Genomic DNA, 40,736 nt, shown 5'->3' with positions numbered 1-40,736 from the left:
AAAAGCTTTGTATATCGCTGTAAATCATGATTAAGATTACAATTCTGAAAGCAATTCACAACGGGTAACATTCGTAGGCAAGTACGATCGATACCGTAAATCATAATTATACATACAATGTTAATTAAAATTAATTATAAAGTAAATAAGAATTTGTAATTATTTCTTATCTTAGTATAAATTAAGTCAAATAAAATGTGACCTATTCGGTTACCTCTAATTTACGAATAGACTTAAAATACTGAAATCACTAAGACTGCTGAAGTGTATTCTAGTTCTCTCATCCCGACTTTTAATTTCTATTTTTTCACCTCAACTTTATTCGCTTCAAGAAAATGCAATCACTGGATTTCTTTCAATCTTCTTATTTAAAATAAATAACGTATACTTATATAAAAATTATATATTTACGTCTTATCTTACCTAACTATATTTTTATTAATTATATAATCTTTCCGTAAAAAATGATCATCTTTGGTACTAGAGCAGCACATATTAAAATCTGTTCTTTCTAAGCAAGCGGTATGTCCAAATTGTAATGAAAAAGGTTCTATTATAATTAGTGTTTTTAGAAAGCACGCTCATATTTTTTGGATTCCTATGTTTCCTATTGGTAAAAGAGGTATTTCTCAATGTCAAAATTGTAAAAATGTATTATCGACTAAAGAAATGCCTAATTCTATATGAAATGAGTATATAAAGCTTAAAGATGAAAACAAAGGCCCCTTATGGCAGTTTTCTGGTCTGGCATTATTTGCAATCTTAATTAGCTGGGCATTTTACCAAAGTGGTGAAAATGAAAAATTAGAGCAACAATACTTATCATCTCCCAAAAGTGGAGATGTATATGAATATAAAATTGAAGGCGGGTTCTATTCTACTCTAAAAGTAATCGAAGTAAATAATGATAGTTTGCTCGTAGTTCCTAATGACTATGAAATTGATAAAATGAGTAAACTCTATAAAATTCATAAAGACGAAAATTATTCTGAAGAATTTTCTTTTAAAATAGATAAAAAAGAAATCGAAACAATGTATAATTCAGGAGAGATCTTTGATATTAACAGGTAATTTGAGAAGTCCTAATAACAAAAAAACTACTCCATAAAGAGTAGCTTTTTTGTTATAATTAAAATCTATTTCAACCTTATGCAGAAACTTCTTCTTCACTTTCTACAGTTGCTAAGTAACGTTCTGCATCTAAAGCAGCCATACAACCTGTTCCGGCGGCAGTAACGGCTTGTCTGTATTCTTTACCAAATACCTTTAGGTAAATCGGTAATATTGACGTCTTGTTTTTTCTTCTAACTTTAAAGCTATAAAAACAGTTGATCATGATTATTAAAATAGTTAGAGAAGATCATTCAACACACAACAAATCTTCCCACTGCGTCGTATACCTCGGACTCCGTTCATTTTTGATCAATTCCCATTGTTTCACTTTTCTAGCATCCATTAAAGCCGGCGCTAAAGTGGTTTTCCCGAATTTCTGATTAATACGATCGAAAGCTTCCATAAGGCCGACCTTTTCATCGGTGGCCGCAAATAAATTGGTTTGTACATATTCTTTCGGTACAATTCCGCTTAAACAAACGCCCACTTTTTTATAACGATAACCCGGTTTAAAGATTTTATGCAATGCTTTTTTTCCTTCCGCATTTAAAATAAACGTATTGTTGGTCGGTACTTCTAAAGTTACTGTAATGCTTTTGTAGTATTGCTTATCACGTTCGCTATGGTAATTGGTCTGTAAGAAGATTTGTAGATAGTTAGCACAACAATTTTGGTTACGCAAAACTTCACTTACCTCATTAATATAATACGAACAAGCTTCTTCAATCAGCGCTAGCTTTTCCAGCTTTTTACCAAAAGATTTGGCGGTTCCGATCGCTTTTTTAGGTTTGGGAGCTCGTTCTAAAGGCAAACAACTTTCGCCTTGCAACTCTCGCCACGTACGTTCACCTACTACCGTCATATGTTTTCGTACCCAACTTAAAGGCAATTGCGTAAAATCGAAAGCAGAATTTCTTCCCGTTTCTTGGATGCGCTGCGCGTGCTTTCTGCCAATACCCCAAACATCTTTAATTTTTGCCCAATGCAAAGTGTCAACACGTTTTTCTTCAGAATCAATTACAAATACGTGATCGTTTCCGGCCTCTTTTTTAGCACGTCGATTGGCTAATTTTGCCAAAACTTTTGTCGGTGCAATTCCAACACCAACCGGCAAACCGGTATAACGTTGAATACGTTCTTTAATCGCAATACCGTAAGCTCGCAAATCTTGATGTTGCATTCCCGTAAGATCGATAAACGACTCATCAATGCTGTAAATTTCTACTAGAGGTGAAAATTCTTCCAGAATCCGCATCACCCGATCAGACATTTCTCCGTACAAAGTATAATTAGAAGAAAAAAAGGTCACCCCATTTTTAATCAACTGATCTTTAATTTTAAATACCGGCTCAAACATCGGGATATGGCTTAAAGCTTTCGCTTCACTATTGGCGGCGATCACACAACCATCGTTATTGCTCAGCACCACCACAGGTTTCCCTTTCAGATCTGGGCGAAAAACCTGCTCGCAAGAAGCATAAAAACTATTACAATCGATCAACGCAATCATAACGAATGTATCACATAAGTAATTACGCCCCAAAGTTCAAAAGCGTCAGAATTCATTTTTTCTTTTTCTTGAGGAGTTGGGAATTTCATCACTTCAAAAGCACCATCCTTCACCACCAAAGCAATCTTCCCTCGTACAAATTCTAACGAACGGTCGATAATCAACACATCGTTTTTTAAAATTCCTAAATCTTCCCAAGCGCTTCCGCCAATACGCACAAAAAATGTCGCTTCTTTGTTCTTTACCAATACTTCAGACAAATCGATCGTTCGCTCTAAATAATGCGTCGCCGGACTCGGAAAACCGGTTTGCATCGATACTTCTGCCCGATGTTTAGGTTTCGCTCGTTTAATCTTTCCAAATTCTGTCACTTCCATAATTCAAAATTAGGAAATATTCCTTTCGATAGGAAAATTTCCAATGTTAAAGTTTAAATTTTATTTTCTATCTTTGTCATAATGAAAGTTTTCCATCAAATAGCAGCTATTCTTATGGCATTTTTAGTGCTGTTCTCTACTTCGGCCTTTGCCGTAAGTATGCACTATTGCGGGAAAACCTTGGTCGACTATTCATTTGCACAACAAGCAAAATCTTGCGGAATGGCGATGGAAGCCACCCAAACTCCAAAAGAAACGCCCGCTACGTGTAGCATTCAGAAAAAAGGTTGCTGCACCAACAAAAAGATCACAAAGCAACAAGACGACGTTAAAAACAATTCGAAATTGCAATTAGACCAACAGGTTTTTGTAGCCAGTTTGGTGTATACTTATATTCAACTTTTTGAGGTAAAGAAAACGCAGCACATTCCTCACCGAAACTATTCTCCTCCGCTGCTCGTCTACGACCTACTCGTGTTAGACGAAACTTTTTTAATTTAAAATTTTAATCTGGGCGCAACCCTATCGGGTCGGGCTATCCGTTATATCTTTTTCAACTTCCTGCGCAGGCAGGAATCTAAAAAAGGATGCCACTCCTATCCCTTGCGCAAACCAAATCCTTCTTTCAAAATACCGTTAAGCTATAAGATTCTCCACTTTTAAAGTGAGATGACAACGACAAAGGAGGATTTTTCAATTTCAGTTTCAATTTTATCATTTAAATCACTAAAAATTATGCTGAACAAAGGCATTAAATTTTTAATCGAAAATAAGATCGTTGCTGGGCTCCTACTTGTACTTCTTGTAGGTTGGGGACTCACCAATTCTCCGTTTAATTGGGATCTAGGTATTTTACCCAACAATCCCGTAGCGGTCGATGCTATCCCGAATATTGGCGAAAATCAACAAATCGTTTTTACCAAATGGGAAGGTCGCTCACCGCAAGATATCGAAGATCAAATCACCTATCCGCTTACGACTTCATTATTAGGTATTCCCGGAGTAAAAACCATTCGAAGTTCTTCGATGTTTGGGTTCTCTAGTATTTATATCATTTTTGAAGAAGACATCGAGTTCTATTGGAGCCGTAGCCGAATTCTCGAAAAACTCAACTCACTACCGGCAAATTTACTTCCGCAGGGCGTCAATCCTAGTTTAGGACCCGATGCTACGGGACTCGGACAAATATTTTGGTACACGCTCGAAGGTCGCGACCAAAACGGAAACGTGACCGGCGGTTGGGATTTGCAAGAGCTGCGAAGCATTCAAGATTATTACGTAAAATATGCGCTTTCAGGAGCAAGTGGTGTTTCAGAAGTTGCTTCTATTGGTGGCTACGTTCAAGAATATCAGATCGATGTAAATCCTGAAAAAATGCGCCAATATAATATCGGTTTGCAACAAATCGTAAAAGCAGTAAAAGAAAGTAACCGCGATATTGGCGCCCAAACCCTAGAAATAAACCAAGCTGAATATTTAGTACGTGGTTTAGGTTATGTAAAGTCGATTGAAGACCTAAAAAATACGGTGGTAAGTGCTAAAGATTACACTTCGCTCCGCATTAAAGATATTGCCAACGTACACTTAGGTCCCGAAACCCGCCGCGGAATTCTCGATAAAGAAGGTGCAGAAGTGGTTGGTGGCGTTGTGGTTGCCCGACACAGAGCTAACCCAATGGAAGTAATTACTAATGTAAAAGCGCAAATTGAAAAAATTAAAGGTGGTTTACCTTCTAAAGAGTTAAAAGATGGTAGAACCTCGCAACTTACGGTGGTTCCGTTTTACGATCGCACACAATTAATACAGGAAACTTTAGGAACGCTCAACGAAGCTTTATTAATGGAAATTCTCATTACTGTTTTGGTCATTATCATTATGGTTTATAATCTTAGAGCTTCCTTATTAATTTCTGGTTTGCTTCCTGTTGCGGTGTTAATGGTTTTTATTGCGATGAAGTTTTTCAACGTGACGGCGAATATCGTTGCCCTTTCAGGAATTGCAATCGCTATTGGAACCATGGTCGATATGGGTGTGATTCTCTCTGAAAATATTATTCGACATCTTGAAAAAGCCAAAGAAAAATTTAACATCAACGCTATTGTTTACCAAGCGACTTCAGAAGTTTCCGGAGCTATTTTAACTGCCGTTTTAACAACGATCATCAGTTTTATTCCCGTGTTCACGATGACGGGAGCTGAAGGAAAACTCTTTCGTCCGTTGGCATTTACCAAAACGATGGCTTTGGTGGCTTCACTAATCGTGGCGCTTTTTCTTATTCCGCCATTTGCAGCGATATTATTCAAGAAAAGAAATCGTAGAAAAAAAGCTGGTTTCATCATCAACATAGCGATGATTATTCTAGGGATTGCAGCAATGATTTTCGGTTATCTGTTAGGAATTATTTTAATTACTTTTGGAATCGTTCAATTACTTCAGCAGAAAAATATCCTTTCCGCAGCCAAAGCGAATTTGATCAATATTGTTATTTCAGCTTTAGTGATCGTTTATTTTCTGGCAACCTATTGGCGACCATTGGGAATCACGCAAAATATTGCACTCAACTTCATTTTTGTAGCGTTAATTGTCTTCTTAATTTTAGGTGGTTTTACCCTTTTCAGAAACTATTACACGAGAATCTTACGGTGGACGCTTCAACACAAATTGCTCTTTTTAAGTATTCCGACAGCGATCGTAATTTTTGGCTTTTCATTATGAAAAATACCGGTAAAGAATTTATGCCGTCACTTAATGAAGGTTCGTTTTTATTGATGCCAACTTCGCTCCCACACGCCGGCGTTGAAGAAAATAAACGTATTTTACAACAACTGGATATGGCAGTGGCCAGCATTCCTGAAATTGAAACAGTCGTGGGAAAAGCAGGAAGAACCGAATCGGCTCTCGATCCCGCGCCACTTTCGATGTACGAAAATATCATTCAGTATAAACCGGAATACGCTTTAAATACAGAAGGCGAAAAACAGCGATTCAAAGTAAATGAAGATGGCTATTTTATGCTGAAAGATGGAAGTTTAGTTGAAAATACCAACGATGTCAGTTCAAATAAAGATGAGAATTCTTCTAAATCTTCTGAAGACATCTCGACTTCGCTCGATGTAGCAACTTCTCAACTTATTCCTGATGAAGACGGAGAATATTATCAAAATTGGAGACCAGAAATTAATTCTTCCGACGATATTTGGAACGAGATCGTGCGTGTCACCAAACTACCGGGAATCACCTCAGCACCAAAACTACAGCCTATCGAAACGCGATTGGTGATGCTACAAACAGGAATGCGCGCGCCGATGGGAATTAAAGTGCAAGGTCAAGACCTAGAAGAAATCGAAGCGTTTGGACTCAAGCTTGAAAACAGTTTAAAGCAAGTAAGCGGAGTTAAAGATGAAGCGGTTTTTGCCGATAGAATTGTGGGGAAACCTTATTTGTTGATCGATATTAAACGTGACCAATTGGTTCGCTACGGAATTAACATTAACGACGTGCAACAAGTTTTAGAGGTTGCAGTCGGCGGAATGCAACTTTCGCAAACCGTAGAAGGTCGTGAGCGTTACGGGATTCGAGTTCGCTATCCTAGAGAATTGCGTGACAGTCCGGAAGATTTAAAAAACATTTACATTCCGGTGGCCAATGGTAAACCCATTCCGTTGAGTGAGGTGGCAGAAATTAAGTATGAAAAAGGTCCGCAAGCCATTAAAAGTGAAGATACCTTTTTAGTAGGTTATGTGCTTTTTGATAAGCAAGATGGTTTTGCTGAAGTCGATGTGGTTGAAAATGCACAACAAATGATTCAGCAACAAATAAGAAAAGGAAGTTTAAAAGTACCTAGCGGAATTAATTTTGAATTCACCGGAAATTATGAAAATCAACTAAGAGCCGAGAAAACTTTATCGATCGTGGTTCCGCTTTCGTTGTTCATCATTTTTATGATTTTGTACTTTCAGTTTAAATCGGCCACCACTTCGTTGATGGTCTTTAGCGGAATTGCAGTAGCTTTCGCCGGGGGATTTGTGATGATATGGTTGTACGGTCAAGATTGGTTTTTAAACTTTAATTTTTTTGGTGAAAATCTGCGAGATCTATTCAACATTAAAACCGTGAATTTAAGTGTTGCTGTTTGGGTTGGTTTTATTGCGCTCTTTGGAATTGCGACCGACGATGGTGTGGTAATGGCCACTTACCTCACGCAAACCTTCAGAAAAAATAAACCTGAGAATAAAGAGCAAGTACGTAAATCGGTGATCGAAGCGGGCGAAAAAAGAATTCGACCTTGTTTAATGACCACGGCAACGACACTTTTAGCTTTATTACCTATTTTAACTTCTTCGGGCAGAGGAAGCGATATTATGATCCCGATGGCGATCCCAAGCTTCGGTGGAATGCTCGTCGCATTAATTACTTTATTTGTAGTGCCGGTATTGTTTAGCTGGCGAGAAGAGAGAAAAGTTAGAAGTTAGAAGTTAGAAGTTAGAAGTTAGAAGTTAGAAGTTAGAAGTTAGAAGTTAGAAGTTAGAAGTTAGAAGTTAGAAAATTATAGAAACGATAATGAAAAATAGAATTCAACATAAAATTTTCACTTTAAATAACGTTATACTGAACGCGTTTCACAACTTCAAAACTATGAAAATTCAACATTTTCAAAGAGTGATTTGCATATTTGTCCTACTCTTTTTTGGGTGGAATGCCAATGCGCAGTTGTTAGAAAATTATATTCAGCAAGCGACAGAAAATAGTCCGCAGGTAGAAGCTATAGAATTGCAATACGAAGTAGCCAAAGAAAAAGTAAATGCCGCCAATACGCTACCCAATACAGAAATTGGCGCCGGTTATTTTGTAAGCGAACCCGAAACGCGAACCGGAGCGCAAAAAGCAAAAATTTCTGTTCGGCAAATGATGCCTTGGTTTGGTACCATCACGGCACGAGAAAATTACAGTTCTTCACTCGCAGATGCGGCTTATGTAGATATCGTGATCGCTAAACGCCAACTCGCGATGCAAGTGACGCAAACCTATTATCAACTTTATGCGCTAAAAACCAAGCAGGAAATTCTTCAGCAAAATTTAGAACTTCTCAACACTTATGAAGATTTAGCTTTAAATGCGGTAGAAGTTGATAAAGCCTCATCGGTCGATGTGTTGAAATTGCAAATTCGACAGAATGAAATTAGTGAACAGCGTGAATTGTTAATGGGTGACGAATTAGCGATGGAAAGTAAATTCAACAACCTACTCCATCAAGAAGAGCAACCGATTATGGTAGAAGATTCGATCACGATTCCGGCAGAAGAACCTATGCTCACACTCGAAGACCTAGAATTGCATCCGGAGTTAGAGAAATACGATCAATTATTTCTTTCGATCAAAAAATCTACTGTACTTAATCAAGCAGAAGCTTTACCAAGCGTAGGGATCGGACTAGATTATATAGCAGTAGAAGAACGCCCGAATATGAACTTCAGTGATAATGGTAAAGATATTTTTATGCCGATGCTTTCGGTTTCCATTCCCATTTTCAACAATAAATATAAATCGGTCGAGCGTCAATTAGACATTCAGCAAAACGAACTCAAAGCACAAAAAGAAAATCGAAAAAACGAGTTAGATTCTCGCTTAAAAGAAGCACTTCAGCAACGAATTTCAGCCAGAATAAGTTATCAAACTCAACAAAAAAATATCGAACAGGCAAAAGATGCCGAAGAGATTTTATTAAAACAATACGAAACCGATCAATTAGATTTTCAGGACGTATTAGACATTCAAGAATTACAACTTAAGTTTCAACTTAAACAAGTTGAAGCCATTAAAAACTATTATTTACAAACTGCAATTATTAATTATTTAAGTAACTAAATTATGAAACGTACAATTTTATGTGTAAGCCTTTTGGCATTAAGCTTAACGGCTTGTAAAAACGATGCAAAATCTAACGAAGAAGCAACTGCCGAAGAAAGAACCGAACAGACAAAAGAAGCAAATACCGAAGATTTGCCACTGGCATTTAATTCTGATGAGCAATACCAAATCGCTCGTTTATACCTAGATCTAAAAGACAAATTGGTACAAGAAGACAGCTACGGAGCCAAAAAAATTGCTGAAATTATGATGAAAAAATTCAGTGATGAAGAAAAGAAAAATAAGGCTGAAGAAATTGCTAATAACGAAGACAATATCGAAAACCAGCGTAATGCTTTCTTTCAACTTTCTCAAATGTTAGAACCTACTTTTGCTGAAACGATTACCAGCGGCAAATTATACCAACAGCATTGCCCAATGGCTTTTGACGGTAAAGGCGCTTTTTGGTTTTCTACAGAAGAAGAAATTATGAATCCGTATTTCGGAGATAAAATGTTGCATTGCGGAAAAGTTGAAGGAATCATAAAGTAATTTTAAAACTTTTTGTTGACCATTTTGCCTGCGTAACTTGAATTTAAACCAAAAATGTAATGATGAATAAATTTTTAGAACAATGGGGTGAAGCTGCCAATACCACACTCGGTTTCTTTTGGATGGCCGTTTGGGCATTTGCATTAGGTTACCTCATTAGCAGTATGATTCAGGTTTTTGTGACTGAAAAAAAGATGCAAAACGCAATGGGCAAAGATCAACGAAAAGCAGTTTTACTAGGTACCTTTTTTGGGTTCATTAGTAGCTCGTGTAGTTTTGCTGCATTAGCCTCTACCAAATCGCTCTTTAAAAAAGGTGCTAGTTTTGTGGCTTCGATCGCTTTTTTACTGGCATCGACCAATTTGGTGATCGAGCTTGGGATCATCATTTCCATCTTTTTAGGTTGGCAATTTGTAGTGGGCGAATATGTAGGCGGAATTTTACTTATTCTTATTTCGTGGTTACTAATTCGACTCATTAATCCGAAAAAGCTGATTCAAAAAGCCCGAAAAAATCTTTCTGAAAAAGATGAGGATGACGACGATTCTTCAAAATCTTGGAAGAAGAAAATTAAATCTGAAGAAAGCTGGGCCAAAGTTGCCAAACAATACGGAATGGAATGGAAAATGGTCTGGAAAGATGTGACCGTTGGTTTTACCATCGCCGGTATTGTTGCAGCTTTTGTGCCCGATTCTTTCTTCGAAACACTATTTATCAATACCGGTGACGGAAATACTGACTTTGGCTTTTTTACCATTTTAGAACACATTATCGTGGGTCCGGTTACCGCTTTTCTCACGTTTATTGGTTCGATGGGTAATATTCCGTTAGCTGCATTGCTTTTTGGCAAAGGCGTAAGTTTTGCCGGAGTAATGGCGTTTATTTTTAGCGATTTGGTGGTTTTTCCCGTGTTAAGAATTAACGCCAAATATTACGGTTGGAAAATGTCGCTTTTCATCTTGTTCTTACTATTTACCGCTTTGGTGGGCACTTCGCTAGCCTTGCATTACGGTTTTGAGTTATTCAATATTATTCCCGATGCTTCGCAAGTAAATATTCAGGAGCAAGAATTTTTTAAAATCGATTATACATTTTTCCTCAATTTAGCATTTATCGCCACTTCGGGTTACCTTATTTATCTAGGCTTTTTCAAAAAGAAAGATTTAATGTATATGAAAGAAATGGCGCCTAAAAGCAAACTCTTAGAAAGCGTTTTAAAATACGCAGCTTTGGTTTGCTACGTTTGGTTGGCCGGCGGAATGGTGGTTAAATATTTAATCAACTAATTATAAATGCATTAACAAACGTTTAACGGGTTGTTAAGGGATAGTAGCTCTTATTTTGTTTAATTTCGAATTGAACTAATAAAAAAACTATACCTATGAAAAATGAAAGATTAATCAACGCGCTAACCAACTGTGTAAACCATTGTAATTATTGTGCCGATGCTTGCTTAAGTGAAGATAACGTACAAAAAATGGCCAAATGTATTCAAACCGATAGCGTTTGTGCTGAAGTATGTGAAGCATTAAAAAATGTTTTATTAACGTCTTATGGCGACGTTGACGCTCTTGTAAAATACTGTTTAAAAGTTTGTAAGGCCTGTGCCGAAGAATGTGGAAAGCATGAAGCAGACCACTGTAAAAAATGCGCAGAAGCCTGTAATAACTGTGCTAAAGAATGTGAAAGTTATTTAGCATAATATCACAGTTGAAATAACGCTTTACAAACCCGGAATTAATTTTCCGGGTTTATTTTTTAATATGAAAAAAGAATTCTACATCAAAAATATGGTTTGCGACCGTTGCAAAATGGTGGTACAACAAATTGCTGAAGGTGTTCAGGCAACAACAGAAGAGCTTCAATTAGGAAAAGTTGTACTGAATATTCCTCAAAATTTTGATGAGAAAAAATTCAGTAAAGCCTTACAAAAAAATGGTTTTGAGTTAATGCAACATCCCGAAATTCAACTTACCGAGGCGATTAAAGTTGAATTAATTCATCTTATAGAAAACAACAATTCTGAAGAAAATAGTTCGAGCTATTTAGCCAATCGACTTCATAAAGATTACAGTTTATTGAGCAAGACTTTCAAAAAAATTGAAGGACAAACCATTGAAAAATTCTTTATCAAACTCAAAATCGAAAAAGTAAAAGAATTCATACAGATGAATAAACTTTCGTTTTCAGAAATCGCTTATCAACTCAATTACAATTCTATTAATCATCTTTCTAATCAGTTTAAAAATCTAACGGGAATGACGATGAGCGAATACAAAAACAGTCAGGATTGGAACCGAATTCCACTCGATAAAATTGTGTAAATTCTATCGGTAATTCTGTAAATCGAAACGCAAAAAACGCTTTAATTTTGGTAGATAAAGTATAAAAAAATGAAACACACTTATCATATAAACGGGATGTCTTGCTCGGGTTGCCAAAACCACGTGCAACAAACCTTAGCCAAAGTTAGCGGAGTTAAAAATGTTGAAGTCGATCTGGCAAATTCGAAAGCTGAAATTGAAATGGAACAGCACATTTCGCTTGAGACATTTCAAGAAGCTCTCGAAAATGACGGCGGAAACTATTCTATTCATCATCCTCAAGAACATTCCAATACCATGAAACATACGTATCATATTCACGGAATGTCTTGCTCGGGTTGCCAAAACCACGTGCAACAAACCTTAGCCAAAGTTAGCGGAGTTAAAAATGTTGAAGTCGATCTGGCAAATTCGAAAGCTGAAGTTGAAATGGAAAAACACATTCCGCTTGAAACATTTCAAGAAGCTTTAAAAAATGACGGCGGAAGTTATTCTATTCATGCTTCTGAAGAAGAAGTTCAACCACAAGAAAAACAAAAAAAAACGCCTAAAAATGGTACGGGGGTTTATTACTGCCCGATGCATTGCGAAGGCGAAAAAACATACGATCAGCCCGGTGATTGCCCGGTTTGCGGAATGGATTTGGTAGAAGAAGTTTCTACAAAACCAACAGGAACACAATATACTTGCCCAATGCATCCTGAAGTAGTTGAAGATGCGCCCGGTGATTGCCCAAAATGCGGAATGGATCTCGTGCCCAAAGAACCCGATCTTTCTGCAGAAGAAAAAAATTACCGCCAACTACGTAAAAAATTCTGGTTGGCTTTTGCGTTCACCTTGCCGGTATTTATCATTTCGATGTCAGAAATGCTCAACGATAATCCGCTTTATGACATTTTAGCGTTGAAGTATTGGAATTGGATTCAGTTAGGTTTATCGATTCCGGTAGTGTTTTATGCCGCTTGGATGTTTTTTGAACGCGCCTATAAATCTATCAAAACCTGGAACCTCAATATGTTCACGCTTATTGGGATTGGCGCCGGAGTCGCGTGGATTTTTAGTGTCGTCGCTTTGTTGTTCCCTAATCTTTTTCCGCCACAATTTAAAACCGAAAGCGGAACGGTACACGTTTATTTTGAAGCCGCAACGGTGATTCTCACTTTAGTACTATTAGGTCAAGTGATGGAAGCGCGAGCACATAGCAAAACCAATTCTGCCGTAAAAGAGTTGATTAAATTAAGCCCGAATGAAGCCACAAAAGTGGTCGATGGCAAAGAAGAAAAAATTGCGGTCGATCAAATTGAAGTCGGTGATATTTTGCGCGTAAAACCCGGAGAGAAAATTCCGGTAGATGGTATAATTACCGAAGGTTCAAGTTCTATTGACGAATCGATGATCACCGGGGAACCCATTCCTGTAGAAAAAAATAAAGACGACAAAGTAAGTTCTGGAACCATTAATGGGCAACAAAGCTTTTTGATGAAAGCAGAAAAAGTTGGTGACGAAACCTTGCTTTCGCAAATTATCGAAATGGTGAATAAAGCTAGCCGAAGCCAAGCGCCAATTCAGAAATTAGCCGATAAAATTTCTGCTTATTTTGTGCCGATCGTAGTAGGCGTTTCGATCATTACTTTTATCATTTGGGCATTAGTAGGCCCAAGTCCTGCTTATGTGTATGCTTTTGTAAATGCAGTCGCCGTATTAATTATCGCTTGTCCTTGTGCGTTAGGTTTAGCCACGCCAATGTCGGTAATGGTCGGCGTAGGAAAAGGCGCGCAAAATGGAGTGCTTATTAAAAATGCGGAAGCGCTCGAAAAACTCAATAAAATCGATACGCTTATCGTAGATAAAACCGGAACGCTCACTGAAGGTAAACCCCAAGTTGAAAAAATAGGGTTTTCTAAAACTATTTCCGAAGAAAAAGTGCTTCAACTTATCGCTTCATTAAATCAATATAGTGAACATCCGTTAGCAAAAGCCACACTTAACTTTGCGAAAGAGAAAGATATTCAGCTTCAACCCACGCAAGATTTTAAATCAATCACCGGCAAAGGGGTTCAGGGAAAATTAGAAAATGAAACTTATTTCTTAGGAAATAAACGTCTGATGGAAGAAAATTCAATTGATATTGATAAAAATCTTCAGCAAGAAATCCTTCAACAGCAAGAAAAAGGAAAAACCGTTTCTTACCTCGCTAATCAAAACGAAGCTTTAGGTTATGTGGTAATCGGCGATCCCATTAAAAAAAGCGCAAAAAAAGCAATTGCTAAACTTCACGAAAAAGGAATTGAAGTAATGATGCTTACCGGTGATAACGAACAAACCGCTGAAGCAGTTGCCAAAGAAATAGGACTCGATCATTTTAAAGCGAATATGCTTCCCGATGGCAAGCAACAGGAAGTAGAACGTTTACAAAATGAAGGAAAACAAGTTGCCATGGCCGGCGACGGAATTAACGATGCTCCTGCCCTCGCCCAAAGTAATATAGGAATCGCTATGGGAACGGGAACCGATGTTGCGATCGAAAGTGCAGAAGTTACCTTAGTAAAAGGCGATTTACACGGCATTGTAAAAGCGCTCAACCTAAGCGACAAAGTGATGAAAAATATTAAACAAAACCTATTTTTCGCGCTTATTTATAACAGTGTTGGCGTACCGATCGCGGCGGGAATTTTATTTCCGTTTTTCGGGATTTTACTCTCTCCAATGATCGCCGCTTTAGCGATGAGTTTTAGTTCAGTTTCTGTAATTACAAACGCGCTGCGCTTACGAGCGACCAAAATTGATTAACATTTTAACCATATAAAATGAAAAAATACCTGATTTACTTGCTTTTATTGATAGGCGGAATTTTTCTAGGCTATCTGTTTTTTTATTCTTCTTCTGAAGAAAAACAGCAGCACACCCAAACCGAAGAAAACCAAATTTGGACGTGTTCGATGCATCCGCAAGTTGAACGTCAAGAACCCGGCGATTGCCCTATTTGCGGAATGGAACTTATCCCAAAAGAAACTGCCGGAAGTAATTTAGCTGAAAATGAATTTACGATGACGCTCAACGCGATGGCACTTGCTAATATTGAAACGACAATCGTGGGCGAATCTCAAAACGATAACGGCAGTTTACAACTTTCTGGAGAAATTACCGCAAATGAAGATGAAACCGCTACGCAACCGGCGCATTTTAATGGAAGAATTGAAAAACTCTACGTAAAATCTTTAGGAGAAAAAGTACAGATGGGGCAAGCGATCGCGAGTATTTATTCGCCAGATCTAGTCGCTGCTCAACAAGAATTGATCAGCGCTTATCAAAAAAGAAAATCGCAACCAAGATTGTATCAAGCGGTACGCAATAAATTTAAGAATTGGCGAATTAGCGAGCAACAATTACAACAAATTGAAGAAACTGGAAAGCCACAAACCAATATCACTATTTATGCCCATGTTTCAGGAATCGTAACTTCTATTGAAGTAAACGAAGGTGCTCATATTATGGATGGCAAACCTATTTTTAAAGTGGCTAATCTCTCTACAGTTTGGGCAGAATTTGATGCGTATGAAAATGAAATTAAAAGTTTAAAGGAAGGTCAAAAAATTAATATCAACACCGAGGCTTATCCTGATAAAAGTTTTGAAGCTGAAATTAATTTTATCGATCCGGTTCTAAATTCTTCCACAAGAACAGTAACGGTTCGCGCGGAGTTAACTAACAAAAACAATCTTCTAAAACCGGGAATGTTTGTGACGGCAAAGGTGAAAAGTGAAAGTAAAAACTCGAAAAGCATTAGTATTCCAAAATCTTCAGTTATGTGGACGGGAGAACGTTCTTTAGTGTATTTAAAAACCAATGATAATCCGCCTACTTTTGAAATGCGCGAGGTGAAACTTGGTGCAGAAAACGGAAATAAATATTCCATTTTAAGCGGTTTACAAAAAGGTGACGAAATCGTGACAAACGGAACTTTTACCGTTGATGCCGCAGCACAATTGCAAGGAAAAAAGTCGATGATGACTTCAGAAAATAATTTGCTTGAGCTTTCAACAGAAATACAAGAACAGTTTAGAGAAGTTATAAAAAATTACCTTCAGCTAAAAAATGATTTGGTGAATGATAATGCGGAAGCTTCAAAAAATTCAGCTCAAAAAGCTTTAACGCAATTGCAAGCTATAACTACTTCCGAAGAAGAAACTTCAGCAAAAATTAATTCTTTAAAAGATGGTTTTTCAAATATTAGCAAGGCTGATCAAATTGAAGTGCAACGTGAGTATTTCATTTCACTTTCAGAAGAAATTATTAGCATTTCTAAACAAATTGAAACTTCACAAAAATTGTTTGTTCAAAAATGCCCAATGGCCAATAACAATCAGGGAGCCAAATGGTTAAGCTTGGAAGAAGAAATTAAAAATCCCTATTACGGTGCTTCAATGTTAGGTTGTGGCAGTGTTATTGATGTAATTAATTAGAATCTCATTAACAGCTTAAACAATATTTTTTTATTAATTTAGTTTAACCTTATAGAAATACCAATAAAAATAATTTGCATGATATAAAGTTACTTTTAAAATTAATGTAACTATAATGAATACTTTACTGGAAAAAACCAAAGAACACTGCCAACAATTACTTTCACAAAGTAGGTGTAGTGAATTGGCTTTTCATAATGGGGAGCACACCAAAGAAGTATTTGCCAGCGCAAAGAAGATTGGTACATACGTTAACTTATCTCAAGAGGAACTTGAAATTGTTCTGCTAGCAGCGTTATTTCACGATACTGGTAATAGTGATTGTTTTAAAGGACATGAGGATATTAGTGCCCGAAAGGCTTCTGATTATCTTACTCAATTAAATTTTGATAAAGAAAAAATTGAACAGGTAGTAAAATGTATTCTAGCTACTAAAATGCCGCAATCGCCTTCCAATCTCTTAGAACAAGTGATTTGCGATGCAGATTTGGCGCATTTAGGTAAAGAAAACTTCATTTCTAAAAACAGGTTACTTCGGGAAGAATGGAGTGAACACTTAAAAATGTGTTTTAGCAATAGAGAATGGGTCAAATTAAATATTGAATTTTTAGAATGTCACCGTTATTTTACTTCCTACGGAAAAAAAGTGCTTCAGCCTCAAAAAGAAATTAACCTTAAAGAATTAAAACAACAATTTTCAGAGCTTTATTAGAAAGTATGTTCTTTATGATTAAAAGGATAACAACTTCATGATGCATATTTTAATCATTGAAGATGAACAAAGTATTATAGATTTTCTTCAACAAGGTTTAGAGGAAGAATCTTATGAAGTTAGTTCATTTACTAAAGGAAAAGAAGGACTTCAACATGCTTTACAACAATCTTTTGATTTAATTATTTTAGATTGGATGTTACCGGAATTACCGGGAATTGAAGTTTGTAAAGAAATTAGAAAACAAGACACCACTACTCCAATTATCTTCTTAACGGCAAAAGATACGATTGAAGAAACCATTGAAGGTTTACAGTCGGGAGCTAACGATTATATTAAAAAACCTTTCCATTTTGCTGAATTATTAGAACGGATTAAAGTTCAGTTACGTTCAAAAACCGATGAAAGTTTTACTTATCAACTAGGAACAATTCAGCTTAACCCTTCTACTCATCAAGTTTTTAAAAATGAAGAAGAAATAAAACTTACCCAAAAAGAATTCGCACTTCTAGAATATCTTTTAAAGCATAAAGAGCAAGTTTGTACCCGTAAAAGAATACTGGAAAACGTTTGGGATATTAATTTTGACTATGATTCTGGAGTAATCGATGTTTTTATAAATGCTTTGAGAAAAAAGCTAAATTTATCGACTGAAGAAAACTATATTCAAACCATACGAGGTGTTGGTTATATGGCCAAAGAAGAATGAAACTTAATTTTAAAACCAGAATTGCACTCAACTATTTTTTTGCTACAGGAATTGTAGTAGCGGTGGTATTCGCAGTAGTTTTCATCTCTTTAAAGGCTACAATCTATGAAAGTTTGGATAGCGACCTTAATTACGAATCTGAAATCCATTTAGAGGAACTCGATTTAGAGAATATGGTCTTTTCTAACCGCGAGGAATGGGAAGAACGCGAACATGAAGAAGTGGAAGTAAATCCGGTATTTGTTCAGATTATCAATTCTGAAGGAAAAATTACCGATAAATCGCCTAACCTCAATGCAGACCGACTTCAATTCTTTCCTGAAAAAGAAGACCACTTGCATTTTAATACCGTATTCAATAATCGCTTAATCCGCCAAGTACAAGAACCTGTAAAAGTGAATGGTAAGCTTAGCGGTTATATTATTACGGCAATGTCTTTTGAAGCTTCTCAAAAAATTATCGACCAACTATGGGTTATACTTCTAATTTCCTATCCAATTATAGTGATTGTCCTCTTTTTTATCTCTAGGTTTTTAGCGGGAAGGAGCATTGCCCCTATTAAAGACATTACCCAGATTACGGAGAGAATCAATCAAAATAACCTACAAGAACGAGTAAACTTACCCGAAAATAAAGATGAATTGTACAAACTTTCGACATCGATTAATTCTCTTTTAAAAAGAATTGAAGAAGCCTTGGAGCGGGAACGTCAATTTACCTCAGATGCTTCTCACGAGTTGCGAACGCCTTTAGCTGCTTTACGCGGAAATTTAGAAGTACTTATTAGAAAAGTGCGAAATCCGGAAGAGTACGAATTAAAAATCAACAATGCTCTAAAAGAAATAGATCGCCTTTCTAAAATGGTAGAGCAACTTTTGTTTCTTGCTCGTTTCGATAAACAAAAAACAACCGCAGAAAAAGCAGATTTAATTATTTTATTAGATGAAGCCTTACAAAGAAACAAGCATCAAATCTCTGCCCGAAATTTAAAAATAGAATTTACCAATCAGTTAGAAAAATCTGCAGAAGTACCTAAATACTACACTTCTATTATAATTGAAAATCTACTTTCAAATGCTATTAAATATTCTTTTAAAGATGAAACGATTAAAATTTCTGTAGAAGAAAAACCTTCTGCGATACAACTTAAAATCACCAATTATGGTGAAGCGATTGCTTTAGAAGATCAAGCCAAGATTTTTAAACCTTTTTACCGAACGCAAAACACAAAAAACCTAAAAATTAACGGGACAGGTTTAGGACTTTCGATCGTAAAAAAAGCCGCAGAAGCAATTAATGCAACAATTGAAATTAAGAGTAAGCCGACACAGGGAACCGGTGTTCTCGTACTAATTAAAAAAGAAGCTTAAAAAATCTTAAGCGAATCTTAAGGAAAGAAAAAACACTTCATTACGTATTCTTCGTACTTTTAAAATAAAAAAGAAATGAAGAATAAGATCATCATTATCAGCTTTCTACTCTTAAGTTTTTGCTCTTTCGCACAAGACTGGAAATTAGATTTTAAAGAAGCTCAAAAAAATTCAGCCGAAAAAGATCTTCCAATTATTCTTGTTTTTCAAGGATCAGATTGGTGCGCGCCTTGTATAAAATTAGATCGTAATGTTTGGAGTACAACTAAGTTTAAAAATTATGCTGAAAATCATTTCGTAATGCTTCAGGCAGACTTCCCTAAGCGCAGTAAAAATGCTTTACCAAAAGATCAACAAGCAAAAAACGATCAGCTGGCAGAAAAATATAATCCTAACGGTTACTTCCCTTTTGTAGTGATTTTAGACAAAACAGGAAAAGTGTTAGGGCAAACCGGATATAAAAATATGAGTCCGAAAGAATATATAGATCACCTCAACTCTTTCTTAAAATAATGCTGAAAAAACTGTTTCTCTTCATCTTTCTAAGTATTGGTGTACAAGCCTTTTCGCAACAAATATACAAGCGAACGCTCAAATTAATGGGCAGCCGTTTTGATATTACTGTAGTTGCACAAGATTCTGTTGAAGCTCATAAACATATAGATTTAGCCGTTAAAGAAATTTCAAGAATAGAAAAACTCATTTCTTCTTGGGATCCCGACTCTCAAACTTCGGCCATTAATAAAAATGCTGGTTTGCAAGCCGTAAAAGTAAATTCAGAATTAATTAAGCTTATTAAACGTGCCAAAAAAATTTCTCAATTAACCGATGGAGCTTTCGATATAAGTTACGCCTCGATGGATAAAATCTGGAAATTTGACGGAAGTATGAAGCAGATGCCTTCTGATGAAGCAATTAAAAATTCGGTAAGTAAAGTTGGCTTTCAAAATATTGTGATCGATGAAGAAAAATCGACTGTTTTTCTAAAACTAGAAGGAATGAAAATTGGTTTTGGCGGCATTGGTAAAGGTTATGCAGCAGATAAAGCCAAAAATTTGTTGATTAGTAAAGGAGTTGTTGCCGGTATTATCAATGCTTCTGGAGATATGAATACTTGGGGAAAGCAACCCAATGGTGAATCTTGGAAAGTAGCCATTACCAACCCGATGAATAAAAATAAAGCCTTTGCTCTTTTACCGCTTAACAATGAAGCCGTCGTGACTTCTGGTAATTACGAAAAGTATGTCAATTTCAACGGAAAAAGATATACGCACATTATCGACCCAAGAACCGGTTACCCTTCAAGCGGAATTATAAGTGCAACTGTTTTTGCTCCAAAAGCAGAATTGGCAGACGCTTTAGCGACCTCCATTTTTGTGATGGGAAAAGAAGTAGGCTTAAATAGAATTAATCAATTACCTAAAGTAGAATGTATTCTTATCGACGATCAGGGAAATATTTTCACCTCGTCTAATATAGAAATAAACACAAAGTCATGAAAAAATTTATAGTCATCACGCTACTTATTGCCGGAGCGAGTTCTTGTACGGTAGTAAAAGAATACGAAAAGGTTTACCTCAACGACCCGCAAATGATGTTGGGAAAAACCAAAAAATCAGATCGATTCGAAACTAATTTCCAAGCTTATCGTGAAGCTGCAGCGGGAGCTAATGGCGGAAAAACCGGCGGTGGTTGCGGTTGTAATTAAAAGTTATGAAGCAAATAACATTTATCATAGTATCACTTTTTGGTTTTGCAGGTTTTGCACAACAAGCAACAGATTCTGTAGCAACCTACAAAAAAAGAGTTTTAGAAACTACTGAAGTAGATTTTCTGGCGAGTTACTACACGCAAGACGGTAATAATGCGGCAGTTTCTGGCGGAATTGGTACAGAAAAATTAACCGATGTGACACCAACCATTGTCGTTTCTATTCCTTTAAACGATGATGATGTATTGACGATAGATGGCGGAGTTTCTGCTTATACTTCTGCTTCTTCCAGTAATATTAATCCGTTTGACGGCAATCAACCTGCAGATCCTTTTGTAGAAAGTACCGGAGCTTCTTCTAGCGATATGTGGACAAACTTAACGGGAACTTTTACTCATAATTCTGATGATCGCAATAAAATTTGGAGCACAAAACTTTCAGTTTCTTCAGAATATGATTATTTCTCTTTAGGTTTTGGCGGAAGCTACACGCAACTTTTCAATGAGAAAAATACAGAAATCTCTGTCAATGTCAATGTGTATTTAGATACGTGGAATTCTATTTATCCTTATGAATTACGCCCATTTTCAGAAAACGGAAGCGGTTTAAACAGTAATTTATTCAATGCTCATACAATTACCGGCAACACTAATTATGCGCCTATTTTCAATGAATTTTCAGATGAAAGTAGAAACTCTTATTCCTTAGGTTTAAGCTTTTCACAAATTCTCTCTAAACGTGCGCAAGGAAGTTTATTAGTAGATGTTGTGCAGCAACAAGGTTTACTTTCTACTCCATTTCAGCGAGTTTATTTCGCCGATGTTGAAGATTCGTTTATTGAGAATTTTCAGCTTGCAGACGCTAATGAGCTTTTACCCGATACTCGTTTTAAACTAGCGCTTGGCGGCAGGTTAAACTATTACCTCAACGAAACTTTTGTATTCAGAACTTATTATCGTTTTTACAACGACGATTGGGGTATTACCTCACATACCGCAAAAATTGAAATACCCACAAAAATTAGTAGTAAATTTACAATAATTCCGTCTTACAGATTTTATTCTCAATCGGCAGCAGATTATTTTGCTCCTTACGAGCAACATTTATCTACAGATCAATTTTATACCTCAGATTACGACTTATCTAAATTCACAGCCAATCAATATGGTTTAGGTGTGACATATACAGATATTTTTACCGGCTTTCATCTTTGGAAGTTAGCCTTAAAAAGTATCGACCTTAATTACCACTATTACGAGCGTAATACTGGTTTAAATGCAAATATTATATCAGGCGGTTTCAATTTCATAGTATATTAGAGAATTCATTAAATTGTAAAACAACAGAAAATGGCTTCAAGAAAAAAGACCTTCAATATCATTCTAATTATATTAATTGCAGTGTTTATTATTGCTCAGTTTTTTGGTCCGGAAGAAAACACTTATCAACAAGTCCCTGATACTGATATTGCAAAAGTCGAAAATGTTCCTGCTGAAGTCATGAGTATTCTAAAAACTTCTTGTTACGATTGTCATTTTAACAATACATCATATCCTTGGTATGATAAAATCACTCTTGTTAACTATTATTTAGCCGAACACGTAGAAGATGGAAAAAAACATCTTAATTTTTCTGAATGGGGAAAACTTTCACATCAAAAAAAACAGCACGCTCTTAAAGAAATTTTAGAAGAAGTTGAAGCTAAAGAAATGCCTCTAAAATCATATTTGTTATTACACCAAGATGCAAATCTTTCGCTTGCTGAGGTTAAAACTTTAAAAAATTGGATCAATAAAGCATTAGAAAATGACTAATACTTCTTCATCCTTACCGAGTCCACCTACAAGATTTTTTATATATTTGAAATCCATGAAAATCATTACCGCCATATTAGCGATCTACATTTTTGGGCTTAATTTTATGCCCTGCAACGATAATGTGGCAGATTTAGAAGAGCAAAGTGGTATTCATCTAACATCTTCAGAAGACGGGCATCAAGATCACGAACATTCATCAGATCTATGTTCGCCTTTTTGTCAATGCCATTGCTGTCATATTCACGTGATCGACGTACAGCTTTCTGAATTTAAAATGATCACCCCAGAAATTTCTACAGCAACTTTTCTCCTTTTTGAAAATACCGGTAAAGAAATTCAAAACCGTATTTTACAACTTCCACGCCACGCATAATTTTTCAGTAATTCACTGAAAAACCTCCTCAAAAGAAGCATATTATTCAATTCGATTTTGTCGCACTGAGCCTGTCGAAGTGCTAAATGTATTTACTTTTCGTCATTCCTGATTTGATTCGGAATTTCATAGAACATCTGATAACAAAAGGCATATAGTTAAATTACTTCAGTCTGAAGAAACTCCTGTATTCAAATTGAATAAATAATTGCTTCCCTCCTATTTAATGTAAAAAATTAAAACATCACATTTTCATGATTAACAAAATCATTGATTTTTCGATACGCAATAAAATGATCATTGGCTTGCTAATGATCGCGTGGATCGGTTTTGGTATTTGGAGTATGCGCCAAGTTCCTGTCGATGCCAACCCCGATATTACCAATAATCAAGTACAAGTAATTACCCAAGCGCCCAATTTAGGCACCGAAGATATTGAGCAATTTGTCACCTATCCTGTTGAGGTCGCGATGAGTAATCTTCCGCAGGTAAAAGAAATTCGATCGGTTTCGCGTTTCGGCCTATCGGTCGTCACCATTGTTTTTGAAGACAAAGCCGGCACGTATCTTCCACGACAATTGGTAGCCGAAAAACTAATCGAAGTTCAAGAAGAAATTCCCGAAGGTTTTGGTAAACCTACGATGGGACCAATTTCTACTGGTCTTGGCGAAATTTATCAATATACTTTAGAAGTTGAAGACGAGTATAAAAATGAATATTCGAGTACCGATTTACGTAGTTTTCAAGATTGGATCATTCGTCGGCAAATGTCCTTAGTTCCCGGCGTGGTTGAAGTAAATGCCTTTGGCGGAAAGATTAAACAATACGAAGTCGCCGTACAACCTGAAGAATTGAAAGCGATCGGTATGAGCATTGCTGAAGTATTTTCTGCGCTACAGCAAAATAATCAAAACACGGGCGGCGCTTACATTGAAAAAAATCATCAGGCTAATTTTATTCGTGGTGAAGGTTTGGCAAGGAACCTCGACGATATTCGGCAAATGGTGATTAAAAATGAAAACGGAATTCCCATAAAAATTAAAGATGTTGCTGAAGTAAAAATCGGTAATGCCGTTCGCTACGGAGCTTTAACCAAAGATGGAAAAGGCGAAGCCGTTGGCGGAATGATCTTAATGCTGAAAGGCGCAAATTCTAACGAGGTAATTACTCGCGTAAAAGAGCGTATGCAGCAAATCGAAAAATCTTTGCCCGAAGGTGTTCATATTCAACCTTTTTTAGACCGAAGTGATCTTATTGCTGAAACCACCGGAACAATTAAAAATAACCTCATCGAAGGCGGACTTATCGTTATTTTCATACTCGTACTTTTATTAGGGAATTGGCGCGGCGGATTGATCGTTGCTTCTACGATTCCGCTAGCGTTATTGTTTGCTTTTATTTTGATGAATGTCTTTGATGTTTGGGCAAACTTAATGAGTTTGGGCGCGATTGACTTCGGAATTATCGTTGACGGCGCGGTGATTATTGTAGAAAGTACGGTTTTCTTCCTTTATGCTTATGTAAAGAAAAAACAAGTAGAAATCACTTCTGAAAACCGAAATGAAATTACTGCGAAAGCTTCTAAAAAAATGATGAATTCAGCCTTTTTTGGACAACTCATTATTATGATCGTTTTTATTCCGATTCTAGCATTAGAAGGCGTTGAAGGCAAAATGTTTAGACCGATGGCGCTCACCTTTATTTTTGCGATGATCGGCGCGATGATTCTTTGTTTAACTTACGTTCCTATGATTTCGGCTTTATTTATTAGAGTTCCGAAAAAATCTAAACCTTCTTGGGGAGATAAATTTGTGTTTTGGGTAGAACGTAATTATGAAAAAGCTTTGCTAAAAAGTCTTTCCAAAGGAAAATGGATCATCGGAAGCTCTATCCTCGTTTTGGCTTTAGCCATTTTTACTTTTACCAAAATGGGCGGTGAATTTATTCCGCAGCTCGATGAAGGTGATATTGCTTTTCACGTGATTTTAAAACCGGGGAGTTCCCTTTCAGAAATGATGGAAACTACTACCAAAGTTCAAAAAATTATCAAAGCAAATTATCCCGAAGCAAAATCGGTAATTAGTCGTATTGGCGTCGCAGATGTTCCTACCGACCCAATGCCAATGGATATTTCTGATACATTCATTATCCTGAAGCCAAAATCAGAATGGACTTCCGCTTCAACTAAAGAAGAACTCATCGCTAATATTAAAGAAGATATTAGCGTAATTCCCGGCGTTTCCTACGAATTTACACAACCTATCGAAATGCGTTTTAACGAATTACTTTCGGGTGTTCGGGAAGACGTTGCCATTAAACTTTTCGGGGAAGATTTACAAGTTTTGGCAGACAAAGCCAAAGAAATGGGAAAAATTATAGCGAGTGTAGATGGCGTTGCCGATATGAAAGTGGAAGCCACCACCGGTTTACCACAAATCACCGTTAATTACAATCGTAACAAACTAGCGCAATACGGCTTACAAATTAATAAACTGAATACGCTTATTCAAACAGCATTTGCCGGAGGTAAAGCCGGAGTTATTTTTGAAGGTGAAAAACGCTACGATCTGGTCGTTCGCCTGGCAGAAAGTGAACGAAAAAACATCCAGAATGTAGAAAATCTGTATGTAGATTTACCTAACGGAAATCAAATCCCGCTGCGGGAAATCGCCAATATTAGTTACCAACCGGGACCTATGCAAATTAGTCGCGACAATACCAACCGGCGTACTTATGTTGGGATAAATATTCGAAATCGCGATGTACAATCGGTGGTAGAAGATATTCAGCAAAAACTAGACGAAGAATTTAAATTACCTGCCGGCTATTACATTCGCTATGGCGGTGCTTTTGAAAATTTTGAACGTGCCAGCAATCGACTACAAACCGTTGTACCCATTGCTTTGGTGCTAATTTTCATTTTGATTTATTTCGCTTTAAAATCTTTTGCAGAAACCTTAATGATTTATCTCGCCATCCCAATGGCAACCATCGGCGGTATTTTTGCGCTTTGGTTACGCGATATGCCGTTTAGTATTTCTGCCGGCGTTGGGTTCATTGTACTTTTCGGAGTGGCAGTTTTAAACGGATTGGTAATGATCAATGGTTTAAATGAATTGAAAGAAGAAGGTGAAAAAAATCTTACCAACCGAATTCTAAAAGGGACTAAACGTCGCGTTCGTCCTATTATGCTAACTGCATTTACCGATGTATTAGGGTTTTTACCGATGGCCATTTCTGCATCCTCGGGAGCTGAAGTGCAACGACCTTTAGCAACGGTAGTGATTGGTGGTTTAATTACTTCAACCTTGCTTACGCTTTTTATACTTCCTATACTCTATCAATGGATCGAGAAGAAAAAAGAACGTACATCAAAATCCTTGACAACTACTGCAATTGCGGGAATTGTAATTTTCTTTTTCATTCCATTAAACGGAAATGCGCAAGACCAACGAATCACAGAAATTGGAATAAATGAAGCCGTTCAACTGGCAGAGGAAAATTATCCGTTATTAAAAAACAAGCAATTAGAAATTAATCAACAGCAAGCGAAAAAGGCCAATGTTTTAGATTTAGGAACCACAAAAGTTTACACAAGCGGAGAAGAAATTAACGATAATCAAGGCGTTTATACGTGGGTAAATATTGGGCAACAAAATATAGATTTGTTAGGTATTTCAGCCAAGAAAAAATTAATGAATGCTGAAGTAAAATTAGCCGAAGAAGCCTTATCGCTTTCTCAACTTGAAATCGAACGAGAAGTAAAAAAAGCCTGGACATCGGCCTATAGCGCTAAACAAAAACTTCAGTTATACCAACGCTTAGATTCTATTTACAGCAAGTTTAAAACAGCGGTAGAATTAAATTATGAAGTGGAAGCGATTTCGAAACTTGAATTTTCTTCAGCAAAAAATCAAGCCTTACAAATTGCCATAAAAAAAGAACAAGCTTACGACGATTATTTAATTGAACTACAAAAACTGAATTTATGGCTGAATAGTAAAAATACTCTTGGCGTTAAAGATGAACTCATTTTGGCAGATGACGAATTGATCATCGAGCAATCTTTAGAAAATCATCCTGCGTTACAAGTTGCTGAGCAAAAACTAGAAACTTCTACAGCTAATTATCGCGCCGCCAAAGCCGATCTATTACCCAAGTTTAATGTACAATACGGGATTCAAGAAGTGCAAAACCAAAGCGGTTTTTATACGTATCAAGCCGGAGTTTCGATTCCGTTGTTTTCGGGAAGCGAGAAAACACGCGTCAAAACAGCTCAAATTCAGCAGCAAATCGCTCAGAATGAAGCCGATTTTATTCAGCAACAATTAAAAATCAATTATCAGCAAAGCTTGCAAGGTTTTATGAAATGGAAAAAATCGAAAGATTTCTATTTACAAGAAGCTTTGCCGTTAGCTCAAGAACAGCAAAACGGCGCTTTATTGGCATACAAAGAAGGCGCGATCGATTATACAGCTTTTACCCAAATGCTTCGAAATTCGATCGAAACAGAACTTGCCGCTATTGAAGCGATCAACAATTACCTCAACGCTAAATTCGAATTAACTTATTTTGAAAATGAATAATATAATTTCAAACTCAACCTATTATCGTCATCCCTCCTACAAGGTCTTTTTTCACCTTGTAGGTCTATTTTCCAATCACTTTAAGACCTACAAGGTTTTCAAAACCTTGCAGGAAATAACTTTTAATACAACAATCATGAAAACCTTAGGTTATACATTTTTATGTTTACTCTTGATTTCCTGCGGAAATAATTCAGCAGAAACTAACAATAAAAATTCTTCCGAAGAAACAGAAGAACATCACGAAAAAGAAGGCATTCATCTTTCATTAGAACAAGCTGAAGCACTAGATTTAAAAGTAGATACCCTCACGCATAGAAATATGGATGGTTTTGTAGAAGCAAATGGTAGATTAGAAGTTCCGCCACAAAATGAAGCTACGGTAACGACCATCGTTGGCGCAAATGTGGTTAAAATTGAAGTGATCGAAGGTGATGAAGTAAAACAAGGTGAAGTGGTTGCTTATCTATCTCATCCTAATATTATTCAGTTGCAAACCGATTATTTAGAGGCTTTTCACAACCAAAAATATTTAGAAAAAGAATATGAGCGTCAGAAAAAATTGTATGAAGGCGGCGTAGGTTCTGGGATGAATTTTCAAAAAGCAGAAGCCGATTACCTAGCAAAAAAAGGCTTGGTGAGCGGACTCAAATCTAAGCTGAAACTCTTAAATATTAATCTTAGTAATCTGGAGAAAGGGAACATTCAAGAACGTGTTGCTTTGCGCAGCCCAATCGAAGGCGCGGTGCAAAAAGTGGAAGTAAAAACCGGACAATATGTGCAACCACAAACCGACTTGTTTGAGATTATCAACACGCATCACGTACACGCAGATTTGATGGTTTACGAAAAAGACGTTCATAAAATCGCCGTAGATCAAAAAATTAAGTTTACCGTGCAATCGCTACCCGAAACGGAACTTTCGGCAAGTATTTATTCGATTAGTAAAACTTTTGAAGAAAGTCCGAAAGCGGTTCACGTACACGCCGAAATTGAAAATAAAAAAGGAAATTTGATTCCGGGAATGTATATTCAAGGAAGAATTTTAACGGAGAATTCTACGACGCTTGCCATCCCCGAAAGTGCTGTGGTAAAAAACGGAGATCGTTTTTACATCTATAAAGCAGAAAAAAATGAAAAAGAATGGAGTTTTTCTCCACTAGAAGTAAAAACCGGAAAAACCAATAGCGGCTGGACGGCCATTCAGTTACTCGAAAAACAACCTCAAGAAACCCAATTTGCATTCAATAACGCTTATTACTTACAAGCCGAAGCCGAAAAAGGCGAAGGCGGCGGTCATCATCACTAAGTTAGATTTTAGGTTTTGGGGAGTAGGTTTTAGGGGTTCGTTTGTTTAAGCTAAACTTCAAGTTTGATTTCAATTTCAATTTCAACTTCATTATAACATAAAAAGTTCCTTCCCTTATTAAGGGAAGGTGGCTTTTTCAATCTTAGTTGAAAAAGTCGGAAGGGTTAAAATTTCTTTACTTATTTTTGAAATCAAATTCAATTTTCGATGTACATTTTTGTTTTAGGAACGGGGCGTTGTGGTTCTTTCAGCTTTATTGAAGCCTGTAAATACATCACTAATTTTACTTGTGGTCACGAAACTCGATCGCAAAAATTAGGTCCGGCTCGTTTTGATTATCCTAAAAATCATATTGAAGCAGACAATCGCTTGAGCTGGCATTTGGGAGAATTAGAACAAAAATTTCCGGATCAAGTTTTTTATGTGCATTTAAAAAGAGATCGTGATAAAACGGCAAAAAGTTTTAGTAAACGATTTTTTAAAAAGAAAAGCATGGTAGATGCTTATGCCGGTGGAATTAAAATGAATCCGCCAGAAATGCTTTCCAAAGAAGAACAATTGCAAGTTTGTTATGATTATGTCGATACCGTTACAGCAAACATCGATGAGTTCCTGAAGTATCAACCGCAACACATTACTATTCAACTAGAGAATATTAAAGAAGATTTTGAAAAATTCTGGCACGCGATTCAAGCTGAGGGAGATTTACAAGCTGCTTTAAATAGCTTCAACCAACATCACAACACGGCTAAAGAACACGAAAAATCTCATTTTCTTTATCATTTAAAGCTGTTTTTGCTTCGACAAAAAAAGAGATTTTTAGATTGATATGAACATCATTCCAGACTTGATCCAGAATCGCATCATTCTGACTATTTTTTCAGTATAAACCTTTTTCGCCTCCAAGAGTTTACTCAAAAGGTCTTATTTCTTTTTTTTTAAAATAATTCAACAACAGAAATTCGTTAATAACAATACCGCATTGCTATTTCATAATTTTAATAATTCGTTAATTTTGCTGAAAAATTTAGAATTATGCTCATTATCGGGATTGCCGGAGGAACCGGAAGCGGAAAAACCACAGTAGTCAATACTATCATTGATGAATTACAGCACGAAGAAGTTGCCGTAATTTCACAAGATTCGTACTACCGAGACACTAGTAACCTTTCTTACGATGAGCGTACAAAAATTAATTTTGATCACCCGCAATCGATCGATTTTGATTTACTTACCAAACATTTAATTCAACTTAGAGCCGGAGAGTCGATACCACAACCGGTGTATTCGTTTAAAGAACATAACCGCACGGGAGAAACGATAGAAACTGCTCCTAAAAAAGTAATGTTGGTAGAAGGGATCCTTATTCTCACGCATCCAGAATTGCGAGAGCTTTTCGACATTATGATCTACGTTCACGCCGATAGTGACGAGCGTTTAATAAGACGTTTAAAACGAGATATGAAGGAGCGCGGGCGCGATTTAGACGAAGTTTTAAATCGTTACCAAACCACACTTAAACCCATGCACCAGCAGTTTATAGAACCCACTAAAGAGTTTGCCGATATCATTATCCCGAATAACCGTTACAACACGGTTGCTGTAGATATTGTGCAGACAATTATTAGAGAACGCTTAGACTAATTTCGTATATTCGTTACTATGGGTTTTAAAGAGCTTCGCGAGAAACGTTGGTTTAAAATTATAAGCAATAAATATGTGCTTATTCTTTTGGTATTTGGCATCTGGATGCTATTTTTAGATAGCAACAGTTGGCTGGTGCATAACGAACTCGATGAAGAACTCGACGAGCTTAACAACAACAAAGCTTACTACCAAAAAGAAATTAATAAAGACAAAGCTATCATTGAGGGACTAAACGATTCTTCTGAATTAGAAAAATTTGCCCGAGAAGAATATTTTATGAAGCGTGAAGGTGAAGAGATTTTTATTATTGAATATGAAGATAGCCTGAAAAAGAACGAGGAAAATGAGTAAAAAATTATTTGAAGATTTTAAAGAAGTTTCCGCTAAAGAATGGAAACAAAAAATTCAGGTAGATTTAAAAGGAGCCGATTATGAAAGTTTACTATTTCATAGCAACGAAGGCATCGATGTAAAACCATTTTACCATCAAGATAATTTTGAACCGAGCCACGCTCCTACTTCACTTCAACCTTGGAAAATTACAGAACGTTTTATTATTTCTGAAAATACCACAGCAGCTTCGCTATTAGAAAGCTTAGAAAAAGGTGCTGAAGCTTTGTGGTTAGTGATTCCTTCTGCTGAAATTAATTTTTCAAACTTATTAACCGAAATCGATATCGAAAATACTCCGATATTTCTCGACTTTCAATTTTTGTCGAAAGAAACGCCTCAACAGTTAAAAGAAATTGTTCAAGGTAAAAAACATCAAATTTCGGTGAGTGTAGATATTGTTGGTCATCTTTCAGCTACCGGAAACTGGTTCAGTAATCAACAAGAGGATCATCAAATCTTGGCTGAATTTATTCAACTGAATAAAGAAATTCCGACTCAACTAAGTGTCGATACTTCGATTTATCAAAATGCCGGTGCCAATATCGTGCAGCAATTAGCGTATGCAATGGCACACGTCAATGAATATTTAAATCATCTAAACGAACATTTTCCGCAGCAATTAAAAGAATTTCAACCTACGTTTAAAGTAGCTACAGGTTCTAATTACTTTTTTGAAATTGCTAAACTGAAAGCTTTACGTCAACTTTATGCAAGTTTAGCGAGTGCTTACGAAGCTCCGGAAACTATTCAAATTTTAGCTTTCCCAACCCGAAGAAACAAAACTATTTACGATTATAATGTAAATATGTTACGTACCACTACCGAAAGTATGAGTGCAATTTTAGGCGGTGCCAATTGGGTTTGCAACCTTCCTTACGATGAAATTTATCACCACGATAATGACTTCGGAATAAGAATTGCCCGCAACCAACTTTTAATCTTAAAAGAAGAAAGTTATTTCGATAAAGTGGCGAATGCCAGTGATGGCAGTTATTATGTAGAAGAAATTACTTCGCAACTGGCAGAGAAAGCCTTAGAAATTTTCAAATCTATTGAAAAAGCCGGTGGTTGGATCACTTCTCTAAAAGAAGGAACCATTCAGCGAAAAATTAAAGAAAGTGCCAATAAAGAATTAGCACAATTTAATGATGCTGAAAAAACTTTGGTGGGTACCAACAAGTACCAAAACCCAGAAGATAAAATGAAAGCAGATTTAGAGAAATCACCATTTCTGCAAAAAAATGAACGAAAAACGCTTTTAAAGCCGATTATTCAGAAAAGACTCGCAGAAAAAAGTGAACAACAACGCTTAGAAACGGAGTAATTTTCAAAATATGATTAACGTCAGGCTGAAACAAATTCAGGTTGATGTAAAATTTTAAACTCAATTAAAATGGCTCGAAAAGACCTTCAACATATAAAAATTCAAACTTCAGAATTAAATTACAAAAATTCTGAAAATAAAGAATTTACTACCGCAGAGAAAATCAAGATCAAAAAAGTCTATACGAAAGAAGATGTTGAAAATTTAGAACATCTCAATTTTGTGGCCGGTATTTCTCCATTCTTACGCGGACCCTATTCTACGATGTACGTGCGCAGACCTTGGACGATCAGGCAATACGCAGGATTTTCTACGGCAGAAGAAAGTAATGCTTTTTACAGAAGAAATTTGGCAGCCGGACAAAAAGGACTTTCAGTGGCATTCGATTTAGCGACGCATCGCGGTTACGATAGCGATCACGAACGTGTAGTTGGCGATGTTGGGAAAGCCGGTGTTGCAATAGATTCTGTAGAAGACATGAAGATTCTATTCGATCAAATTCCGCTCGATAAAATGTCGGTTTCGATGACGATGAACGGCGCCGTTCTACCAATTATGGCATTTTATATTGTGGCTGCAGAAGAGCAAGGTGTACAACCTGAACAGCTTTCAGGAACGATCCAAAATGATATTCTAAAGGAATTTATGGTGCGTAACACATATATTTATCCGCCTACTCCTTCGATGAAAATTATCTCAGATATTTTTGAATATACGTCGAAAAATATGCCTCGTTTCAACAGCATTAGTATTTCTGGTTATCATATGCAAGAAGCTGGAGCCACTTGTGATATTGAATTGGCGTATACGTTAGCCGACGGTTTGGAATACATCAGAAAAGGACTCGAAGCCGGGATGGATATTGATAGTTTTGCTCCGCGTCTTTCCTTTTTCTGGGCTATTGGGATGAATCACTTTATGGAAATTGCCAAGATGCGCGCCGGAAGAATGTTGTGGGCTAAATTGGTAAAGCAATTCAACCCGAAAAATTCAAAATCACTTTCGTTAAGAACACATTGTCAAACCAGTGGTTGGAGTTTAACTGAGCAAGATCCTTTTAATAATGTGGCGCGAACTTGTATTGAAGCCGCTGCAGCAGCCTTTGGTGGCACACAAAGTTTGCACACCAACGCTTTAGATGAAGCAATTGCCTTGCCTACCGATTTTTCAGCAAGAATCGCCAGAAATACGCAATTGTATTTACAAGATGAAACCGAGATCACCAAAACAGTAGATCCTTGGGCGGGAAGTTATTATGTAGAAAAACTTACCGATGAAATCGCTCAAAAAGCTTGGAAACTGATTGAAGAAGTAGAAGAATTAGGCGGAATGACCAAAGCGATTGAAAAAGGTATTCCAAAACTTCGTATTGAAGAAGCTGCCGCGAGAAAGCAAGCGCGAATTGATAGTGGTCAAGATATTATTGTCGGCGTAAATAAATTTCGCCGAGAAAAAGAAGACCCGATCGTCACGTTAGAAGTCGACAATCAAACCGTTCGTAAGCAGCAAATTGCACGATTAGCGGAAATGAAGGCAAATCGTGATGAAGAAAAAGTTCAGCAAGCTTTAGCGAAATTAACCGAAGCTGCAGAAAAAGAAGAAGGAAATCTTTTAGCTTTAGCCGTAAATGCAGCTCGTGAGCGCGCAAGTATCGGAGAAATTAGCATGGCTTTAGAGAAAATTTACGGCAGACATAAAGCACAAACCAAATCTTTTAGTGGCGTGTACAGTAAAGAAATAAAAGACGATCAATCGTTTAAAAAAGCAAAAGAATTAGCGAACCAGTTTGCAGAGTTAGAAGGTCGCCGACCACGAATTATGATTGCTAAAATGGGGCAAGATGGTCACGATCGTGGCGCTAAAGTTGTTGCGACCGGTTACGCCGATGTTGGTTTTGATGTAGATATTGGTCCGTTGTTTCAAACGCCGCAAGAAGCTGCTAAGCAAGCGGTAGAAAACGATGTGCATATTTTAGGAGTTTCATCTTTAGCGGCAGGACATAAAACCTTGGTTCCGCAGGTGATCGAAGAATTAAAAAAACACGATCGCGAAGATATTATGGTGATTGTTGGCGGGGTGATTCCTTCCGCAGATTATCAATATTTATTTGATGCCGGAGCGGTAGCAGTTTTTGGTCCGGGAACTAAAATTAGTGATGCGGCGATTCAGATTTTAGAAATCTTGATTGATTCGGTAGAATAAAATTATTGAATGGGCTTTAAATAACTTAGGCTTAAGAACTTTTAAAATTTTCGATGAACACCTCTTCTTAACCGCTTTACATAAAAAATTAAACTTGGTATAAATACAAAAAGTAATAATGAAAAACCGGTGTTTTGTATAATCACACCATAAGGCCAATGCATTAACTGCAAGACAGCACCAATAATTGTTGCTAAAACATATAAGATACCGCTTGTAATGGCTATTGTTTTCATAAGAATGTATTTATTTATAACTCATCTCTACTGGGGCGATCATAGATATATTTAGTCATTGTTGGTACAAAAAACAAAGCGAAAAGAACAATTCCTATAGCGATTAACACATTTGCAAACGGCCAATGAAAATATTTAAAAAGAATCCCGATCATCACAATCGAGGTAGAAAGTGCGCCGGTGAAGAATGCTATTTTTTTCATAATGCTCAATTTTTATTTTAAAAACTAAAATTAACTCCAAAAGACTATCCAAAAAATCCCTGTTATCGGGGATTTTTAATCAAAATATTTCATTTTCTCCTCAAGCATTTCCTTACCTATTTCATATTGTTGCTTATTCATATGAGTTTTAAATTTTTCTAATTTTTCAGCACAAGTTGTAAAATATTCTTTTGCAATGTTTTTGTAACCTAAATCAAGAAATAAAGTTCCTGTCTCAAATAGTCCAATTAAATCTCTTGAATTTTCAACAGATTCAAATGTTAATTTATTTTTAAATGCGTCTATAATTACTTTTGCTTCATTTGGTAAACCATTATCATTAAAAGCCTTAGCTAATGCTAATATTTCAGTGTCCTTAAAATTGTAGATATTTGCCTTTTCTATATTTTTATAATAATCTACTAAATTACTTGCATTAAAATATTGATAATTGAAATAAGCTTTAAGACCGTTTATTATTGCTTGTTGAAATACCGTTTGATGTGATTCCGCCTCAAAAAAATCTTTTCTAAAAATTATTTTTCCAGATAGCTTTTGATTAAGTAAAGTATAAAAATCTTTAGAAGAATTCACCCACTCTGAATTTTGATTTGTTGCACAAGCGTAGATAAATTTCTTACCCTCTATTTCTTCAGATAAATTTTTATTACTTAAAGAATTTTGTAGCTGCCGTTTATCAAAACTTAAATTTGCATCTATCAAAAAATAAATATCAAAAAAATTAGGATTATTAATAAGGTTATAATTTAGAAAAGTAGCACCGTTAGAATAGCCAACACCTAATTTTCTAGGAAGAGTTCTGTAACGTTTATCTATTTCAGAAAAAACTTCTTCTAAAATAAACTTTTGAAATTTTTCAGCATTTCCATATCCTGTTAATGCTAAACTTTTTTTGTTTCTATATGATTGACATTCGGTAGAAAATCTTGATTCCTATTAGAAGAAACAATACCAACTACAATCATAGGCACTAAATTATAGTTCTGAAAATCTATTGTGTTTTTTACAGCATCAAAAAATTTTATTTCTTGCGCGTCTAGAACATAAATTACCTCATACTTTCTATTACTTTCCTTGTAATCAATAGGAACAGAAACAATTAATTCTCTTTCTTCTCCTAATACTTTTGAATCGATTTTTAGAATTTCAACCTGAAAAGCAACAACGTTTGCGTAGCTAAGTAAGAAGATAAATAATATAGTATTGACTTTCATAAAGCTTGTTTTAGTTTTTTTAAAATAATTACAAAAGTCTATCAATAAAATACCCAATAGTCTGTATTTTTAAAAAAAACTATATTTTAATACTATTCAAATGAACTTTCAACAGAAAATGTTGCGTGAAGACGCCTTAAAAAATAAAAATATCGTAGTTACCGGCGGCGGTAGCGGTTTAGGAAAATCGATGACCAAATACTTTTTAGAGTTAGGAGCTCAAGTAGCGATCACCTCTAGAAATTTAGAAAAATTGAAAACTACCGTTCAAGAATTAGAAGAAGAAACCGGTGGTAAATGTTTTGCGATACAATGTGACGTGCGAAATTATGATGAAGTAAATAAAATGAAGAATGAAGCCATCGATAAAATGGGAAGCGTTGACGTTTTACTGAATAACGCTGCAGGAAACTTTATCTCTCCTACCGAACGTCTTTCGGCAAATGCATTCGATACGATTATCGATATTGTTTTAAAAGGAAGCAAAAATTGTACGCTTGCGTTTGGTAAACATTGGATCGATAAGGGTGAAAAAGAGAAAACTGTTTTGAATATTGTAACTACTTATGCTTGGACGGGTTCTGCTTATGTGGTTCCTTCAGCAACAGCAAAAGCAGGCGTTTTAGCAATGACGCGTTCATTGGCGGTAGAATGGGCAAAATATGGAATTCGATTTAATGCCATAGCTCCAGGACCTTTCCCAACCAAAGGCGCTTGGGATCGACTTTTACCGGGAGATCTAAAAGATAAATTCGACTTGGCACAAAAAGTCCCGCTTAAACGTGTGGGTGAACATCAAGAACTGGCTAATCTCGCAGCCTATTTAGTTTCAGACTTCGCAGCTTACATGAATGGTGAAGTAATTACTATAGATGGCGGCGAATGGCTTAAAGGCGCAGGACAGTTTAACTTGCTGGAAGATATTCCTAAAGAAATGTGGGATATGCTCGAAGAAATGATTAGAAAGAAGAAAGACAAATAATTAACTTTAATTGTTAAAAAACAAGGTTAACTTATTTATTTAAGCGTTTTCAATTGGGATAATTAATTGTATTTTTACCATCTAAATCTTAAATAATTGATGGGTAAAATCATTGCAATTGCTAACCAAAAAGGCGGAGTAGGTAAAACCACTACTTCTGTAAACCTTGCAGCCGCTTTAGGTGTATTAGAGAAAAAAGTTTTATTAATCGATGCAGATCCGCAGGCTAACGCTAGTTCGGGTTTAGGCCTTGATGTAGAAAATGTTGAAGCCGGCACTTATCAACTTTTAGAACACACATTAAAAGCTGAAGATGCTATTGTTTCAACAGAATCACCAAACCTAGACATCATTCCCGCACATATCGATTTGGTAGCTATCGAGATCGAGTTAGTCGATCAGGACCAACGAGAATCGATGTTAAGAAACGCTATTGTTTCACTTAAAGAGAAGTATGATTATATTCTTATAGATTGCGCACCATCCTTAGGTTTATTAACATTAAATGCTTTAACCGCGGCAGACTCTGTTATTATTCCAATACAATGTGAATATTTTGCTTTAGAAGGTTTAGGTAAACTTTTAAATACGATTAAAAGCGTACAAAAAATTCATAACAACAATTTAGATATTGAAGGTTTATTGCTTACGATGTACGATTCTAGACTTCGACTCTCTAACCAAGTTGTAGAAGAAGTCAAAAAGCATTTTGAAGAAATGGTTTTTGAAACTATTATTCAGCGTAACGTACGTTTAAGTGAAGCTCCTAGTTATGGCGAAAGTATTATTAATTATGATGCAGGCAGTAAAGGAGCTAATAATTATTTAAGTTTAGCTGAAGAAATTATAAAGAAAAACAGTTAGTGATTTATGGCGAAGGCAACAAAAAAGCAAGCATTAGGTAGAGGTCTTTCTGCATTATTAAAAGATCCTGATAATGATATTAAAACTGCTAAAGACAAAAATGCCGATAAAGTTGTTGGTAATATTGTTGAATTAGAATTGGAGGCGATTGAGGTAAACCCTTTTCAACCTCGTACCAGTTTTAATGAAGATGCTTTACAAGAATTAGCAACCTCTATTAAAGAGCTAGGCGTAATTCAACCCATAACAGTTAGAAAAACTGATTTTAATAAATACCAATTAGTATCTGGTGAGCGTCGTTACCGTGCTTCAAAATTAGTAGGACTAAAAACGGTTCCCGCTTATATAAGAATTGCTAACGACCAAGAATCTTTAGAAATGGCGTTGGTAGAAAATATTCAGCGTCAAGATTTAGATCCTATAGAAATTGCTCTTTCGTACCAACGTTTGATCGACGAGATCGATCTTACACAAGAGCAAATGAGTGATCGCATTGGTAAAAACAGATCGACTATTGCCAATTATCTTCGTTTATTAAAATTAGATCCAATTATTCAAACCGGGATGCGTGATGGTTTTTTATCGATGGGTCACGGCCGTGCTTTAATTAATGTTGAAGACACCGAAATTCAACTTAAAATTTACGAGAAAATTATTTCTGATGCACTATCGGTAAGAGATACCGAGCAATTGGTTAGATCGTATCAAAAAAACGGAAAAGATTTTTCTTCAAAAAAATCGGCTTCACCTAGCGTTCCTAAAGAAATTCAATCTTCAGTAAAAAACTTTTCAGAATATTTTGGTGCAAAAGTTGATGTAAAAGTGAATAAGAAAGGCAATGGAAAGTTAATCATTCCGTTCTCTTCCGAAGAAGACTTTAAACGTCTGCAAAAACTTATAAAGGGTGAAGATTAAGATCTTATTAATTGTATTCGCTATTTTTTCAACACTTCAGCTTAAGGCTCAAAAAGATTCTTTAGCCTTACGTACCGAAAGAATTGCTGAAGTAAACGATCAAGAAGGAAAATTTAAAGAATACAATCCGCTTGCTCCGGCTAAAGCAGCATTCTATTCAGCGATTTTTCCGGGTCTAGGTCAGATTTACAACGGCCGCTATTGGAAACTACCTATCGTTTACGGAGCTTTAGGAACCAGCGTTGCCATTTATATTCATAACGACGAACAATACAACCGCTATCGCGACGCCTATAAAAGAAGGTTAGCCGGTTATAATGATGATGAATTTCAAGGAGTGCTCGAAAACGATCGATTAATAGATGCACAAAAGCAATTCAGAAGAAATAAAGAATTAACTATTTTAGTAACTGCAGCAATTTATATTCTAAACATTGTCGATGCCAATGTAGATGCCCATTTGCAGCAATTTAATGTAAGTAACGACTTAACATTAAATCCGGCGATCGATGTCGACCATATTAACAGAAACATCAACTACGGTTTATCACTCAACATAAAATTTTGATTATGAAGATTGCCATTTTAGGCTACGGAAAAATGGGTAAAACCATTGAGCAGATTGCCATTAACAGAAATCACGAAATTGTATATAAAACTTCTTCTCCTATTGAAGTTGAAGAATTAAAAAAAGCCGATGTTGCTATTGATTTTAGCATTCCAGATGCGGCTTTTAATAATATCACAACTTGTTTTAAACATCATATTCCCGTGGCTTGTGGTACTACCGGTTGGTTAGACCGTTACGAGGAAGCTGTAAAAGTTTGTAAGGAAGAAAACGGAGCTTTTATTTATGGTTCTAATTTTAGTTTAGGAGTGAATTTATTTTTTCAGTTGAATGAAAATTTAGCAAAACTGATGAGTAAATTTGATGAGTATAAAGTAGATGTTGAAGAAATACATCATACCCAAAAGCTCGATAAACCCAGCGGAACTGCCATTACTCTAACTGAAAGCATTCTTCAGCATACCGATAACAAAAGCTGGAAATTGATTGAAAATAACGAAGAAGTAAGTGATAAAGAGATACCGGTAGTTGCCAAGCGTGAAGACGATGTAAAAGGAACGCATACCATTAAATACGCTTCTTCGATCGATGATATCGAAATTAAACACACCGCACATTCGCGTGAAGGTTTTGCTTTAGGAGCAGTGATCGCTGCAGAATGGTTGCACGATAAAACCGGTGTTTTCACCATGAAAGATGTGTTAGGTTTATAAAACGCGATGTAACAATCGTGAGCTTAAACCTACTTATAAAAAAAATAAAAGAAAATGACTTTAGTACAGTGGTTCATATTTTTTCTAGTTGTTCAACTCATTCACGGGTTTGGGACTTGGAAACTCTATAAAATTGCAGGCAGAAAAGCTTGGGAAGCCTTTATTCCTGTTTACAATGCAATAGTTTTAATGAAAATGATCAACCGACCTTGGTGGTGGACGATCCTTCTTTTTATTCCTATCGTTAACCTAATTATGTTTCCGGTAGTTTGGGTAGAAACCGCTAGAAGTTTTGGCAAACATACTAAACTCGATACCTGGTTAACCATACTTACGCTAGGCTTTTATTTATATTATATTAACTACACGCAAGATGTTCAACATATTTCTGAGCGAAGTTTAAAACCAAGAACAGAAGTTGGTGAATGGGTAAGCTCGATTTTGTTTGCTGTAGTTGCTGCTACGATTGTACACACGTATTTTATTCAGCCTTTTACCATTCCTACGTCTTCGTTAGAGAAAACTTTATTAGTAGGCGATTTTCTTTTTGTAAGTAAATTTCATTACGGTGCGCGTGCTCCACAAACAACGGTTTCTTTCCCGATGGTTCACGATACCATTCCGCTTCTAGGAGTTAAATCGTACACCAACAAACCGCAACTCCCCTACTTTAGATTTCCG

General features: G+C 36.2%; 38 protein-coding genes and 2 pseudogenes (1 of these 40 only partly in view). 33 read left to right on the top strand and 7 right to left on the bottom strand.

Annotated elements, in window-relative coordinates; all coding sequences use genetic code 11:
- The first annotated feature begins 474 nt into the window (after window positions 1-474).
- Both G551_RS17005 and G551_RS16880 read left to right on the top strand, forming a co-directional pair.
- Entirely contained in the window at window positions 475-687 is a 213-nt protein-coding gene (locus tag G551_RS17005; RefSeq protein WP_156876813.1) for a zinc-ribbon domain-containing protein, read from the top strand.
- Between the two features lie 261 nt (window positions 688-948).
- On the top strand, window positions 949-1,071 hold the full coding sequence (locus G551_RS16880; RefSeq protein WP_262492874.1) for a hypothetical protein: 123 nt from the start codon (window positions 949-951) through the stop codon (window positions 1,069-1,071).
- A gap of 76 nt (window positions 1,072-1,147) precedes the next feature.
- On the opposite strand, the pseudogene G551_RS16610 reads toward G551_RS16880, so the two are convergent.
- From G551_RS16610 to G551_RS0114905, 3 genes and pseudogenes are all read right to left on the bottom strand, one after another.
- Window positions 1,148-1,255: pseudogene (locus G551_RS16610) on the bottom strand (thioredoxin-disulfide reductase); the annotation flags it as partial.
- 105 nt (window positions 1,256-1,360) lie between these two features.
- Window positions 1,361-2,623 (bottom strand): Y-family DNA polymerase, encoded by a 1,263-nt coding sequence (locus G551_RS0114910; RefSeq protein ID WP_027886310.1) that lies wholly within the window; start codon window positions 2,621-2,623, stop codon window positions 1,361-1,363.
- Window positions 2,620-3,000, bottom strand: coding sequence for a S24 family peptidase (locus tag G551_RS0114905; protein WP_027886309.1), 381 nt, complete (start codon window positions 2,998-3,000; stop codon window positions 2,620-2,622). The genes G551_RS0114910 and G551_RS0114905 overlap by 4 nt, the downstream gene beginning before the upstream one ends.
- A gap of 81 nt (window positions 3,001-3,081) precedes the next feature.
- On the opposite strand from G551_RS0114905, the gene G551_RS0114900 reads away from it, so the two are divergent.
- The 25 genes and pseudogenes from G551_RS0114900 to scpA all read left to right on the top strand — a co-directional run bounded on the left by G551_RS0114900 (window position 3,082) and on the right by scpA (window position 34,339).
- The gene (locus tag G551_RS0114900; protein ID WP_036244056.1) at window positions 3,082-3,501 is read left to right on the top strand and encodes an HYC_CC_PP family protein; all 420 of its coding nucleotides are present in this window, start codon (window positions 3,082-3,084) and stop codon (window positions 3,499-3,501) included.
- A 234-nt stretch (window positions 3,502-3,735) separates the two neighbouring features.
- A pseudogene (locus G551_RS16040) lies at window positions 3,736-7,472 on the top strand (efflux RND transporter permease subunit).
- A 163-nt stretch (window positions 7,473-7,635) separates the two neighbouring features.
- Window positions 7,636-8,865 carry a TolC family protein gene (locus G551_RS0114890; RefSeq protein WP_027886307.1) on the top strand — a complete coding sequence of 410 codons (1,230 nt, stop codon included), beginning with the start codon at window positions 7,636-7,638 and terminating at the stop codon, window positions 8,863-8,865.
- A gap of 3 nt (window positions 8,866-8,868) precedes the next feature.
- A complete protein-coding gene (locus tag G551_RS0114885; RefSeq protein WP_027886306.1) occupies window positions 8,869-9,399 on the top strand; it encodes a DUF3347 domain-containing protein in 531 nt (176 codons plus the stop codon).
- A 62-nt stretch (window positions 9,400-9,461) separates the two neighbouring features.
- Window positions 9,462-10,685 carry a permease gene (locus G551_RS0114880; protein WP_027886305.1) on the top strand — a complete coding sequence of 408 codons (1,224 nt, stop codon included), beginning with the start codon at window positions 9,462-9,464 and terminating at the stop codon, window positions 10,683-10,685.
- Between the two features lie 95 nt (window positions 10,686-10,780).
- Window positions 10,781-11,101 (top strand): four-helix bundle copper-binding protein, encoded by a 321-nt coding sequence (locus tag G551_RS0114875; protein ID WP_027886304.1) that lies wholly within the window; start codon window positions 10,781-10,783, stop codon window positions 11,099-11,101.
- Between the two features lie 61 nt (window positions 11,102-11,162).
- Window positions 11,163-11,723: a helix-turn-helix domain-containing protein gene (locus G551_RS0114870; RefSeq protein WP_027886303.1), complete on the top strand. Its 561-nt coding sequence runs from the start codon at window positions 11,163-11,165 to the stop codon at window positions 11,721-11,723.
- Between the two features lie 69 nt (window positions 11,724-11,792).
- The gene (locus G551_RS0114865) at window positions 11,793-14,513 is read left to right on the top strand and encodes a heavy metal translocating P-type ATPase (protein ID WP_027886302.1); all 2,721 of its coding nucleotides are present in this window, start codon (window positions 11,793-11,795) and stop codon (window positions 14,511-14,513) included.
- 17 nt (window positions 14,514-14,530) lie between these two features.
- The gene (locus G551_RS0114860; protein WP_027886301.1) at window positions 14,531-16,186 is read left to right on the top strand and encodes an efflux RND transporter periplasmic adaptor subunit; all 1,656 of its coding nucleotides are present in this window, start codon (window positions 14,531-14,533) and stop codon (window positions 16,184-16,186) included.
- A 115-nt stretch (window positions 16,187-16,301) separates the two neighbouring features.
- Window positions 16,302-16,898 carry an HD domain-containing protein gene (locus tag G551_RS0114855; protein WP_027886300.1) on the top strand — a complete coding sequence of 199 codons (597 nt, stop codon included), beginning with the start codon at window positions 16,302-16,304 and terminating at the stop codon, window positions 16,896-16,898.
- A gap of 40 nt (window positions 16,899-16,938) precedes the next feature.
- Window positions 16,939-17,607 (top strand): response regulator transcription factor, encoded by a 669-nt coding sequence (locus G551_RS0114850; protein WP_027886299.1) that lies wholly within the window; start codon window positions 16,939-16,941, stop codon window positions 17,605-17,607.
- Complete coding sequence (locus G551_RS0114845) at window positions 17,604-18,977, top strand: sensor histidine kinase (protein WP_027886298.1); 1,374 nt, start codon at window positions 17,604-17,606, stop codon at window positions 18,975-18,977. Before G551_RS0114850 ends, G551_RS0114845 begins: the two co-directional genes overlap by 4 nt.
- Before the next feature lie 75 nt (window positions 18,978-19,052).
- A complete protein-coding gene (locus tag G551_RS0114840; RefSeq protein WP_027886297.1) occupies window positions 19,053-19,490 on the top strand; it encodes a thioredoxin family protein in 438 nt (145 codons plus the stop codon).
- Window positions 19,490-20,476 (top strand): FAD:protein FMN transferase, encoded by a 987-nt coding sequence (locus G551_RS0114835; protein WP_027886296.1) that lies wholly within the window; start codon window positions 19,490-19,492, stop codon window positions 20,474-20,476. Before G551_RS0114840 ends, G551_RS0114835 begins: the two co-directional genes overlap by 1 nt.
- Entirely contained in the window at window positions 20,473-20,685 is a 213-nt protein-coding gene (locus G551_RS0114830) for a DUF4266 domain-containing protein (protein WP_027886295.1), read from the top strand. The genes G551_RS0114835 and G551_RS0114830 overlap by 4 nt, the downstream gene beginning before the upstream one ends.
- A gap of 5 nt (window positions 20,686-20,690) precedes the next feature.
- Window positions 20,691-22,007, top strand: a complete 1,317-nt coding sequence (locus G551_RS0114825; RefSeq protein WP_027886294.1) for a DUF3570 domain-containing protein — start codon at window positions 20,691-20,693, stop codon at window positions 22,005-22,007.
- Between the two features lie 30 nt (window positions 22,008-22,037).
- Window positions 22,038-22,502 (top strand): heme-binding domain-containing protein, encoded by a 465-nt coding sequence (locus tag G551_RS0114820; RefSeq protein ID WP_027886293.1) that lies wholly within the window; start codon window positions 22,038-22,040, stop codon window positions 22,500-22,502.
- Between the two features lie 55 nt (window positions 22,503-22,557).
- On the top strand, window positions 22,558-22,878 hold the full coding sequence (locus G551_RS16315) for a DUF6660 family protein (RefSeq protein ID WP_051191430.1): 321 nt from the start codon (window positions 22,558-22,560) through the stop codon (window positions 22,876-22,878).
- Window positions 22,879-23,132: 254 nt separating this feature from the next.
- Window positions 23,133-27,464: a CusA/CzcA family heavy metal efflux RND transporter gene (locus tag G551_RS0114810; protein ID WP_027886292.1), complete on the top strand. Its 4,332-nt coding sequence runs from the start codon at window positions 23,133-23,135 to the stop codon at window positions 27,462-27,464.
- Window positions 27,465-27,600: 136 nt separating this feature from the next.
- Complete coding sequence (locus G551_RS0114805; RefSeq protein ID WP_027886291.1) at window positions 27,601-28,773, top strand: efflux RND transporter periplasmic adaptor subunit; 1,173 nt, start codon at window positions 27,601-27,603, stop codon at window positions 28,771-28,773.
- Between the two features lie 207 nt (window positions 28,774-28,980).
- Window positions 28,981-29,601 carry a hypothetical protein gene (locus tag G551_RS16030; RefSeq protein WP_051191429.1) on the top strand — a complete coding sequence of 207 codons (621 nt, stop codon included), beginning with the start codon at window positions 28,981-28,983 and terminating at the stop codon, window positions 29,599-29,601.
- 207 nt (window positions 29,602-29,808) lie between these two features.
- Window positions 29,809-30,417 carry a uridine kinase gene (gene udk / locus G551_RS0114795; RefSeq protein WP_027886290.1) on the top strand — a complete coding sequence of 203 codons (609 nt, stop codon included), beginning with the start codon at window positions 29,809-29,811 and terminating at the stop codon, window positions 30,415-30,417.
- Window positions 30,418-30,435: 18 nt separating this feature from the next.
- Window positions 30,436-30,771, top strand: a complete 336-nt coding sequence (locus G551_RS0114790; protein ID WP_027886289.1) for an FtsB family cell division protein — start codon at window positions 30,436-30,438, stop codon at window positions 30,769-30,771.
- Complete coding sequence (locus tag G551_RS0114785) at window positions 30,764-32,137, top strand: methylmalonyl-CoA mutase subunit beta (protein WP_027886288.1); 1,374 nt, start codon at window positions 30,764-30,766, stop codon at window positions 32,135-32,137. The genes G551_RS0114790 and G551_RS0114785 overlap by 8 nt, the downstream gene beginning before the upstream one ends.
- Before the next feature lie 69 nt (window positions 32,138-32,206).
- On the top strand, window positions 32,207-34,339 hold the full coding sequence (scpA, locus tag G551_RS0114780; RefSeq protein WP_027886287.1) for a methylmalonyl-CoA mutase: 2,133 nt from the start codon (window positions 32,207-32,209) through the stop codon (window positions 34,337-34,339).
- A gap of 41 nt (window positions 34,340-34,380) precedes the next feature.
- On the opposite strand, the gene G551_RS16605 is transcribed toward scpA, so the two are convergent.
- The 4 genes from G551_RS16605 to G551_RS0114765 all read right to left on the bottom strand — a co-directional run bounded on the left by G551_RS16605 (window position 34,381) and on the right by G551_RS0114765 (window position 36,013).
- On the bottom strand, window positions 34,381-34,575 hold the full coding sequence (locus G551_RS16605) for a hypothetical protein (RefSeq protein WP_150313199.1): 195 nt from the start codon (window positions 34,573-34,575) through the stop codon (window positions 34,381-34,383).
- A gap of 14 nt (window positions 34,576-34,589) precedes the next feature.
- Window positions 34,590-34,778, bottom strand: coding sequence for a GldL-related protein (locus G551_RS0114775; RefSeq protein ID WP_027886286.1), 189 nt, complete (start codon window positions 34,776-34,778; stop codon window positions 34,590-34,592).
- 75 nt (window positions 34,779-34,853) lie between these two features.
- Complete coding sequence (locus G551_RS0114770) at window positions 34,854-35,501, bottom strand: hypothetical protein (RefSeq protein WP_027886285.1); 648 nt, start codon at window positions 35,499-35,501, stop codon at window positions 34,854-34,856.
- A gap of 179 nt (window positions 35,502-35,680) precedes the next feature.
- Window positions 35,681-36,013, bottom strand: coding sequence for a hypothetical protein (locus tag G551_RS0114765; protein WP_027886284.1), 333 nt, complete (start codon window positions 36,011-36,013; stop codon window positions 35,681-35,683).
- Between the two features lie 100 nt (window positions 36,014-36,113).
- Here G551_RS0114765 and G551_RS0114760 point away from each other — a divergent pair, with 100 nt between their 5' ends.
- The 6 genes from G551_RS0114760 to lepB form a co-directional block, all read left to right on the top strand.
- Window positions 36,114-36,995 (top strand): SDR family oxidoreductase, encoded by an 882-nt coding sequence (locus tag G551_RS0114760; RefSeq protein ID WP_027886283.1) that lies wholly within the window; start codon window positions 36,114-36,116, stop codon window positions 36,993-36,995.
- 99 nt (window positions 36,996-37,094) lie between these two features.
- Window positions 37,095-37,859 carry a ParA family protein gene (locus tag G551_RS0114755; RefSeq protein ID WP_027886282.1) on the top strand — a complete coding sequence of 255 codons (765 nt, stop codon included), beginning with the start codon at window positions 37,095-37,097 and terminating at the stop codon, window positions 37,857-37,859.
- A 6-nt stretch (window positions 37,860-37,865) separates the two neighbouring features.
- Window positions 37,866-38,774, top strand: coding sequence for a ParB/RepB/Spo0J family partition protein (locus G551_RS0114750; RefSeq protein WP_027886281.1), 909 nt, complete (start codon window positions 37,866-37,868; stop codon window positions 38,772-38,774).
- On the top strand, window positions 38,764-39,342 hold the full coding sequence (locus G551_RS0114745) for a DUF5683 domain-containing protein (RefSeq protein ID WP_027886280.1): 579 nt from the start codon (window positions 38,764-38,766) through the stop codon (window positions 39,340-39,342). Before G551_RS0114750 ends, G551_RS0114745 begins: the two co-directional genes overlap by 11 nt.
- Window positions 39,343-39,344: 2 nt before the next feature.
- A complete protein-coding gene (gene dapB, locus G551_RS0114740) occupies window positions 39,345-40,055 on the top strand; it encodes a 4-hydroxy-tetrahydrodipicolinate reductase (RefSeq protein WP_027886279.1) in 711 nt (236 codons plus the stop codon).
- A 54-nt stretch (window positions 40,056-40,109) separates the two neighbouring features.
- Window positions 40,110-40,736: the start of a signal peptidase I gene (lepB, locus tag G551_RS0114735; protein WP_027886278.1), read on the top strand. Its footprint extends 945 nt past the window's final position; 627 of the gene's 1,572 nt are visible here — the first part of the coding sequence; it begins with the start codon at window positions 40,110-40,112; its stop codon lies beyond the right edge, outside the window.

The sequence above is a fragment of the Mesonia mobilis DSM 19841 genome (assembly GCF_000423405.1).
GTDB lineage: Bacteria > Bacteroidota > Bacteroidia > Flavobacteriales > Flavobacteriaceae > Mesonia > Mesonia mobilis.
The sequence above is the reverse complement of the archived record's forward strand: the minus strand, read 5'-3'. Positions and strand labels throughout refer to the sequence as shown.

Coding starts and splice junctions, on each gene's coding strand:
- G551_RS16880 (WP_262492874.1), top strand. CDS start 949: ATGAGTAAACTCTATAAAATTCATAAAGACGAAAATTATTCTGAAGAA.
- G551_RS0114910 (WP_027886310.1), bottom strand. CDS start 2,623: ATGATTGCGTTGATCGATTGTAATAGTTTTTATGCTTCTTGCGAGCAG.
- G551_RS0114905 (WP_027886309.1), bottom strand. CDS start 3,000: ATGGAAGTGACAGAATTTGGAAAGATTAAACGAGCGAAACCTAAACAT.
- G551_RS0114900 (WP_036244056.1), top strand. CDS start 3,082: ATGAAAGTTTTCCATCAAATAGCAGCTATTCTTATGGCATTTTTAGTG.
- G551_RS0114890 (WP_027886307.1), top strand. CDS start 7,636: ATGAAAATTCAACATTTTCAAAGAGTGATTTGCATATTTGTCCTACTC.
- G551_RS0114885 (WP_027886306.1), top strand. CDS start 8,869: ATGAAACGTACAATTTTATGTGTAAGCCTTTTGGCATTAAGCTTAACG.
- G551_RS0114880 (WP_027886305.1), top strand. CDS start 9,462: ATGAATAAATTTTTAGAACAATGGGGTGAAGCTGCCAATACCACACTC.
- G551_RS0114875 (WP_027886304.1), top strand. CDS start 10,781: ATGAAAAATGAAAGATTAATCAACGCGCTAACCAACTGTGTAAACCAT.
- G551_RS0114870 (WP_027886303.1), top strand. CDS start 11,163: ATGAAAAAAGAATTCTACATCAAAAATATGGTTTGCGACCGTTGCAAA.
- G551_RS0114865 (WP_027886302.1), top strand. CDS start 11,793: ATGAAACACACTTATCATATAAACGGGATGTCTTGCTCGGGTTGCCAA.
- G551_RS0114860 (WP_027886301.1), top strand. CDS start 14,531: ATGAAAAAATACCTGATTTACTTGCTTTTATTGATAGGCGGAATTTTT.
- G551_RS0114855 (WP_027886300.1), top strand. CDS start 16,302: ATGAATACTTTACTGGAAAAAACCAAAGAACACTGCCAACAATTACTT.
- G551_RS0114850 (WP_027886299.1), top strand. CDS start 16,939: ATGCATATTTTAATCATTGAAGATGAACAAAGTATTATAGATTTTCTT.
- G551_RS0114845 (WP_027886298.1), top strand. CDS start 17,604: ATGAAACTTAATTTTAAAACCAGAATTGCACTCAACTATTTTTTTGCT.
- G551_RS0114840 (WP_027886297.1), top strand. CDS start 19,053: ATGAAGAATAAGATCATCATTATCAGCTTTCTACTCTTAAGTTTTTGC.
- G551_RS0114835 (WP_027886296.1), top strand. CDS start 19,490: ATGCTGAAAAAACTGTTTCTCTTCATCTTTCTAAGTATTGGTGTACAA.
- G551_RS0114830 (WP_027886295.1), top strand. CDS start 20,473: ATGAAAAAATTTATAGTCATCACGCTACTTATTGCCGGAGCGAGTTCT.
- G551_RS0114825 (WP_027886294.1), top strand. CDS start 20,691: ATGAAGCAAATAACATTTATCATAGTATCACTTTTTGGTTTTGCAGGT.
- G551_RS0114820 (WP_027886293.1), top strand. CDS start 22,038: ATGGCTTCAAGAAAAAAGACCTTCAATATCATTCTAATTATATTAATT.
- G551_RS16315 (WP_051191430.1), top strand. CDS start 22,558: ATGAAAATCATTACCGCCATATTAGCGATCTACATTTTTGGGCTTAAT.
- G551_RS0114810 (WP_027886292.1), top strand. CDS start 23,133: ATGATTAACAAAATCATTGATTTTTCGATACGCAATAAAATGATCATT.
- G551_RS0114805 (WP_027886291.1), top strand. CDS start 27,601: ATGAAAACCTTAGGTTATACATTTTTATGTTTACTCTTGATTTCCTGC.
- G551_RS16030 (WP_051191429.1), top strand. CDS start 28,981: ATGTACATTTTTGTTTTAGGAACGGGGCGTTGTGGTTCTTTCAGCTTT.
- udk (WP_027886290.1), top strand. CDS start 29,809: ATGCTCATTATCGGGATTGCCGGAGGAACCGGAAGCGGAAAAACCACA.
- G551_RS0114790 (WP_027886289.1), top strand. CDS start 30,436: ATGGGTTTTAAAGAGCTTCGCGAGAAACGTTGGTTTAAAATTATAAGC.
- G551_RS0114785 (WP_027886288.1), top strand. CDS start 30,764: ATGAGTAAAAAATTATTTGAAGATTTTAAAGAAGTTTCCGCTAAAGAA.
- scpA (WP_027886287.1), top strand. CDS start 32,207: ATGGCTCGAAAAGACCTTCAACATATAAAAATTCAAACTTCAGAATTA.
- G551_RS16605 (WP_150313199.1), bottom strand. CDS start 34,575: ATGAAAACAATAGCCATTACAAGCGGTATCTTATATGTTTTAGCAACA.
- G551_RS0114775 (WP_027886286.1), bottom strand. CDS start 34,778: ATGAAAAAAATAGCATTCTTCACCGGCGCACTTTCTACCTCGATTGTG.
- G551_RS0114765 (WP_027886284.1), bottom strand. CDS start 36,013: ATGAAAGTCAATACTATATTATTTATCTTCTTACTTAGCTACGCAAAC.
- G551_RS0114760 (WP_027886283.1), top strand. CDS start 36,114: ATGAACTTTCAACAGAAAATGTTGCGTGAAGACGCCTTAAAAAATAAA.
- G551_RS0114755 (WP_027886282.1), top strand. CDS start 37,095: ATGGGTAAAATCATTGCAATTGCTAACCAAAAAGGCGGAGTAGGTAAA.
- G551_RS0114750 (WP_027886281.1), top strand. CDS start 37,866: ATGGCGAAGGCAACAAAAAAGCAAGCATTAGGTAGAGGTCTTTCTGCA.
- dapB (WP_027886279.1), top strand. CDS start 39,345: ATGAAGATTGCCATTTTAGGCTACGGAAAAATGGGTAAAACCATTGAG.